This is a genomic window from Mesorhizobium captivum (assembly GCF_033977165.1).
GTDB classification, from domain to species: Bacteria; Pseudomonadota; Alphaproteobacteria; order Rhizobiales; family Rhizobiaceae; genus Mesorhizobium; species Mesorhizobium captivum.
Window position 1 is genome coordinate 57,672 of record NZ_JAVIJB010000006.1, and the last position, 57,671, is coordinate 115,342.

47 protein-coding genes, 1 tRNA gene and 1 pseudogene (2 of these 49 cut by a window edge) are annotated in these 57,671 nt (G+C 64.2%); 26 read left to right on the forward strand and 23 right to left on the reverse strand.

What is annotated here, in order from left to right; translation table 11 throughout:
* The 5 genes from glgC to bglA form a co-directional block, all read left to right on the forward strand.
* Positions 1-1,168, forward strand: the 3' portion of a protein-coding gene (gene glgC / locus RFM40_RS07620) for a glucose-1-phosphate adenylyltransferase (protein WP_320225590.1). It extends 98 nt beyond the left edge of the window; only the last 1,168 of its 1,266 coding nucleotides appear in the window; the start codon falls outside the window, past its left edge; its stop codon occupies positions 1,166-1,168.
* A gap of 67 nt (positions 1,169-1,235) precedes the next feature.
* Complete coding sequence (glgA, locus tag RFM40_RS07625) at positions 1,236-2,681, forward strand: glycogen synthase GlgA (protein WP_320225589.1); 1,446 nt, start codon at positions 1,236-1,238, stop codon at positions 2,679-2,681.
* Positions 2,682-2,684: 3 nt separating this feature from the next.
* Entirely contained in the window at positions 2,685-4,313 is a 1,629-nt protein-coding gene (locus tag RFM40_RS07630; protein ID WP_320225588.1) for an alpha-D-glucose phosphate-specific phosphoglucomutase, read from the forward strand.
* Positions 4,314-4,470: 157 nt separating this feature from the next.
* Positions 4,471-6,471 carry a glycogen debranching protein GlgX gene (glgX, locus tag RFM40_RS07635; protein WP_320225587.1) on the forward strand — a complete coding sequence of 667 codons (2,001 nt, stop codon included), beginning with the start codon at positions 4,471-4,473 and terminating at the stop codon, positions 6,469-6,471.
* Positions 6,471-8,114 carry a beta-galactosidase BglA gene (gene bglA, locus RFM40_RS07640; RefSeq protein WP_320225586.1) on the forward strand — a complete coding sequence of 548 codons (1,644 nt, stop codon included), beginning with the start codon at positions 6,471-6,473 and terminating at the stop codon, positions 8,112-8,114. Before glgX ends, bglA begins: the two co-directional genes overlap by 1 nt.
* Before the next feature lie 7 nt (positions 8,115-8,121).
* Here bglA and RFM40_RS07645 read toward each other — a convergent pair whose 3' ends face one another.
* The gene (locus tag RFM40_RS07645) at positions 8,122-9,891 is read right to left on the reverse strand and encodes a pilus assembly protein TadG-related protein (protein WP_320225585.1); all 1,770 of its coding nucleotides are present in this window, start codon (positions 9,889-9,891) and stop codon (positions 8,122-8,124) included.
* Entirely contained in the window at positions 9,888-10,253 is a 366-nt protein-coding gene (locus tag RFM40_RS07650) for a TadE/TadG family type IV pilus assembly protein (protein ID WP_245460048.1), read from the reverse strand. The genes RFM40_RS07645 and RFM40_RS07650 overlap by 4 nt, the downstream gene beginning before the upstream one ends.
* 567 nt (positions 10,254-10,820) lie before the next feature.
* Here RFM40_RS07650 and RFM40_RS07655 point away from each other — a divergent pair.
* From RFM40_RS07655 to RFM40_RS07670, 4 genes and pseudogenes are all read left to right on the forward strand, one after another.
* Positions 10,821-11,966: pseudogene (locus RFM40_RS07655) on the forward strand (peptide ABC transporter substrate-binding protein); the annotation flags it as partial.
* Positions 11,967-12,393: 427 nt separating this feature from the next.
* Positions 12,394-13,317, forward strand: a complete 924-nt coding sequence (locus tag RFM40_RS07660; RefSeq protein WP_320225583.1) for an ABC transporter permease subunit — start codon at positions 12,394-12,396, stop codon at positions 13,315-13,317.
* Complete coding sequence (locus RFM40_RS07665; protein WP_320225582.1) at positions 13,310-14,434, forward strand: ABC transporter permease; 1,125 nt, start codon at positions 13,310-13,312, stop codon at positions 14,432-14,434. The genes RFM40_RS07660 and RFM40_RS07665 overlap by 8 nt, the downstream gene beginning before the upstream one ends.
* Before the next feature lies 1 nt (position 14,435).
* Positions 14,436-16,055, forward strand: a complete 1,620-nt coding sequence (locus RFM40_RS07670; RefSeq protein WP_320225581.1) for an ABC transporter ATP-binding protein — start codon at positions 14,436-14,438, stop codon at positions 16,053-16,055.
* Positions 16,056-16,082: 27 nt separating this feature from the next.
* Here the strand turns inward: RFM40_RS07670 and RFM40_RS07675 are convergent, their stop codons facing one another.
* From RFM40_RS07675 to RFM40_RS07685, 3 genes are all read right to left on the reverse strand, one after another.
* Positions 16,083-16,418: a hypothetical protein gene (locus RFM40_RS07675; RefSeq protein WP_320225580.1), complete on the reverse strand. Its 336-nt coding sequence runs from the start codon at positions 16,416-16,418 to the stop codon at positions 16,083-16,085.
* 181 nt (positions 16,419-16,599) lie between these two features.
* Positions 16,600-16,676 (reverse strand) — tRNA-Pro (locus RFM40_RS07680).
* A gap of 217 nt (positions 16,677-16,893) precedes the next feature.
* Positions 16,894-17,781, reverse strand: coding sequence for an NmrA/HSCARG family protein (locus tag RFM40_RS07685; RefSeq protein WP_320225579.1), 888 nt, complete (start codon positions 17,779-17,781; stop codon positions 16,894-16,896).
* A gap of 100 nt (positions 17,782-17,881) precedes the next feature.
* Here RFM40_RS07685 and RFM40_RS07690 point away from each other — a divergent pair, with 100 nt between their 5' ends.
* Together RFM40_RS07690 and RFM40_RS07695 are read left to right on the forward strand one after the other, a co-directional pair.
* The gene (locus tag RFM40_RS07690; protein ID WP_320225681.1) at positions 17,882-18,781 is read left to right on the forward strand and encodes a LysR family transcriptional regulator; all 900 of its coding nucleotides are present in this window, start codon (positions 17,882-17,884) and stop codon (positions 18,779-18,781) included.
* A gap of 44 nt (positions 18,782-18,825) precedes the next feature.
* Positions 18,826-21,063, forward strand: a complete 2,238-nt coding sequence (locus RFM40_RS07695; RefSeq protein ID WP_320277355.1) for an AGE family epimerase/isomerase — start codon at positions 18,826-18,828, stop codon at positions 21,061-21,063.
* Positions 21,064-21,079: 16 nt separating this feature from the next.
* Here RFM40_RS07695 and RFM40_RS07700 read toward each other — a convergent pair whose 3' ends face one another.
* The 7 genes from RFM40_RS07700 to betI all read right to left on the reverse strand — a co-directional run bounded on the left by RFM40_RS07700 (position 21,080) and on the right by betI (position 28,003).
* Entirely contained in the window at positions 21,080-21,382 is a 303-nt protein-coding gene (locus RFM40_RS07700; RefSeq protein WP_320225577.1) for a type II toxin-antitoxin system RelE/ParE family toxin, read from the reverse strand.
* On the reverse strand, positions 21,382-21,639 hold the full coding sequence (locus RFM40_RS07705) for a type II toxin-antitoxin system ParD family antitoxin (RefSeq protein WP_320225576.1): 258 nt from the start codon (positions 21,637-21,639) through the stop codon (positions 21,382-21,384). Before RFM40_RS07705 ends, RFM40_RS07700 begins: the two co-directional genes overlap by 1 nt.
* Before the next feature lie 69 nt (positions 21,640-21,708).
* Positions 21,709-23,172, reverse strand: coding sequence for a betaine-aldehyde dehydrogenase (gene betB, locus RFM40_RS07710; RefSeq protein ID WP_320225575.1), 1,464 nt, complete (start codon positions 23,170-23,172; stop codon positions 21,709-21,711).
* A 51-nt stretch (positions 23,173-23,223) separates the two neighbouring features.
* Entirely contained in the window at positions 23,224-24,876 is a 1,653-nt protein-coding gene (gene betA, locus RFM40_RS07715) for a choline dehydrogenase (protein WP_320225574.1), read from the reverse strand.
* A 3-nt stretch (positions 24,877-24,879) separates the two neighbouring features.
* On the reverse strand, positions 24,880-25,890 hold the full coding sequence (locus RFM40_RS07720) for a threonine/serine dehydratase family protein (protein WP_320225573.1): 1,011 nt from the start codon (positions 25,888-25,890) through the stop codon (positions 24,880-24,882).
* On the reverse strand, positions 25,887-27,416 hold the full coding sequence (gene betC / locus RFM40_RS07725) for a choline-sulfatase (protein WP_320225572.1): 1,530 nt from the start codon (positions 27,414-27,416) through the stop codon (positions 25,887-25,889). Before betC ends, RFM40_RS07720 begins: the two co-directional genes overlap by 4 nt.
* A complete protein-coding gene (betI, locus tag RFM40_RS07730; RefSeq protein WP_320225571.1) occupies positions 27,413-28,003 on the reverse strand; it encodes a transcriptional regulator BetI in 591 nt (196 codons plus the stop codon). The genes betC and betI overlap by 4 nt, the downstream gene beginning before the upstream one ends.
* 186 nt (positions 28,004-28,189) lie before the next feature.
* Here betI and RFM40_RS07735 point away from each other — a divergent pair, with 186 nt between their 5' ends.
* On the forward strand, positions 28,190-29,356 hold the full coding sequence (locus tag RFM40_RS07735) for an acetyl-CoA acetyltransferase (RefSeq protein ID WP_320225570.1): 1,167 nt from the start codon (positions 28,190-28,192) through the stop codon (positions 29,354-29,356).
* A gap of 56 nt (positions 29,357-29,412) precedes the next feature.
* A complete protein-coding gene (locus RFM40_RS07740) occupies positions 29,413-30,417 on the forward strand; it encodes an asparaginase (protein ID WP_320225569.1) in 1,005 nt (334 codons plus the stop codon).
* Here the strand turns inward: RFM40_RS07740 and RFM40_RS07745 are convergent.
* Positions 30,414-31,790: a TIGR03808 family TAT-translocated repetitive protein gene (locus tag RFM40_RS07745; protein WP_320225568.1), complete on the reverse strand. Its 1,377-nt coding sequence runs from the start codon at positions 31,788-31,790 to the stop codon at positions 30,414-30,416. The two genes, RFM40_RS07740 and RFM40_RS07745, sit on opposite strands and share 4 nt — an antisense overlap.
* Positions 31,791-31,895: 105 nt before the next feature.
* Between RFM40_RS07745 and greA the strand changes: the two genes are divergently transcribed.
* Positions 31,896-32,378 (forward strand): transcription elongation factor GreA, encoded by a 483-nt coding sequence (gene greA / locus RFM40_RS07750; protein ID WP_320225567.1) that lies wholly within the window; start codon positions 31,896-31,898, stop codon positions 32,376-32,378.
* On the opposite strand, the gene RFM40_RS07755 is transcribed toward greA, so the two are convergent.
* From RFM40_RS07755 to RFM40_RS07770, 4 genes are all read right to left on the reverse strand, one after another.
* Positions 32,375-32,764 carry a type II toxin-antitoxin system death-on-curing family toxin gene (locus RFM40_RS07755; protein WP_320225566.1) on the reverse strand — a complete coding sequence of 130 codons (390 nt, stop codon included), beginning with the start codon at positions 32,762-32,764 and terminating at the stop codon, positions 32,375-32,377. The two genes, greA and RFM40_RS07755, sit on opposite strands and share 4 nt — an antisense overlap.
* Positions 32,761-32,982, reverse strand: coding sequence for an AbrB/MazE/SpoVT family DNA-binding domain-containing protein (locus RFM40_RS07760; RefSeq protein WP_320220084.1), 222 nt, complete (start codon positions 32,980-32,982; stop codon positions 32,761-32,763). The genes RFM40_RS07755 and RFM40_RS07760 overlap by 4 nt, the downstream gene beginning before the upstream one ends.
* A gap of 72 nt (positions 32,983-33,054) precedes the next feature.
* The gene (gene scpA / locus RFM40_RS07765) at positions 33,055-35,178 is read right to left on the reverse strand and encodes a methylmalonyl-CoA mutase (RefSeq protein WP_320225565.1); all 2,124 of its coding nucleotides are present in this window, start codon (positions 35,176-35,178) and stop codon (positions 33,055-33,057) included.
* The gene (locus RFM40_RS07770) at positions 35,175-36,611 is read right to left on the reverse strand and encodes a methylmalonyl-CoA mutase subunit beta (protein ID WP_320225564.1); all 1,437 of its coding nucleotides are present in this window, start codon (positions 36,609-36,611) and stop codon (positions 35,175-35,177) included. Before RFM40_RS07770 ends, scpA begins: the two co-directional genes overlap by 4 nt.
* Positions 36,612-36,984: 373 nt before the next feature.
* Here RFM40_RS07770 and RFM40_RS07775 point away from each other — a divergent pair, with 373 nt between their 5' ends.
* On the forward strand, positions 36,985-38,508 hold the full coding sequence (locus RFM40_RS07775) for a helicase HerA-like C-terminal domain-containing protein (RefSeq protein WP_320225563.1): 1,524 nt from the start codon (positions 36,985-36,987) through the stop codon (positions 38,506-38,508).
* A gap of 163 nt (positions 38,509-38,671) precedes the next feature.
* Here RFM40_RS07775 and RFM40_RS07780 read toward each other — a convergent pair whose 3' ends face one another.
* Positions 38,672-38,911, reverse strand: coding sequence for a hypothetical protein (locus tag RFM40_RS07780; protein WP_320225562.1), 240 nt, complete (start codon positions 38,909-38,911; stop codon positions 38,672-38,674).
* A gap of 513 nt (positions 38,912-39,424) precedes the next feature.
* On the opposite strand from RFM40_RS07780, the gene RFM40_RS07785 reads away from it, so the two are divergent.
* From RFM40_RS07785 to RFM40_RS07810, 6 genes are all read left to right on the forward strand, one after another.
* Positions 39,425-40,012, forward strand: a complete 588-nt coding sequence (locus tag RFM40_RS07785; RefSeq protein ID WP_320225561.1) for a helix-turn-helix transcriptional regulator — start codon at positions 39,425-39,427, stop codon at positions 40,010-40,012.
* Between the two features lie 205 nt (positions 40,013-40,217).
* Entirely contained in the window at positions 40,218-40,667 is a 450-nt protein-coding gene (locus RFM40_RS07790; protein ID WP_320220075.1) for a hypothetical protein, read from the forward strand.
* Positions 40,664-44,809 (forward strand): YadA-like family protein, encoded by a 4,146-nt coding sequence (locus RFM40_RS07795; RefSeq protein WP_320225560.1) that lies wholly within the window; start codon positions 40,664-40,666, stop codon positions 44,807-44,809. The genes RFM40_RS07790 and RFM40_RS07795 overlap by 4 nt, the downstream gene beginning before the upstream one ends.
* Before the next feature lie 8 nt (positions 44,810-44,817).
* On the forward strand, positions 44,818-45,393 hold the full coding sequence (locus tag RFM40_RS07800) for an invasion associated locus B family protein (RefSeq protein ID WP_320225559.1): 576 nt from the start codon (positions 44,818-44,820) through the stop codon (positions 45,391-45,393).
* A gap of 13 nt (positions 45,394-45,406) precedes the next feature.
* On the forward strand, positions 45,407-46,150 hold the full coding sequence (locus RFM40_RS07805; RefSeq protein ID WP_320225558.1) for a hypothetical protein: 744 nt from the start codon (positions 45,407-45,409) through the stop codon (positions 46,148-46,150).
* Between the two features lie 43 nt (positions 46,151-46,193).
* On the forward strand, positions 46,194-46,667 hold the full coding sequence (locus RFM40_RS07810; protein ID WP_430691650.1) for a DUF4189 domain-containing protein: 474 nt from the start codon (positions 46,194-46,196) through the stop codon (positions 46,665-46,667).
* A gap of 45 nt (positions 46,668-46,712) precedes the next feature.
* Here RFM40_RS07810 and RFM40_RS07815 read toward each other — a convergent pair whose 3' ends face one another.
* The gene (locus RFM40_RS07815; protein ID WP_320225557.1) at positions 46,713-47,885 is read right to left on the reverse strand and encodes a hypothetical protein; all 1,173 of its coding nucleotides are present in this window, start codon (positions 47,883-47,885) and stop codon (positions 46,713-46,715) included.
* 435 nt (positions 47,886-48,320) lie between these two features.
* Between RFM40_RS07815 and RFM40_RS07820 the strand changes: the two genes are divergently transcribed.
* The 5 genes from RFM40_RS07820 (at position 48,321) to RFM40_RS07840 (ending at position 53,301) form a co-directional block, all read left to right on the forward strand.
* A complete protein-coding gene (locus tag RFM40_RS07820) occupies positions 48,321-49,367 on the forward strand; it encodes a glycoside hydrolase family 183 protein (RefSeq protein ID WP_320225556.1) in 1,047 nt (348 codons plus the stop codon).
* Positions 49,368-49,809: 442 nt separating this feature from the next.
* The gene (locus RFM40_RS07825; RefSeq protein ID WP_320225555.1) at positions 49,810-50,079 is read left to right on the forward strand and encodes a hypothetical protein; all 270 of its coding nucleotides are present in this window, start codon (positions 49,810-49,812) and stop codon (positions 50,077-50,079) included.
* A 24-nt stretch (positions 50,080-50,103) separates the two neighbouring features.
* Positions 50,104-50,808: a hypothetical protein gene (locus RFM40_RS07830; protein WP_320225554.1), complete on the forward strand. Its 705-nt coding sequence runs from the start codon at positions 50,104-50,106 to the stop codon at positions 50,806-50,808.
* Entirely contained in the window at positions 50,805-51,929 is a 1,125-nt protein-coding gene (locus RFM40_RS07835) for a sulfotransferase family protein (RefSeq protein WP_320225553.1), read from the forward strand. Before RFM40_RS07830 ends, RFM40_RS07835 begins: the two co-directional genes overlap by 4 nt.
* A 10-nt stretch (positions 51,930-51,939) precedes the next feature.
* Positions 51,940-53,301: an arylsulfotransferase family protein gene (locus RFM40_RS07840; protein WP_320277356.1), complete on the forward strand. Its 1,362-nt coding sequence runs from the start codon at positions 51,940-51,942 to the stop codon at positions 53,299-53,301.
* On the opposite strand, the gene RFM40_RS07845 is transcribed toward RFM40_RS07840, so the two are convergent.
* The 4 genes in view from RFM40_RS07845 to RFM40_RS07860 are tightly spaced (each overlapping or abutting the next) and all read right to left on the reverse strand, a layout consistent with a single transcriptional unit that may run on beyond the window.
* Positions 53,282-54,019, reverse strand: a complete 738-nt coding sequence (locus RFM40_RS07845; RefSeq protein ID WP_320225551.1) for an SDR family oxidoreductase — start codon at positions 54,017-54,019, stop codon at positions 53,282-53,284. The two genes, RFM40_RS07840 and RFM40_RS07845, sit on opposite strands and share 20 nt — an antisense overlap.
* A complete protein-coding gene (locus RFM40_RS07850; RefSeq protein WP_320225550.1) occupies positions 54,012-55,343 on the reverse strand; it encodes an FAD-binding oxidoreductase in 1,332 nt (443 codons plus the stop codon). Before RFM40_RS07850 ends, RFM40_RS07845 begins: the two co-directional genes overlap by 8 nt.
* A complete protein-coding gene (locus tag RFM40_RS07855; RefSeq protein WP_320225549.1) occupies positions 55,343-56,812 on the reverse strand; it encodes a UbiA family prenyltransferase in 1,470 nt (489 codons plus the stop codon). Before RFM40_RS07855 ends, RFM40_RS07850 begins: the two co-directional genes overlap by 1 nt.
* A protein-coding gene (locus RFM40_RS07860; protein WP_320225548.1) for a lysylphosphatidylglycerol synthase transmembrane domain-containing protein crosses the window boundary here: on the reverse strand, positions 56,778-57,671 show its 3' portion. The gene runs 144 nt beyond the window's last position; only the last 894 of its 1,038 coding nucleotides appear in the window; the start codon falls outside the window, past its right edge; the stop codon is at positions 56,778-56,780. The genes RFM40_RS07855 and RFM40_RS07860 overlap by 35 nt, the downstream gene beginning before the upstream one ends.

Genomic DNA, 57,671 nt, shown 5'->3' on the forward strand with positions numbered 1-57,671 from the left:
GCGCGCCAAGCCCGCGGTATATTTCGGCGGCAAGACGCGCATCATCGATTTTGCGCTGTCCAACGCGTTGAACTCCGGCATACGCCGTCTCGGCGTCGCCACCCAGTACAAGGCGCACTCGCTGATCCGCCACCTGCAGCGCGGCTGGAATTTCCTGCGGCCCGAACGAAACGAGAGCTTCGACATCCTTCCCGCCTCGCAGCGCGTGTCCGAAACGCAGTGGTATGAGGGCACGGCGGACGCCGTCTACCAGAACATCGACATCATCGAGGCCTACGGCCCCGAATACATGGTCATCCTCGCCGGCGACCACATCTACAAGATGGACTACGAGCTGATGCTGCGCCAGCACGTCGACGCCGGCGCCGACGTCACCGTCGGCTGCCTCGAAGTGCCGCGCATGGAGGCGACTGGCTTCGGCGTCATGCATGTCGACAAGAAGGACACCATCATCGCCTTCGTCGAAAAACCAGCCGATCCGCCCGGCATCCCCGACAAACCGGAGTTCGCCCTGGCATCGATGGGCATCTACGTCTTCAAGACCAAGTTCCTGATGGAGCAGCTGCGCCGCGACGCGGCCGAGCCAGGGTCCAGCCGCGACTTTGGCAAGGACATCATCCCTTACATCGTCGAGCACGGTAAGGCGATCGCCCACCGTTTCGCCAAATCCTGCGTGCGCTCCTCGCATGAGGCCGAGCCCTACTGGCGCGATGTCGGAACGGTCGACGCCTATTGGGAGGCCAATATCGACCTCACCGACATCACCCCGGAGCTCGACCTCTACGACCGCGACTGGCCGATCTGGACCTATGCCGAATTGAAGCCGCCGGCCAAGTTCGTGCATGACGAGGACGGCCGCCGCGGCGAGGCGATCTCCTCGCTGGTGTCCGGCGACTGCATCGTTTCCGGCGCATCGCTGCGCCGCAGCTTGATCTTCACCGGCGCGCGCATCAATTCCTACTCGAAGCTCGAGGAGGTGGTGATGCTGCCCGACGTCCAGGTAGGCCGCAACGCGCGCCTCAAGCGCGTCGTCATCGACCACGGCGTCCATATCCCCGAAGGACTGGTGGTGGGCGAGGATCCGGCGCTCGACGCCAAGCGCTTCCGCGTTTCGGAAAAGGGCATCTGCCTGATCACCCAGGACATGATCAACAAGCTGTCAACCTGATCAGCAAGTTGTCGACCTGATAAGATTGATCAACAAGCTGTCACTTTAAGTTCGGAATGTGGAGCGCATGCAGGTTCTGTCGGTCACGCCCGAAATCTTCCCGCTGATCAAGACCGGCGGGCTTGCCGACGTGACCGGCGCGCTGCCGATCGCGCTCGCCGGCAACGGCGTGGCGATGCGCACGCTTATTCCCGGCTATCCGGTGGTGAAGGAGGCTTTCAAGAAAAAGAAGGCCGTCTACCAGTATCCGCTGCTGCAGGGTGGCAAGGCTTCTGTCCACGCCGTAAAGGTCGGCGAGCTCGATCTCTTCGTGCTCGACGCGCCGCATCTCTTCGACCGCCAGGGCGGGCCTTACGGTACTGCCTCCGGCTCCGACTGGCCGGACAACTGGCGGCGCTTCGCGGCGCTCAGCCAGGTCGGCGGCGACATCGCCGGCGGCGCGATCTCCGGCTACCAGCCCGACATCGTGCATGCCCATGACTGGCAGTCGGCAATGACGCTCGCCTACATGCGCTACGGCAAGGCGGTCGGCGTGCCGTCGCTGATCACCGTGCACAACCTTGCCTTCCAAGGCCAGTTCGGCGCCGGCATCTTTGGCGAGCTCGGCCTGCCGAGCGTGGCGATGCAGCTCGACGGCGTCGAATATTATGGGGGCGTCGGTTTTCTCAAGGCCGGCCTGCAGGCCGCCTGGGCGATCACCACGGTGAGCCCGACCTATGCGCAGGAGATCCGCTCGCCGGAATTCGGCATGGGCCTCGACGGCCTGATCAACATGCGCGCCACCGACCTCCACGGCATCGTCAACGGCATCGACGTCGACATCTGGAACCCGGCGACCGACAAGCATATGGTGGCCAACTATTCTGCCGAGACGCTGGAGGCGCGGGGCCTTAATCGCAAGGCCGTCGAGGATCGCTTCAATTTAGAGAATGACGACAGCCCGATCGTCTGCGTCGTCAGCCGGCTGACCTGGCAGAAGGGCATGGACATTCTGGCCGCGGTCGTCGACGGCATCGTTCAGCGCGGCGCGCGGCTGGCGATCCTCGGCTCCGGCGATGCCGGCCTCGAAGGCTCGCTGCTTGCCGCCGCCGCGCGGCATCGCGGCCGCGTCGGCGTCGTCATCGGCTATGACGAAGCGCTTTCCCACATCATGCAGGGCGGCTGCGACGCCATCGTCATCCCCTCGCGCTTCGAGCCCTGCGGCCTGACCCAGCTCTACGGCCTGCGCTATGGTTGCGTGCCGGTCGTCGCCCGCACCGGCGGCCTCGCCGACACCATCATCGACGCCAACGAGGCGGCCCTTTCGGCGGGCGTCGCCACCGGCTTCCAGTTTGCGCCGAACAATGGCGGCGCGCTGCTGCATGCCATTCGCCGGCTGGTCGAGGCTCATGCCAGGCCCGCGACCTGGGCCTCGATCCAGCGCCAGGGCATGAAGGCCGATGTCTCCTGGGACAAGAGCGCCGAGAAATACGTCGAACTCTATCGCTTGCTGCTTTCGAAAAGGGCTGCCTGAGGCATGATCAAAACCGTCCCCACCAAACCCTATACCGACCAGAAGCCCGGCACGTCCGGCCTGCGCAAGAAAGTGCCCGTCTTCCAGCAGGAGCACTATGCGGAAAATTTCATCCAGTCGATCTTCGATGCGCTGGAAGGTTTTGAAGGCAAGACGCTGGTGATCGGCGGCGACGGCCGCTTCTACAATCGCGAGGTCATCCAGAAGGCCATCGCCATGGCCGCCGCCAACGGCTTCGGCAAGGTGATGGTAGGCCAAGGCGGCATTCTGTCCACGCCCGCCGCCTCCAACATCATCCGCAAATACAAGACTTTCGGCGGCATCATCCTGTCGGCCAGCCACAATCCGGGCGGCCCGCACGAGGATTTCGGCATCAAGTACAATGCCGGCAATGGCGGCCCGGCGCCGGAGAAGATCACCGACGCGATCTTCGAGAAGACCAAGACGATATCGAGCTTCAAGATCGCCGATATCGGTGCGATCGACATCGACACGATCGGCACCGTCAAGGCCGGCGGCATAACGGTGGAGATCATCGATCCGGTCAAGGACTATGCCGAGTTGATGGAAAGCCTGTTCGACTTCGACGCCATCCGCGCCAACTTCAAATATGGCTTCCGCATGCGCTTCGACGCCATGCATGCGGTGACCGGTCCCTATGCCAAGGAGATCCTTGAGCGCCGGCTCGGCGCGCCGAACGGCACCTGCCGCAACTTCAAGCCGCTGCCGGATTTCGGCGGCCATCATCCCGATCCGAATCTGGTGCATGCAAAACATCTCTATGACGAGATGATGGGCCCTGACGCGCCGGACTTCGGCGCCGCCTCCGACGGCGACGGCGACCGCAATTTGATCATCGGCAAGGGCATTTTCGTCACGCCTTCGGATTCTGTGGCGATGCTTGCCGCCAATGCGCATTTGGCGCCTGGTTACAAGGAAGGCCTAAAGGGCATCGCCCGGTCGATGCCGACCAGCGGTGCCGCCGACCGCGTCGCCGAGAAACTCGGCATCGGCATCTACGAGACGCCGACCGGCTGGAAGTTCTTCGGCAACCTGCTCGACGCCGGCATGGCGACGATCTGCGGCGAGGAAAGCGCCGGCACCGGCTCCAACCACGTGCGCGAGAAGGACGGGCTGTGGGCCGTGCTTCTGTGGCTCAACATCCTCGCCGTCCGCGGCGAGAGCTGCATGGACATCGTCACCAAGCACTGGGAAACCTATGGCCGCAACTATTACTCGCGCCACGACTATGAGGAGGTCGAGACCGACCGCGCCAACGCGCTGGTCGACGAGTTGCGCGCCAAACTCGGATCGCTGCCCGGCACCACCCTGCGCGGCATGAAGATCGCCAGCGCCGACGACTTCGCCTACCACGATCCGGTCGACGGTTCGGTGAGCAAGAACCAGGGCATCCGGATACTGTTCGAGGGCGGCTCGCGCGTCGTCTTCCGGCTCTCCGGCACCGGCACTTCCGGAGCCACGTTGCGCGTCTACATCGAGCGCTACGAGCCGGACAAGGCGAGGCACGATCTCGACACACAGGAAGCGCTCGCCGATCTGATCGCCGCCGCCGACGACATCGCCGGCATCAAGAGCCACACCGGCCGCAACAAGCCGAGCGTGATTACTTGAGGGTGGTAGCGGCCTTACCCTCCCCCTTGTGGGGAGGGTCGATCCGCGCAGCGGATCGGGGTGGGGGTGCTCGTAAAGCGCTTTGCTGGCGCCGACCCCCACCCCGCTCACTTCGTTCGCGACCCTCCCCACAAGGGGGAGGGTGGAGGCCGCGTCCTTGACCCAGCTCGGCGCAACCGTCACCCCCGAAGGCATCCGCTTTGCCGTCTGGTCGTCGTCGGCGAGACGCTTGTGGGTCTCGATCTTCGACGGCAACGGCGCACGCGAACTCGACCGGTTGGAACTGAAACCGGAAGGCGAAGACGTGCATGCCCTCTTCGTCTCCGGTCTTGCCGACGGCACGCGCTACGGTTTTCGCGCCGACGGCGACTACGCGCCGGAGCGCGGCCTCTGGTTCGATCCGGACAAGCTCCTCACCGACCCCTACGCGGTCGAGATCGACCGGCCTTACCAATTCCACTGGCGGCTTGCTGCCAAACGCAACGAAGGCGCTGACACTGCCCCGTCGATGCCGAAGGCGATAGCGCGTCCGCTGCCTAAACCCCTGGCAGTCAAACCGCTGCTGTTCCAGCCCGGCGGCCTCATCTACGAGCTCAACGTTGGCTCCTTCACCAAACTGCATCCGGACATCCCGGAGGCACAGCGCGGTACCATCGCGGCACTCGCCCATCCTGCAGTCATCGAGCACCTGAAGCGTCTCGGCGTCTCCGCCGTCGAGCTGATGCCGATCACCGCCTCGATTGACGAGCGGCATCTACCGCCGCTGGGGCTGAGCAACGCCTGGGGCTACAACCCCGTCACCTTCATGGCGCTCGACCCGCGGCTGGCACCTGGCGGTCTCAAGGAACTGCGCGACACCGTCGCGGCGCTGCGCGAAGCGCGCATCGGCACCATCCTCGACCTCGTCTTCAACCACACCGGCGAAAGCGATCGGCTGGGGCCGACGCTGTCGCTGCGCGGCCTCGATGCGCAGGCCTACTACAGGCACCTGCCGGAGGGCAGGCTGGCCAACGACACCGGCACCGGCAATACGGTCGCTTGCGATCATCCGGTCGTGCGGGAAATGGTGCTCGACACGCTCCGCCATTTCGTCCGTCTCGCCAGTGTCGACGGCTTCCGCTTCGACCTGGCGCCGGTGCTCGGCCGCGTCGACGGCGTGTTCGATCCCGATGCGCCGCTGCTCCAGGCCATCGCCGGCGATCCCGTGCTCGCCGACCGCGTGCTGATCGCTGAGCCGTGGGACATCGGTCCGAATGGCTATCAGCTCGGCAATTTCTGGCAGCCATACCTGGAATGGAACGACCGTTACCGCGACGATGTCAGGCGCTTCTGGCGCGGTGACGCGGGTATGGTCGGCGCTTTGGCCACCCGGCTTGCCGGGTCCTCCGATGTGTTCGGCACGGCAGGGCAGCCGGTGAGCCGCAGCGTCAACTTCGTCGCCGCGCATGATGGCATGACGCTGGCCGATCTCGTCACGTACGAGCGCAAGCACAACACGGCAAATGGCGAGCAGAACCGCGACGGCCACAACGACAATCTGTCGTGGAACAACGGCGTCGAGGGCGAGACGGATGACGCGGAAATCGCCAAGGCCCGCTTCGGCGATCAATGCGCGCTGCTAGCGACGCTCTTTGCCTCGCGCGGCACGATCATGCTGACCGCAGGCGACGAATTCGGCCGCACGCAGCAAGGCAACAACAACGCCTATGCGCAGGACAACGCCATCACCTGGCTCGACTGGGCCGGTCGCGATGAGGCGCTCGAGCGATACACTTCGGCTCTCTCCGCGATGCGCCGTGCCTTTCCGGCGCTGTCGGACACGCATTTCCTGACCGGAAAGCCGTCCAACGCCTCAGCCATTCCGGACGTCGAATGGCTGACGGAGACGGGCGCGCCGCTCGGCGAGGCCGACTGGAACGATCCCGGGCGACATCGCCTCGTCATGATGCTCGGCCATAGCGGAGACGGTCGCCTTGCCGTCATGGTCAATGGCGACCGCCGCCAATGCTTATTCACCTTGCCCGCGCGGGAAGGCTTCGAGTGGCGCCCGGCAACCGCGACGCAGGCGGTCGATCTTGCGCGGCCGCTGCCTGGCCGCAGCGTGACATTTATGATCGAGCGGCGTGCGATGCAGACACGCGCCGGAAAGGCTTCGTGATGGCTGACGGCAATTCGGAATGGTGGCGCGGCTGCGTGATCTACCAGATCTATCCGCGCTCCTTCCAGGACACGACCGGCGACGGCAGCGGCGATCTCAAGGGCATCACCGCGCGTCTCGCTCACGTCGCCTCGCTCGGTGTCGATGCGATTTGGCTGTCCCCCTTCTTCAAGTCGCCGATGGCCGATATGGGCTATGACGTGTCGGACTATCGCGACGTCGATCCGATGTTCGGCCGCATAGAGGATTTCGACGCGCTGGTCGCCGAGGCGCACCGGCTCGGCCTGAAGCTCATCATCGATCAGGTGATCTCGCATTCGTCCGACAAGCACGAATGGTTCATCGAGAGCCGTGCCAGCCGCGACAATGCCAAAGCCGAATGGTATGTCTGGGCCGACGCCAAGCCCGACGGCAGCGCGCCCAACAACTGGCAATCGCTGTTCGGTGGTCCCGCCTGGGAATGGGACGCCACGCGACGGCAGTATTACATGCACAATTTCCTCGCCGCGCAGCCGGACCTAAATTTTCATACGCCGCAGGTGCAGGACACGGTCCTCGACACCGTACGCTTCTGGCTGGAGCGCGGCGTCGACGGTTTTCGGCTGGACACCGTCAACTACTATGTTCACGACCGCTGGCTGCGCGACAACCCGCCCTTGGCCTCAAGCGTCGCCGGCACCAATGAGGCGACCACCACCTATGCCTTCCAGGAGCATCTCTTCGACAAGACGCGTCCCGAAAACCTCGACTTCCTCCGTCGGTTCCGCACGTTGCTCAACGAGTACCCGGACCGCGCCGCGGTCGGCGAGGTGGGCGACGAGGACCGTTCGCTACAGACGCTGGCCGCCTACACATCGGGCGGCGACAAGCTGCAGATGTGCTACACCTTCGATCTGCTCGGTCAGCAATTCTCGGCCGCCCATGTGCGCGCCTGCGTCGAGGCGTTCGAGAATGCCGTTGCCGATGGCTGGGTCTGCTGGGCCTTCTCCAACCACGACGTCATGCGCCATGTCAGCCGCTGGACGCGGCCCGGCGAGAATCCGGATACGGTGGCGAAATTCGCGATCGCGCTGCTTTGCTGCCTGCGCGGCTCGATCTGCCTCTACCAGGGCGAGGAGCTTGGGCTGGAGGAGGCCGAGCTTGCCTATGAGGATCTGCGCGATCCTCTGGGCATCCGCTTCTGGCCGGGCGTGAAGGGCAGGGACGGCTGCCGCACGCCGATGGTCTGGGAGGCCGAGGCCGAGAATGGCGGCTTCTCCACCGCCAGGCCGTGGTTGCCGGTGCCGCAGCCGCATCGCGGCCGTGCAGTGGATATACAGAACCGCGAAGATGGTTCGGTGCTTGCCGCCTATCGCTCGATCCTGGCCTTGCGCAAGCGCCACCCGGCGCTGATCGCCGGCTCGATCCGGTTTCTCGAGGCCGAGGGCGACGTGCTGGCCTTCATCCGCCAGCACGAAGACGAGAAATTGTTATGCGTCTTCAACTTCGCCGGTGAGCCGGCGAACTGGACGCTGCCGGCGGAGATCAGGGATGTCGAGATAACGGCTCTTGCCGTTGACGTCGCCGGCGTTCTTGGCGGTGTTCTCGAAGAGATTGCGCTGGCACTGCCGCCTGTGGGTTGCTTCGTCGGGAGAATTGGCTGACGGTCTGCTATTGGACGAGAACCGAGCGTCCGCAAGTCGCGCCGGTGACCCGCACATCGGCCTCGCCGACATGGACGCCAAGTGTGGCAAGCACGTTGTAGACGAGATCGTCGACTGGCGCGGTCACGCCGTTGAGCAGGCTCGTCACTGCCGGCTTTACCGTGCCGAGCAAGGCGGTCACGTCGAGACCGAGGCCGAGCGCGTTGACGGTCAGCGACAGGTTGTTCATCAGCGACGTGGTGAGCGACTGCGTCAGGTTCTTCGTCGCCACGGTTTTGGCCGCCTTGCTGGCTATATCGGTGGCGCTGAAGGTGAGGCTCGTCGGCGCCATGTTGGTGACCGAAAAGGCCGACGACCCTTTGATCTGCAACAGGTTGAGGTTGATCAGGAGCAGCTTGATGCTGACATCGGCGATCTCGGCGTCGCTGAAGGATTGCGGCTTGGTGAAATCCGCGAAGCCGCTGGCGTTGCTGTTGGCAAGATGCGCGGCGACGACGCCGGGTTGCGCGGCGATGGTAACCTTGATGCTGGATGGGCCGGTCGGGCAGCTTATGTCGGTCAGCTTGGCCTCGGCATAGGCCACCTCGACATTGAGCGGCAGGTTGACGGCAAGCAGCTTGATGCCGCCGCTAAGGTTGGGAGTGCCGACCGTGACGCTGGCATTGAGCTTGATGCGGGTCTGCGCGGTGCGAACCACCGTGCCCAATTCTCCTACGGCCAGCCAGGGCGAAGCTTGCGGCGGCTCGCCAATGGCGATTGAAAGCGTCGTCGACGTCAGCCCCGGTATGGTGGCCCCCAGATCGACCGTGACCTGGTTCGTGCCGTTGGCGAGGGCGGCTGCCGCGGTCAGCATGCTCATGGCGCTTGCGCCGACCGAAAGCCCGGCGGGCTTCTGTCCGAGGCCGAGTTTGCCGACCGAGCCGAGGTCGATGAACTGGCTGAGCGGGATTTTGACCGAGTTGGTGGCGCTTGAAGCCATGGTCTGCAGCGCGAGCTTGGCGGTGCGGTCGAGGCCGGGCACGTTGGCCATGGCGGTGGCGATCTGCCCGACCGTTGCCTTCGAGGCCAGCACGTCCGAATAGGTCACGCCGGTCAGATGCAGTTGCGTCGCCAACGCATCGGTGAAGGAGAGCACGTCGACATCGGCCGGGATCAACGAATTGTAGTCCATCACGCTGAGCGAGATATTGCCGCCGAGAAGTCCGCCGAGCAGGGCGTTGAGAATGCCGCCATTGACACTGGCAAGGCGCGACCCGACCGAGAACGCCGCTTCGGGCTGGGCGCTGGCGGTGGCCGTCGTGCCGATTACCGGCGGCGCCATCACCGAGCCGGCGAAATAAAGCGTTCCCTGCTTCTTCAGCGACACCTGTACGGCATTGTAGGGCAGCTTGCCTGCCTCGAAACGGCTGCCGGCCGCAATCGAACTGACCCCGGAATAGCGCCCGGGCACGACCTGCACGACGGCTTTGCTGGCGGTTGGCGCAACAGTCGTGCCTTCTTGCTGCACGGCGACCGATGTGATTCCGTTGTCCTTCAGCGTCGTCAGCACCGCTTGCTCGGCATTGTTGATGTGGCCGGCGGCGGTGATCGCGGCGAGGTCGACGATCGATTGCGCGGCGCGGCGTTCGTTGTAGAGCGAGCCCTCATCGACCGCGAACGCGGTCAACGCCAGCGCCACCGGCGTGCAGAGCGCGGTCATGACCGCGAAATTGGCGCGCCGGTCGGCAATCAGCCGTCGGGTCGCGCCCATCAGTCCCCCAGCGGAATTGCGCATCATATGCCTCCGACCCGGATCGTCGACTGACGCTGGATCGTGGTGCCCGGCAACGGTAGCGTCCGGAACAGGCTCCAGATCGGCAGGTTGCGCGCATCATAGCTGACCGAGACGACGAACTGGCTGCCGTCGACGGCACTGTCCTTGGCGTCGACCGTCAGCTTCTTCGGGTCGACAAAGGCATAGCCCGAGACGTCGTGGGTGATGAAATCGGTGACCAGCGCCTGGCGCTCGGTCTGGTTGAGGCCGGCAATCGCCGTTCGGGCCGCATCGGCTGCGATCTGCTGGACCGAATGGCTGGCGCCGAAATAGATTCCGTATGCAACCATTCCGAGCAGAAGCAGGATGAAGATCGGCGCCAGCATGGCAAATTCGACCGCTGACGTGCCTGCGGCGTCAGCCCGGAAACGAGACCAAGGAGCAAGGAATTTACGGTTCTTCAGCATGGTCCGGAGAATGCCAAGACCTGCCTGCAAAAACAGAAAACGGCTGGAACAACCGAAAGGTGCACCAAGTTGAACGGCGCGCTAAAGCTTTAGATTTCGCTGTTTTAGCAGGGGCCTGCTCACTCAACGTCAAGCAGTGGGCAGTTGAAATAAGATTTCGCTCTGTCTAGTCTCCCGCCACCAAGCTGCCGGAAGGGACCGGCAGCACGCTCAAAAGGAGCCCGTTGGACGGTTCCGGGGCGTCAACACTCAAGGCGTGGTTGAGGGGCCGCGTCCAAAGGGAGAAACTTCATGCTGAAAAATCTGCTGAAGGCGACCGTGTTCGCCACCACCATGGCCTTGGCGACCGGGGCCTTCTACACGCCGGCCTTCGCCGAGACCGTCTACAACCGCGGAGCCGCCGCCGAGGCGGAGACGGTCGATCCGCACAAGACGTCGACGGTCTACGAAGCCGATATTATACGCGACCTGTTCCAGGGCCTCGTCATGCATGACCAGAAGACGAACCTCATTCCGGGCGCCGCCGAAAGCTGGACGGTGTCCGACGATGGCACCGTCTATACCTTCAAGCTGCGCAAGGACGGTGTCTGGTCGGATGGCAGCCCGGTGACGGCGGACGACTTCGTCTATTCGTTCCATCGGCTGGAAGATCCGGCCACCGCTGCCGAATACGCTTCCATGCTCTATCCGGTGAAAGGCGCTGAGGACTTCAACACCAAGAAAGGCAAGGCCGAGGATATGGGCGTGAAGGCGGTCGACGCCAACACGCTGCAAGTCACGCTGAAGGCTCCGACGCCCTACTTCCTGGAGATGCTGACCCACCAGGCGACCTATCCGGTCAACAAGGCTTCCATAGACAAGCTCGGCGCCGACTGGATCAAGCCGGGCAAGCTGGTCTCCAACGGCGCCTATACGTTGGCGGAGTGGGTTCCCAACGACCACATGAAATTGGTCAAGAACCCGAAGTTCTGGGACGCTGCGAGCGTCAAGCTCGACGTGGTCAACTACATCCCGACCGAGGATCGCTCGTCGGCGATGAAGCGCTTCGAGGCCGGCGAACTCGACAGTTATGGTGACCTGCCGACCGAACAGCTCGCCGATCTCAAAACCAAATTCGGCGACCAGGTCCGTGTCGGGCCATATCTCGGCACCTATTATTATGCGATCAAGACCGACAAGGCGCCGTGGGACAATGTCGAGCTACGCAACGCCATCTCGATGGCGATCGATCGCGACTTCCTCGCCGAGAAGGTCTGGCAGAACTCGATGCTGCCCGGCTATTCGATGGTGCCTCCGGGCATCGAGGGCTACACGCCGGCACTGGCCAAATACGCCGACATGCCGCAGATCGACCGCGAGGACGAGGCCAAGAAAATCCTGGAGAAGCTCGGCTACACGCCCGAGCATCCGCTGAAGATGGAGATCCGCTACAACACCTCGGAGAACCATAAGAACACGGCGGTCGCCATCCAGGAACAGCTGAAGCCGCTCGGCATCGAGGTGACGCTGCTCAACACCGACACCAAGACCCACTATGGCTTCCTCGAGCAGAAGGGCAACTACGACGTCGCCCGCGCCGCCTGGATCGCCGACTACAAGGATCCGGAGACCTTCCTCGGCATCTCGCGCAAGGCAAGCGGCAACAACTACTCGAACTACGACAGCCCGGCCTATGAGGCCGCGATGGACAAGGCGGCCGCCGCCGGCGGCAAGCCTGAGGAGCGCATGAAGGACCTCGCCGAGGCCGAGCGCGTCCTCGTCGACGACGTCGGCCAGATCCCGCTTCTCTACTATAGCTACCACGACATCGTTTCCTCGAAGCTGCATGGCTTCGACGACAATGTGATGGACATCCATCCGTCCCGCTTCATCTCCAAGGACTGACAAGAAACCTTGGCCGTGCCGCCGCTCCTCTTTTTGGGGGCGGCGGCCGCGGTCTGTCGTCGTACCGGGCCGAAAGTCGGATTGGATTTTCATTCACCCCGGTGCGAAGATCAGAGATGCCAGCGCGCCACGGTCTCGTCTGGAGAGCTGTCGCCCTGGCTGAAGCGGGGCACCGATGCTGCGTTATGTCTTCCGGCGGCTATTGACCGCCATCCCGACGCTATTCGTCATCGTGACGGTGGCGTTCTTCCTGATCCGGGTCGCGCCAGGCGGCCCGTTCAATCAGGAGCGGGGCTTGAGCCCCGAGATCAGGGCCAATCTCGAAGCCCAGTTCGGCCTCAACGATCCGCTCTGGCTGCAATATGTCCACTATCTCGGCAATCTTTTGCGCGGCAATTTCGGCCCGAGCTACAATCTGCCGGATTTCACCGTTACCGAACTCTTCGCCAAGGGCCTGCCGATTTCGGTGCAGATCGGCACATCGGCATTGGTGCTGGCGCTGATTCTGGGCTCTATCTTGGGCACCATCGCGGCGCTCAATCAGAACAAAATCGCAGACTATTCGGTGATCGCTTTAGCCACCGCCGGCAGCACCATCCCGACCTTCGTCATCGCGCCGGTGATCCAGCTCGTCTTCGGGCTGTCTTGGAAGCTTTTGCCGATCGGCGGCTGGGGCGATGGCGCTTTCATCAACAAGGTCGGGCCGGTGCTGACGCTGGCCCTGCCGCAGATCGCCATTGTCGCGCGCCTGATGCGCGGCTCGATGATCGAAAGCCTGCGCTCGCATCATATCCGCACCGCCCGAGCGCTCGGCCTGTCCGACTGGTCGGTGGTGGTGAAACACGCGCTGCGCGGCGCCGTCCTGCCGATCGTCTCCTTCACCGGCCCGGCGGCGGCGGCGCTGTTGACCGGCTCGATCATCGTCGAGACCATCTTCTCGATCCCCGGTGTCGGCCGCTATTTCGTCGATGCGGCCCTCAACCGCGACTACACGCTGGTCATGGGAACCGTGGTGGTGATCGCGCTCTTCACCATCGTCTTCAACCTGATCGTCGATCTCCTTTACGCGGTCGTCGACCCGAGGGTGCGCTATGACTGACCTCGCCGTCGCCGTCCCGGAGCCGATCGTCGGCCGCTCGCTTTGGGGCAATGCCTGGGCGCGGCTGAAGCGCAACCGCGCCGCCATGTTCAGCCTCTATTATCTGGCATTCATTGCCGTCACCAGCGTATTCGGCCCGATGGTCGTGCCGCATGAATACACGGCCATCTACGGCGACTATGTGCGCACGCCGCCGAGCCTCTCGGCATACCCCAGGCCCGACATGATCCAGACAGCGCTGACCGACGCCATCAAGCGCATGCGCGTCGACATCAAGGAATGGCATCAGGACGGCAGCCGCGTGATCGTGACTGTCACGTCCAAGAAGCCGATCGACGACCGCTACATCCGCTATCTCGATCGTTCCGACGCCTTCGACGACACCAGGATCGAGAGCAAGTCGCCCGACGGGCTCGAAGTGACGATGAGTTCCGCCATCAAGCAGCAATATTTCCTCTTCGGCACCGACAACACCGGACGCGACCTCTTGTCCCGCACGCTGATGGCCGGGCGTATTTCTTTGGCCATCGGCCTGCTTGCCGGCGTCGTCGCCGGCGTCATCGGCGTGATCTATGGCGCGACCGCCGGCTTTGCCGGCGGCAGGGTCGATGAGGTGATGATGCGCATCGTCGACGTGCTCTATTCGCTGCCCTTCATCTTCTTCGTCATCATGCTGGTGGTGTTCTTCGGCCGCAACTTCGTGCTGATGTTCCTGGCGGTCGGCGCTGTGCTGTGGCTCGACATGGCACGCATCGTGCGCGGCCAGGCGCTGTCGATCCGCAGGCAGGAATATGTCCAGGCGGCGGAAGCGATGGGTGTCGGCCATCGCGGCATTCTCGTGCGCCACGTCATCCCCAACCTGCTCGGGCCGGTGGTCATCTACATGACGCTGCTGGTGCCGCAGGTGATCATCCTGGAGAGCTTTCTTTCCTTCCTCGGCCTTGGCGTGCAGGAGCCGATGACCAGCTGGGGCGTGCTGATCTCGGTCGGCGCCAAGAACATCGGCTATGCCAACTGGCTGCTGTTGTTCCCGGCCTTCTTCCTCGTCTCGACGCTGTTCGCGCTGAACTTCGTCGGCGACGGCCTGCGCGACGCGCTCGACCCGAAGGACCGCTGAGATGACCGCTTCCGAAACGATCCTCAGCGTCAGGGACCTGCGCGTCCGCTTCCAGACCCTCGACGGCACGGTCGAGGCGGTGAAGGGCATCAATATCAAGGTCAATGCCGGCGAAACGGTCGCCGTCGTCGGCGAATCCGGGTCCGGCAAGAGCCAGACGATGATGGCCGCGATGAGCCTGCTCTCCTCCAATGGCGAGGCCACCGGCCAGGTCGACTATCGCGGCCGCAATCTCCTGGAGATGACCAAGAGCGAGCTCAACAAGGTCAGAGGCCGCAAGATCAGCATGATCTTCCAGGAGCCGATGACCTCGCTCGATCCGCTCTACACCATCGGCAACCAGCTGATCGAGCCGATCCGCCGTCATCGCGGCCTGAATGCCCACGCGGCGCGCGAAGAGGCGCTGAAGCTCTTGCGCCTGGTGCACATCCCCGATCCCGAACGGCGGATGAAATCCTATCCGCACGAAATGTCGGGTGGCCAGCGCCAGCGCGTCATGATCGCCATGGCACTGGCCAACGATCCCGATATCCTGATCGCCGACGAGCCGACGACGGCGCTCGACGTCACCATCCAGGCGCAGATCCTGATGCTGCTTGCCGAACTGCAGCGCAAGCTCGGCATGGCGATCGTCTTCATCACCCACGATCTCGGCATCGTGCGGCGCTTCGCCGATCGCGTCTATGTCATGCGCCAGGGTGAGGTCGTGGAGGAGGGCAACGCCGAGGCGCTCTTCGCCAACCCGCAGCACGCCTATACCAAGATGCTGCTTGCGGCCGAGCCGACCGGTATCAAGGCGGCGCCGCCCGCCAATGCGCCCGTGCTGCTCGAAGGCCGCAATGTCGAAGTGGTCTTCAGGATCGGCGGCGGCTTCCTTGGCGGCGAGCCGCTGATGCTGCGCGCCGTCGACAAGATCTCGATCCGGCTGAAGCGCAACCAGACCATCGGCATCGTCGGCGAGTCGGGCTCCGGCAAGTCGACGCTTGGCCGCGCGCTGCTGAGGCTCTTGCCCAGCGACGGTGTGATCCGCTTCGGCGACCGAGACATCTCCGAAGCGGACCGCCAGGCGATGCGGCCGCTCAGACGCGAATTGCAGCTCGTCTTCCAGGATCCGTTCGGCTCGCTGTCGCCGCGCATGACCGTCGGCCAGGTCATCACCGAAGGACTTTTGGTGCACGAACCGTCGCTGACCGGCAAGCAGCGCGACCATCGCGCCGTCGAGGCGCTGCGCGAGGTCGGCCTCGACCCCAATGCGCGCAACCGCTACCCGCATGAATTCTCCGGTGGCCAGCGCCAGCGCATCGCTATTGCCCGCGCCATGATCCTGAAGCCGAAGGTGGTGGTGCTCGACGAACCGACTTCGGCACTTGACCGCTCCGTGCAGAAGCAGATCGTCGAGCTGTTGCGCAAGCTGCAGGCCGACCATGGGCTCTCCTACCTCTTCATCAGCCACGATCTCGCGGTGGTGCGCGCCATGGCCGACTACATCATCGTCATGAAGCAGGGAAAGATCGTCGAGGAAGGGCCGACAGAGGAGATCTTCGACAATCCGCGCGAATCTTACACGCAGACGCTGATGAACGCCGCGATCGATACGACACGGTTCAGGATGAGCGCTTGAGGGTGGCCGCTGTTCGCGGCGCGCAACTCATTGCGACGACGGGCAACGGCGTTTTCGCGCCGCGACAATGGCCTGCTGCTGTTGCTGCAGCCGCTCGATCCTGGCCGTATCTCGATTGGCCACCACTGTCTTGACGCGCTCGCCGCCGAGCAGCCAGCTCGGCACACTGGTGTTGGCGACCTTGCCGCGGCTGATGGCGGTCCGTGAAATATCGGTGGCGGTATCGCCAAGCGCGCTGTTGAGCTCGGCGCAGCTCATCTCGTCGTACTTCGCCGGGCTGATCGATGCCACGGTCGACGAGCAGCCGGCCACGAAAAGCAGGATCGCGATTGCCGGCAAAATGGCCGTCGGCGTGAACTTCATTCTCTTACGTCGCCGCTCCGATGGTCTCCGCTCCGTCGAACGAGGGCAGGGCTCCATTAGGTCAAAATAAGAGCGCGCTGTCGAGCACTATGGGCGGCGGCTGCCGTTCAAGATCGCCATTCGGCGCTCAAAGGTTAATGCGGGATGCAGGGAGCACAAGCACCCAAGTGCTTGTTTTTTCTGGTCGGAGTGGCAGGATTTGAACCTGCGACCCCATCGTCCCGAACGATGTGCGCTACCAGACTGCGCTACACTCCGTGACCAGACCGCGGGCTTATAGCCGCCACTTTCCGATCCTGCAAGCGGCAATGGCTGCACTTGTGTCGCATTTCGTCTGCTTTCACCGCGAGTCCCGGATGGATGAGATTTTTCTCCCGGAAAAACAGGGGCCGAAATAGGGGAAGCGGACTGGCGGCGAGGAGATCGCCGGGGACCGCCTCCCGATTTTTCATAGACCCATGATGTTTATCGGAATTCAGGCGGCCGAGGATGTCCGGCCAAGGACGCTCCAGTCGAACGCTTTCGCCCAGTCGGCAAAACTGTGCCAGCGCACCTCCGGAAAATCCTTGTGCATGGCGGCGATATCGGCGTCATAGCCGGTCCGATCGAACCATTCGAACATCAGCGCCGCATCCTCGCTCTGCTGGCGGGCGACAGCGATCGGGATTTCCTGATAGCGGATCGGACGACCGATGGCTTCCGACAGAATTTTCGCCTGCTCTTCGCCGGTCAACTCGTCGCCGGCGAAATCGAAGCGCCTGCTGAACACGCTCTCGCGCCGCTCGACCAAGGCGGCGACGAAGGCGCCGATATCCGTAAGCGCAACCAGTTGCAGGGGCCGTTTGGCCGGCAGCGCGAAGGCATGGGTGCCTTGGGCGAGCGCGCCGACCGACCATGGCGCGACGGCATTCTCCATAAAGGCGACCGGCGCGCTGATCGTAAACGGAACGCCGAGCCCGGAGACATGCTGCTCGACCAGATACTTGCTTTCGAAATGCGGAATGCCAGTCTTCTTGTCGGCGTCGGCAACGGACGAATAGATGAGATGCCCGACGCCGGCCGCCTTTGCCGCGTCGGCGGCAATGATCCCCTGACGGGTTTCCTCCTCGAAGCCGGCTTCATAGCTGTTGCCCATCAGGAACATGGTGTCGACATCCTTTGCGGCCTTCACGACGGAGGCTGCGTCAGCGAGGTCGCCGGCCACGACATCGGCGCCCGCCGACGCCAGTTGCCGCGCGCCATCGCTGTCCGGCTTGCGGGTCAATGCCTTGACGCGATGTCCCTTCGACAACAGGGCACGCGCTACAGCGCCGCCTTGCTGGCCGGTGGCGCCGGTCACCAGGATGCTTCGTTTGCTGGTCATTGTGTCTGCTCCTTGTTGTTTTGCTGGAGCAAACTTAGGGTCTGTCGCATTGATGCATAATTGCCTATAATTGGAAAAGTTTGTCCCAATGCTAGCTACAATGTTCGACCTCAACGATATCGTCGTGTTTGCTCGTGTCGTCGAGGCCGGCAGTTTCACCGCCGCCGCGCGCCTGCTCGCCATGCCCAAGACGACGGTCAGCCGCCGCGTCGCCGCTCTCGAGCGCGAAGTGGGGGTACGCCTTCTGCAACGTACGACCCGCAGCCTCAACATGACCGACGCTGGCCGCCTCTATTACGAGCAGAGCAGCCAGGCGTTGCGGGTGATCGAGCAGGCAAATCTGCGCCTTGCCGAGGCGAGGGCGGAGCCATCGGGCACCATCCGCATTTCGGCACCTGTCGGCTTCGGCTCCTATTTCCTCAACCGTATCGTGGTCGACTTTCTCGACATGTATCCGAAGACCAAGGTCGAGCTCCGCCTGACCGATGACAGGCTCAATCTGGTCGAGGACGGGATCGACCTCGCTTTCCGCACCGGCGTCCTTGAGGATTCGACGCTGATCGCCCGCAAGCTCGGCTCCACGCACAGGCTGCTTTGCGCCAGCCCGGACTATCTCGAGCGCCACGGCATGCCGGCAGAACCCGCGGATCTCGCTCGCCATGCCTGCGTCATCGCCGGCGCCTCGGCCGCCGGCGCCCACTGGGTGCTGGAGGGGCCGCGCGGCCAGGAAACGGTCGCGGTGGCCGGACGCTTCGCTGCCAACGAGATGCAGGCGGTCGTTTCAGCGACACTTGCCGGCTTCGGCATCGCCCAATTGCCCCAGGCGATAGCCGAGGGGCTGATCAATGAAGGAAAGTTGCGGCGCGTTCTTGGGGAGCACACGACGCCGGCCGGTGGCCTTCACGTCGTCTATCCAAGCAGCCGGCACCTTTCACCCTTGGTCAAGACCTTCATCGAGCTGGCATCCGCGCGGATTTCGAATCGGGTAAACACCGCATAGGCATATATGCTGCCCAAACCGACCAACTTCCGAGCGAGACCCAAATGAGCCAGCGCATTGTCAGTTTCGTCATGAGCGGCGGCGTCGGCTCGCGGCTCTGGCCGCTGTCGCGCGAGGACAATCCCAAACAGTTCCACGATTTTTCCGGCGACGGCTCGATGCTGGCCAAGACCTTGCGCCGGCTGGCATCCAGGCCGGAAGGTGAGACGCCGATCTTCCTGATCGCTTCCGAGCGCCATGCCGAACGCGTTCATGCCGATCTTGCCGGCCTCGATCTCGCTGGCGGCGGCCCGCTGTTCGAGCCGACGGGCCGCAACACAGCCGCGGCCGTGGCGCTGGCCAGCCTGCGCACGCTCTCCGAATATGGCGACGAACTGGTGCTCGTGGTGCCCTCCGACCACGAGATCTCCACCGCGCGCCAGTTCTGGCAGAGCATCGAGGCGGGCGCTGCCGCGGCCAGCGCCGGCCGGCTGGTGGTGTTTGGCATCAAGCCGACGCAGCCCGAGACCGGCTATGGCTATATCGAGGTCGCGGCCGAGCGGGACGGTGTGTTCGACGTCTCGCGCTTTGTCGAGAAGCCCGATCCCGCCACGGCGCAGACCTATTTCGACGCCGGCAGTTTCTACTGGAACACCGGCATCTTCCTGTTTCGCGCCGGCGCCATGCGCGATGCCTTCGCCGCCTTCGAGCCGGAGATCTGGCAAGCGGCGGAAGCCGCCTATCACGCGGCGACCAGCGACCTTTCCGGCCTCTATATGCCGCTGGAGCTTTACGCGGCCATCCCCTCGACCTCGATCGACTACGCCATCATGGAGCGCGCCAGGGACATCGTCATGGTGCCTGCCGGCTTCCGCTGGAACGACCTCGGCTCCTGGCAGTCGCTGCTCGATGTCGGCCCGTCCGACAGGCAAGGCAACGTCATCCTCGGCGATGTCGTCGCCATCGATTGCGAGAACTCTTATATCCGCGGTGACGGCCGTCTGCTTTCGGCGATCGGCATGAAGGATGTGGCGATCGTCTCCACCGCCGACGCCACTTTCGTCGCGCCGGTCAGCCACAGCCAGCACGTCAAGAAGATCGTCGAGCAGCTGGAGAAATCCGGCCGCCTGGAAACCAGGTTCACGCCGGCGCCCGACCGGGTGATCGAGAGCGGCGCCTGGCGGCGGCGGGTGCATCATTGGCTGTTCGACGAGACGCTGCCGCTGTGGTCGACATCAGGCGTCGACGAGCGCCATGGCGGCTTTCACGAGGCGCTGGGCTTCGACGCCTCGCCGCTGATGAAGCCCAAGCGCATGCGCACGCAGGCCCGCCAGGTCTATGCCTTCGCGGTCGCCAAGGAGCGTGGCTGGACCGGCCCGGCCGACCGGCTGATCGCGCACGGCATCGACTTCATGGCCGGCAAGGGCCGCACGGAAACGGGCGGCTGGGTGCGCACGCTCAATGTCGATGGCTCCGTCGCCGATCCTGTGGAGGACGCCTACGATCATTCCTGCGTGCTGCTGGCGCTGGCGCATGCCCACATGTCCGGCCATCCCGATGCTTTGCGGCTAGGGGAGGAGACCTTTGCGTTCCTCGACGCTCATCTCGAGGACAGCCGCATGACCGGTTTCCTCGAGACGTCGGACGGCGCCGGCGAGCGCCGCTCCAATCCCCACATGCATCTGCTCGAGGCGTTCCTCGCCTGGCACCAGGCGACCGGGGAGCGCGCCTATCTGCGCCGCGCTTCGCGCATCATTGACCTGTTCCGCAGCCATTTCTTCGATGCCGACAGCTGGACGCTGGGCGAATATTTCGACGACGGCTGGAAGCCCGTGGCGGGTGACAAGGGCACCTGGACCGAGCCGGGCCACCACTTCGAGTGGGCCTCGCTGGTTGTCGATTTCGCCGCTCGCAGCGGCCAGACCGAGCTCACCGCCTTCGCTCGCAAGCTCTATGCCTCGGCGGTCGCCAACGGCCTCAATCGCGCCACCGGCCTTTCCTACGGCGCGGTCTCGCGCCAAGGCCTGCCGCTCGACACGGTCTCGCGCAGCTGGCCGCAGGCGGAAGCGGTGAAGGCGGCGATCGCGCTCGACGGTTCGGGCGGGCCCGACCTCAAGCCCGAGATCGAGGCGCGCGTCGGCCGCCTCTTCCGCTGGCACATCGATCCGGCGCCGCTTGGCCTGTGGATTGACCGCATCGACGAGCGCGGCCGCTCGCTGGCGACCGATGTGCCGGCCAGCATCTTCTACCATCTGGTCTATGCCCTGACGCAGTATTTGGATGGGACGGCGGAGAAGGGGTGAGGTCGACGCCTGCGCGCTAAGCGTCGTCGTCCGCCTCGAAAATCGCATCGATATCGCGAGCGCCGTGTACGACTCGTTCAATTCGCACATCGTCACCTCCGGCCACGTAGAAGATTACATAATGCTGGAACGGGACAGACCGTAGGTCCGGTGACAAGGAATATCGGGGCGCACCGCCACGTGGCGCGTTGGCGATGCGGTCGCACCGCGCTCTGAGTGCCGCCACAAAGCGTCGGGCAGCCGCTGGATTTTCGCTATGGATGTAGTCGCCGATTTCCTCGACATCTCTGGCGGCGGCGGGCGAGAACGTGACAGCCATTACTTGTCGCTTTTATCGCGGTACTTCGCCTCCAGCCGGTCAAGAACCTCCGACGCTGGGATGCCAGGGCCGCTTTCCTTCCCTTTGCGGATATCCTCACGCAAGGCGGCAAGCTTCGCCTGCCGCTGCTCCTCGCGTTCCTCAAGCAGACGCAAGCTGTCACGTACGACTTCGCTGGCGCTCGCGTAGCGGCCACTTTCAACAAGCTCGCGTACCAGTGCCTCGTAACGGGAGCCGATATTGTAGCTGGCAGGCATGGCAATCACCCTTTGGATATTATCCATTCTTATCAATTTATGATAAGATGGCCAAGCCCGGTTGCCAAGTCAGTAAGGCGCCGCCACGTCTCCCGTCTCGACATAGACCGCCTTCAGCTGCGAATAGTGCGCCAGCGCCGCCAGCGAATTCTCGCGCCCGATGCCGGACTGCTTGACGCCGCCGAAGGGCATTTCCACTGGCGTCAGATTGTAGGCGTTGATCCAGCAGGTGCCGGCCTGCAGTTCGGCGATCACCCGGTGGGCGCGCGGCAGGTCGCGTGTGAACACGCCTGCGGCCAGGCCGAATTCTGTATCGTTGGCGCGCTCGATCACCTCGTCCTCGCTGTCGAATTTCAAGACGCTCATCACCGGCCCGAAGATTTCCTCGCGGGCAATGCGCATGGTGTCGGTGACGCCAGTGAACACGGTCGGCTCGATGAAGAAGCCGCCTTCGAAACCCTGCAGCGACGGCACGTTGCCGCCGCAGGCGAGCGTCGCGCCCTCCTGTTTGCCGGCCGCGATGTAGGAAACGACCTTGTCCTGCTGCGCCTTGTTGACCAGCGGGCCCATCTGCGTTTCCGGATCGAGCGGATCGCCGATGCGGATTTTCTTCGTCCGCTCGACCAGCCGCTCGACGAAGCGGTCATGCAGGCCCTTCTGCACGAAGACGCGCGTGCCGTTGGAGCAGATCTGGCCGGTCGAATAGAAATTGCCGAGCATGGCGCCGCCGATGGCGTTCTCGAGGTCGGCGTCGTCGAAGACGATCAGCGGCGACTTGCCGCCGAGTTCCATCGTCGCGTGCTTCATCTTCGAGCCGGCGAGCGACAATACCTTGCGGCCGGTCGGCACCGAGCCGGTCACGGAAACTTTGGCCACGACATCGTGGCCGACAAGGCCGGCGCCGACGTCGCCGTAACCCTGCACGACGTTGAACAGCCCGTCGGGCAGGCCCGCCTCGCTATAGATCTCGGCCAGCGCCAGCGCCGAAAGCGGCGTGTTCTCCGAAGGTTTGAACACCATGGCATTGCCCATGGCTAAAGCCGGCGCCGATTTCCAGCCGGCGATCTGGATCGGATAGTTCCAGGCGCCGATGCCGACGCACACACCGAGCGGCTCGCGCCTTGTGTAGGCAAACGGTCCGCCGAGATCGATCATCTCGCCGTTGAGGGCGGCAATCGCGCCGGCGAAAAATTCAAGGCAATCGGCGGCCGATGGGGCATCCGCCACCAGCGTCTCCTGGATCGCCTTGCCGGTATCGAGCGTCTCGATGCGGGCGAGGTCGGCATTGCGCGCGCGAAGAATATCGGCGGCGCGGCGCAGGATGCGGCCGCGCTCGATCGGCTTCAGCCGCGCCCAGGCGAGCTGCGCCGCGCGTGCGGCCTCGATCGCCAACTCAAGCACGTTCGGCGTCGCCGAATGCAGCGTGGCGATGGTCTCGCCGGTTCCCGGATAGATCACTGGCAAGGGCGCGCCGCCTTCGTCCTCGATGTAGCGGCCGTTGACATAATGCGATGCCGTTGGCTGGGCGCGCATGGCGGTTCTCCAGTTCTCTTCGAGGGCGGAGCGATCCGCCCGGATCATGCGCTATCTGTCGGCCACCTGCCAGCGCGGATTGATCCAGGGTTCCTGGTTGGACGGCGCAAGCGGCGTGCGGCCAAGAATGTGGTCGGACGCCTTCTCGCCGGTCATGATCGACGGGGCATTGAGATTGCCGTTGGTCACCCGCGGGAAAATCGAGGAGTCGGCGACGCGCAGGCCCTCGATGCCGATGACCCGGCATTCTGGATCGACGACGCTGGTCAGGTCGTCGGCGCGGCCCATCCTGCAGGTGCCGCAAGGATGGTAGGCGCTTTCAGCATGGTCGCGGATGAAGGCGTCGAGTTCGTCGTCGGTCTGCACGTGGCTGCCTGGCGAAATCTCTTTGCCGCGGAAACCGTCGAAAGCCTGCTGGCCAAAAATCTCGCGCGTCAGCCGGATGCAGTGGCGGAACTCGCTCCAATCGTCCGGATGCGACATGTAGTTGAAGCGGATCACTGGCTTCGCTCTCGGGTCGGGCGAGCGCAGGCTGACCGAGCCGCGCGACTTGGAGCGCATCGGCCCGACATGCGCCTGGAAGCCATGCGACTTCGCTGCCTTTTTGCCGTCATAGCGCACCGCAGCCGGGATGAAGTGGTACTGGATATCGGGATAGTCGACGCCGGCCTGCGAGCGCACGAAGGCGGCCGCCTCGAAATGGTTGGTCGCGCCGAGGCCGGTCTTGAAGAACAGCCACTGCGCGCCGATCATCGCCTTGGAGAACGGGTTGAGCACCGAATTCAACGTGATCGGCTTGGTCGCTTCCTGCTGGATGTAGAGCTCCAGATGGTCCTGCAGATTGCCGCCGACGCCCGCCCGGTCGGCAATCACCTTTATGCCGTTCTCCTGGAGATGCGCGCCCGGGCCGATGCCGGACAGCATCAGGATCTTCGGCGAATTGATCGACGATGCCGCAACGATCACCTCACGTCGCGCCTTAACGACCTGAATCTGTTTGTTAGCTTCGATTTCGACGCCGATGGCGCGTTGATTCTCGATCACCACACGTCGGGCGAAGCCCTTGACCAGACTCACATTCTTTCGCCTGAGCGCCGGCTTCAGATAGGCGTTGGCCGCCGACCAGCGGCGGCCGCCCAAAATGGTCTGCTCCATCGGGCCGAAGCCTTCCTGCTTCGATCCGTTATAGTCGTCGGTCAGCTCGAAACCGGCCTGGCGGCCGGCCTCCATGAAGGCGCCGTAGAGCGGGTTCTTGCGCGTGCCGCGCTGCACATGCAGCGGGCCGCTCTTGCCCCGCCAGCCGTCCTCGCCGCCGTTGGAATCCTCCATGCGCTTGAAATAGGGAAGCACGTCTGCAAAACCCCAGCCGACAGCGCCCTGTTCAGCCCAATGGTCGAAGTCGCGCGCATGGCCGCGCACATAGACCATGCCGTTGATCGAGGACGAGCCGCCGATCACCTTGCCGCGCGGCGTGGCGAGCACCCGGCCGCCGAGATGCGGCTCGGGCTCGCTGGCAAAACCCCAGTCATAGAGGCTCATGTTGAGCGGGATCGACAGCGCCGACGGCATCTGGATCAGCGGTCCGATATCCGTGCCGCCGAACTCGATGACGATCACCGAATGCCTGCTGTCTTCCGACAGCCGGTAGGCCATGGCCGAGCCGGCCGAGCCGGAGCCGATGATGACGAAATCCGCTTCAAGCATTGTTCATATGCGCCCATCGTTCATATGCGAGATGAAATCGGCGAGCGAGACATTGCCGCCGGTTGCCACTACGAGGACGGTTTTGCCCGCCACATCCACCTTGCCGCTCAGCAGTGCCGCCAGCGACGCCGCGCCGGACGGTTCGAACACCAGCTTCATCCGCTCGAAGGCGATCTTCATTGCCCGCCGCACCGCGGTATCGTCGACGGTCACGCCGCGAACGCCGGCTTCGCTGACCGCCGCGAAGGGCGCATCGCCGGGTTTGCGCGCCATCAACCCGTCGCAGATCGATTTCGGTCCGATCGGCATGGTCTCGATCGCGCCATGCGCCAGCGACGAGCCCATGCCGTTGAAGCCTTCAGGTTCGACGGCAATGATTTCCGTGTTCGGCGACAGATAGTGGAACGCGAGCGCGACGCCGCCGATCAGCCCGCCGCCGCCGACCGAGCAGAACACCAGATCGGCATGGGTCTTCTTCGCCGCCAACTGGTCGAGCGCTTCCAGCCCTGCGCCGGCCTGGCCGGCGACGATCTCGGGGTCGTCGAAGGGATGGAGCAAAGTGAGATGCTCGGTCTCGGCGATCTCGCGCGCCTTGGCGGCGGCTACTTCCTCACGGGCGCGATCGCCATGGTCGGTGAGCACGACGCGCGCGCCATAGCCGGCGGTGGCATCGCGCTTGGCGGCCGGCGCATCGATCGGCATGACGATGGTGACTGGAATGCCGAGCGCGTGGCCTGCGGCCGCGAGCCCCTGCGCGAAATTACCGGAAGAATAGGCGACGACGCCCTTCTTCGCCTCATCGGGCGACAGCCGTTTCAGCCGCCAATAGGCGCCGCGCACCTTGAAGGAGCCAGCCCATTGCAGCGATTCCGGCTTGACGAAAACGCGCGCGGCGCCGGTCTCCCTGGCAAGTGCCGTCGACTCTAGCAGCGGCGTCATCTGCGTCGCCGTCGAGGTCACGGCATAGGCCTGTTTCAGATGGTCGAGGGTGGGAACGAGAACGTCTGCCATCATTCGCCTCGCGGATACCTTTTGCTCTCTTCGAGATTGTCGAGGTTCATGTGATTGCGCATGTAGCGCTCCGAGGCCTTCTGCAGCGGCTGGAAGTCCCACGGGTAGTAGGCGCCGTTCCGCAGCGCCGGGTAGACGACCCAGCGGCGCGCCTGGCTTTCGCGGACCGCGGCGTCGAAGCCGGCCATGTCCCAGCGGGCCCGGACCTTCTCCTTGAACGCGGCAACCAAGGTAGCATTCGCGGGATCGCCGGCGAGGTTGTCGCGCTCGAGCGGGTCGGCTTCGAGGTCGAACAGTTGCGGCGCATCGAGCTCGCAATGGACGAACTTGTATTTGCCGTCGCGGATGGCGACCAGCGGCGCGTAGGAGCCTTCGGCCGCATATTCCATCAGCACCGGCGCGGTGCGCGCCTCGCCGCCCAGCAGCGGCAGCAGCGACTGGCCGTCGGTCCACGGTGCGATTGCCACGATGTCGATGCCGGCGAGGTCGCAGAGCGTCGGCGTCACGTCGAGATTGGAAACCGGCGCCTCGATGAGGCCGGCCGGCACGCCTTCGCCCGCGATCATCAGCGGCACGCGCGCCGAACCCTCGAAGAAGCTCATCTTGAACCACAGGCCGCGCTCGCCCAGCATGTCGCCGTGATCCGAGCAGAACAGGATGGTGGTGTCGTCGAGCATGCGGGTGCGCTTGAGGACGTCCAGAAGCTCTCCGAGCTTGTCGTCGACATAGGAAATGTTGGCGAAATAGCCGCGCCGGGAACGGCGCACCTGCTCGGGCGTGATCTCGAAGGCCTGATAGTCGCTGGCGCGATAGAGCCGCTGCGAGTGGGTGTCCTGCTCGTCATGCGGGATAAAGCCCGTCTCCGGGTCGAGCGCCTGGCAGTTCTCATAGAGATCCCAATACTGCTTACGCGCGACATAGGGGTCGTGCGGGTGGGATAGCGATACCGCAACGCACCAGGGCCGGCGGTTCGCATCGTCCTGCTCACGCGAAAGCTGGTAGAGCTTTTGCGAGGCCAGAAACACGACCTCGTCGTCATACTCCATCTGGTTGGTGGTCTCGGCGACGCCTGCGCCGGTGACCGAACCCAGATTGTGGTACCACCAGTCGATGCGCTCGCCGGGCTTGCGATAGTCCGGCGTCCAGCCGAAATCGGCGGGATAGATGTCGGTGGTCAGCCGCTCCTCGAAGCCATGCAACTGGTCCGGCCCGACGAAATGCATCTTGCCGGACAGGCAGGTGTAGTAGCCGGCGCCGCGCAGATGATGCGCGAAGGTCGGGATCGACGAGGCGAACTCGGCGGCGTTGTCATAGACCCCGGTGCGCGACGGCAGCTGGCCGCTCATGAAGGAGGCGCGGCCGGGCGCGCAGAGCGGCGAGGCGGTGTAGTTGTTGGCAAAGCGCGCCGAGCGAGCCGCAAGCGCCTTGAGGTGCGGCATGTGCAAGAAATCCGCCGGGCCATCAGGGAAAAGTGTGCCATTGAGCTGATCGACCATGACGATCAGGAAATTGGGTCGCCGAGTCGTCAAGGCAGGCTCCGTCCGTTGAGCTTGGTTTCGAGATAGTCTTCGATGAGCGCGATCGCGCTCTGCGCGTTAGGCACGCCGTCCTTCAGCGCGCGCCGGATGTAGAGCCCGTCGATCAGCGCCGCTGTCGCCTCCGCCACCCTGTCGGCCTCGGTTCTTGGCAGAATGCCGGTCAGCCCGCTCATCAGGTTGGAATTGAGCCGTCGCGCATAGACGCGAAGCAGGCGCCGCAAGGCCGAGGATTTCTGAGCCTCGACATAGAAGGCGAGCCACGCGGCTATTGTCTCGGGCTGAAACTGCTCGTCGGAGAAACTGACCGCGACCATGGCCGAAACGCGCTGGCGCGGCGTGGCGGCAAGGCGAAGCGCGCGCCTTGTATCGATGTTGAGTTCGGCAAGGATGTGCCGCATCGTCGCAAACAGCAGCTCGTCCTTGGCGCCGAAATAGTGGTGCGCGAGCGCTGAGGAAACGCCGGCGCGCCCGGCGATCTCCGACATGGTCACGTCCAACGAACCGCGCTCGCCGATCGCCGAGATCGTCGCGTCGATCAGCGCCTTTCGGCGCAGCGGTTCCATTCCGATTTTCGGCATATGGTAGATCCAGTTCCCGGTGAGATTATTTTTTATTGACGGATCAATCAATAAAAAATCGGCAGGGATCAACCGATCGTGTTGCTCTGGCCCATTCACTCGACTGGAAAACGGTTCACTGTTGAACAATATTGAGTCCGTGCCGCGGCAGGAACGTGCTAGGCTGCACGGCAAATGGAGGCTGTTATGACCGCATGCATCGTCGGGTGGGCGCATTCGCGCTTCGGCAAGCTCGAAGACGAGACGCTGGAGGGCCTGATCACCAAGGTCGCCGCCGAGGCGCTCGACCACGCCGGCATCGGTCCGGACGATGTCGACGAGATCGTGCTCGGCCATTTCAACGCCGGCTTCTCGCCGCAGGATTTCACCGCGAGCCTCGTTCTGCAGGCCGACGACCGGCTGCGCTTCAAGCCGGCGACGCGCGTGGAGAACGCCTGCGCCACCGGCTCGGCCGCCGTCAGGCAAGGCATCCGCGCCATAGACGCCAATGCCGCCCGCGTCGTGCTTGTGGTCGGCGCCGAGCAAATGACGACCACGCCAGGTCCCGAGATCGGCAAGAACCTGCTCAAGGCCTCCTATCTCCCCGAGGATGGCGAGACGCCGGCCGGCTTTGCCGGCGTCTTCGGCAAGATCGCGCAGGCCTATTTCCAGCGCTATGGCGACCAGTCCGATGCGCTCGCCATGATCGCGGCCAAGAACCACAAAAACGGCGTCGACAATCCTTATGCCCAGATGCGTAAGGATTTCGGCTACGAGTTTTGCCGTCAGGAGAGCGAGAAGAACCCGTTCGTTGCCGGTCCGCTGAAGCGCACCGATTGCTCGCTGGTCTCGGACGGCGCGGCGGCGCTCGTGCTCACCGATACTGCGACGGCACTTAGGATGCGCCGTGCGGTCACCTTCCGCGCCAATGAGCATGTCCAGGATTTCCTGCCGATGTCGAAGCGCGACATCCTTGCCTTCGAAGGCTGCGAGCGTGCCTGGGAGCAGGCGTTGAAGAAGGCCGGCGTCACCCTCGACGATCTATCCTTCGTCGAGACGCATGACTGCTTCACCATCGCCGAGCTGATCGAATATGAGGCGATGGGCCTGGCCAAGCCCGGCGAGGGCGCGAAGCTTGCGCTTGATGGCGCGACGGCGAAGGACGGCCGCCTGCCGGTCAATCCGTCGGGTGGGCTGAAGGCCAAGGGCCATCCAATCGGCGCCACCGGCGTGTCGATGCATGTGCTGACCGCCATGCAGCTCACCGGCGAAGCAGGCGGCATCCAGGTGCCGGGCGCAAAACTCGGCGGCATCTTCAACATGGGCGGCGCCGCCGTCGCCAACTACGTTTCCATCCTCGACCGGATCAGGTAGAAGCGGCCCGCATTAAAGCGCCGCGCCCCCTTGGGCGCGTGCGTGCGGGAGGCAGCATGTCCAATCCGGTTTTGGTAGAAGTTCTGCGTGGCGCGGTGGTCGAAAGCGCCCATCGCGGCGCCGTCAGCGTCTTCGACGCCGACGGCAAGGCTGTTTGGGAGATCGGCGACACGGAACGCCCTGTGTTCCCGCGCTCGGCCGTGAAGGCGATCCAGGCGCTGCCGCTGGTCGAATCGGGTGCTGCCGATGCCTATGGCTTCGGTGACCGTGAATTGGCTCTGGCCTGCGCCTCGCACTCCGGCGAGCCGGCGCATGTCGAACTGGCGCAAGCAATGCTCGCCAAGGCAGGCCTCGACAAGACGGCGCTCGAATGCGGCGCGCACTGGCCATCCAGTCACGATGCGACGATCGCGCTGGCGCGCGGCGGCGGCACGCCAAACGCACTGCACAACAATTGTTCCGGCAAGCATTCTGGCTTCCTCTGCACCTGCGTTCACTCGGGCATCGAGCATCGCGGCTACGTCACGGCTGGCCATGCGCTGCAGGACATGGTGCGGGACGTCATGCAGTCCGTGACCGGCGCCGCCCATGACGTCGGCCATTGCGCCACCGACGGCTGCTCGATCCCGACTTACGCCGTCCCGCTGAAGAGTTTTGCTCAAGGCTTTGCCCGTATGGCGACGGGCAGGGGCTTTGCGCCCGAACGCGCCAAGGCGGCGACGCGGCTGCTCTCGGCCTGCATGGCCGAGCCATTCCTGGTGTCCGGCAACGGCAAGGCCGACCTCGCGCTGATGCAGGCCGCCCCCGGCCGTATCTTCGTCAAGACCGGCGCCGAGGGTGTCTACTGCGCGGCATTGCCCGAGCTCGGCCTCGGCATCGCGTTGAAATGCGATGACGGCGCCGGCAGAGGAGCCGAGACGATGATCGCGGCGGTGCTGGCAAAACTGCTGCGCGGCGACGAAGCTCTCACCGCGAAGCTCACCGAGCTCGCCCATCCGGCGGTAGAAAGCCGCATCGGCGCGAAGGTCGGTTCGCTGCGGCCGACGGCGGCTCTGAACTAGCTGACTTTGTTTCGCTCGACGCTGAGATGCGCGTAGCCGCTATCGGTTGATCGGGCGAGATCGCCGGTCACCGGGTCGGCCCAGCGCTGGCCGATGATGGCGCCGTTCTGTACGCCGTCGATGACATTGTCAGAGATGACGGCGCTGCCGGAGCCTTCGACGACGCTGACGACGATGCCGGTGCCTGCCTTGCGGATGACGTTTCCCGTCGCCACGACATTGCGCAGATAAGGTCCCCAGCCGAGCTGCATGCCGTAGAGCGGCGCGTTCTCGACGACATTGCCTGAAACCGTGGTGTCGGCCTCGGCGCTGATGCCGACGCCGAAGCCTGGCGGATCGGCGGTATAAGGGCCGACCGTCGAAAGGTTGCGCACGATGTTGTTCGAGCACACGGCCATGCGGCCGCCTTCGTTGAAGTTGACGATCGAAATGCCGTTGGCGGCGCCGTCGACCAGATTGTTGCTGAGAATCGCGCCTTCGAAGGAGAACTCGGAGTAGATTCCCGTCTCGCCGGAGCGCGCGCAGGTGTTGCCGGTGATCTGCAGGTTGCTGGAGCTGTTGGCGCGGATCGCCGAGAAGGCGCAGTCCGAGACGACGTTGCTCGAAATGATGACATTGCCGGCGCGGAAGGCGTTGATGCCGTTGCCGTTCTGGCCGGTGCCGCCGCTCCTCGCGCCGACGCGTTGCACGCGGTTGCCGCTGACGATGGTGCCGTCCTCGGCAGCCTGCCAGCGATGCACCAGAATGCCGCCATTGGCGCAGTCGGACACCGTGTTGCCCGAAATCTCCAGTCCGCCGGCCTCGACCGAATAGATGCCGGCGTCCGCGGCACCGGAAATGTCGGAGCGGCCGACGCGGCCGGCGACATGTTCCAGCGCCAGCCCGTTCTTGCCGCTGCCGGTGACCTGGCAATTGTCGATGGCGAGATGAGCGACGCGGCGCAGATCGAGCAATCCTTGCGTATAGTCTGCCAGCCAGCGGTTGCTGCCGTCGAGCACCAGTCCGCTGAGCTCGATATGATCGGCCTGTTCGGCCATCATAAGATGGCCGTTGCCGCCATAGACGATGCGGGTTGCTCCGGGCACGCCCGACAGGCGCACCCGCGCCGGCAGCTTCAGGTTGGAGACGAGATAGGTGCCGGGCGGCAGGAACACCGGTGCGTCGCGGTCGCTGGCCTCGGTAAGCATCTTGGCGAAGGTCTTGCTCTGGTCGTCCAGCGCGCCGGGCTGCACGCCGATCTCGATGGCGTTGATCGAGCCGCGCATCGTGGCCTTCTCGATGCCGGGCAGCATTTTCGCCGATGCCTTGCCGGCAAAGAGCCCGGCAACGGCGAGGCCTGCGGTCTGGGCAAGCAGCGTTCGTCTGTTCAACATCGGCACAGGTCCTGGCGTTTACCTGGCCCGTCGCAGGATTCATGCCAAGGCTGACTTGTCGGCAAATCGCTTGTGCAGTTGCCGCGCCAGGCCTAAGTTCATTGAATGAGCAGAGCTTTCACGCGCGAAGAAGACAGCGAAAATGCCATCGCCGGCGTCGGCGAACGGCCGATCAGCTCGCACCGCAATCTGGTGACCGAGCGCGGCCTGGCGATGATCGAGGAGAACCTCGCCGAGCTGCGCGACTTGATGGCCAAGGCCGAAAGGCGCGGCGACCGCGAGCGCCTTGCTGTCGTGTCGCGCGACCTGCGCTACTGGACCGCGCGGCGCGAGAGCGCCGAGCTTTCCGTGCCGGAGCCGGGAAGCGATGTGGTGCGCTTCGGCATGGGCGTCACGTTGGAAAACGATGACGGCAAAAAGGTGCATTGGCGGATTGTCGGTGAGGACGAAGCAGACCCGGCAAAGGGCAGCATTTCCCATGTCTCGCCAATGGCGCTCGCGCTGTTCGGCAAGAAGGTCGGCGAGGTCGTCACCGTCAATGGTAAGGAATGGGAGATCGTCAAGCTCTCGGACAAGGCCGAGAACTAGCCTTCGAGCTTGACGGTATGGTCGCGGAAGAATGCCGCGGCGCCTGCCTCGTCGATTTCACCCGCGGCAACGCCCATAACGAATTCGTAGACCGTGCCGTTATCGGCTGTAAGGTCGTAGCCGTTGATGAACAGGAAGGCACCGGCAGCGACCATCGCCGTACGCTTGTTCCCGTCCACAAAGGCATGGTTCCTGGCAATGCCGAAAATGTAGGCCGCTGCTAAATCCTCGATCGACGGATCGCCATAGTTAGCCTTGTTCTCGGCGCGGGCAAGCGCGGATTCGAGGGCGTTTTCATCCCTCAAACCCTGGGCGCCGCCATGTCGGCGCAACTGCTCGGCATGCATCGCTTCCTCGGCGCGACGCGACAGGAACTGCCAGCTCATTCGGCGAGCTTCTGAAGCGCGACCTTGTACTTGTCCATGATCTTGCGAGCGGCTTCCATCTGCCGCTCGAAGCTGTCGTCCACAGGCTCAAGGGCAATGCCCTTGTCCGTTTCGACAATCTGAAGCTGGTCGCCGGCTTTGATGTTCAGCCGATCGAGAATTTCCTTCGGCAGGATCACACCTTCCGAATTGCCGATCTTGCGAATGGTGGTGTTCATGACGGATTATCTTGTTGCAACGCTGATTATAACGTGCAACGCCGGACGTTACAACAAGAATTATAACGACGCTTACCCAGCCGCCAGCAGCCGATCCATCAGCCGATCCGCCGCCTGCGGGATCACCGTGCCCGGCGGGAAGATCTCGGCAGCCCCCGCCTTCAGCACCGCGTCATAGTCCTGCGGCGGGATGACGCCACCGGCGACGATCAGCATGTCGCCATGGCCGAGTTTCTTCAGCGCTTCCTTGAGCTCGGGGATCAGCGTCAGATGCCCGGCCGCGAGCGACGACGCGCCGATGATGTCGACATCGTGCTGCACCGCCAGCTTGGCGATCTCGTCCGGCGTCTGGAACATCGGACCGACGGTGACGTCGAAGCCGATATCGGCAAAGGCGCTGGCGATCACCTTCTGGCCCCGGTCGTGGCCGTCCTGTCCCATCTTGGCGACCAGGATGCGCGGCTTGGCGCCGGACTTCTTCTCGAACGCTTCGATCTTTTCCTTGAGCCGGTCGACCGCCGGATTGTCGCCAAGCGCGTCGCGATAGACGCCGGAGATGGTCTGCACCGTGGCCGCATGGCGGCCGAACACCTTCTCCAGCGCCAGCGAGATCTCGCCGACCGTGGCATTGGCGCGCGCGGCGCGGATCGCGAATTCGAGCAGGTTCTCGCCGCTTTCGGCAGCGCTGGTGAGCGCGGCCAGCGCATCCTCGAGTGCCGCGACGTCGCGTGTGCCCTTCAGCCGCTGGAGCTTCGCCAACTGCCTGGCCTTCACCTCGGCATTGTCGATCTTGAGCACATCGACTTCGATATCGGCTTCCGGGCGGTGCGCGTTGACGCCGACCAGCACCTGCTCGCCGGAATCGATGCGCGCCTGGGTGCGCGCGGCCGCTTCCTCGATGCGCAGCTTCGGAATGCCTTTCTCGATTGCCGCCGCCATGCCGCCGAGGTTTTCGACCTCCTCGATATGGGCGAGCGCGCGGGCCGCCAGATCGTGCGTCAGGCGCTCGACATAGGCCGAGCCGCCCCACGGGTCGATCATGCGGGTGGTGCCGGATTCCTTCTGCAGGATGAGCTGCGTGTTGCGGGCAATGCGGGCCGAATGGTCGGTCGGCAGCGCCATCGCCTCGTCGAAGGAATTGGTGTGCAGCGACTGCGTGTGCCCCTGCGTCGCCGCCATCGCCTCGATCATCGTGCGGGTGATGTTGTTGTAGGGGTCCTGCGCCGTCAGCGACCAGCCGGACGTCTGGCAATGGGTGCGCAGCGACAGCGAGCGCTCGTCCTTCGGCGCAAAATTCTTCTTCATCAGGCTCGACCACAAAAGCCGCGCGGCCCTGAGCTTGGCGACCTCCATGAAGAAGTTCATGCCGATCGCCCAGAAGAAGGAGAGGCGGGGGGCGAAGCGGTCGATGTCGAGCCCGGCGGCGACGCCGGCGCGCGCATATTCGATGCCGTCGGCGATCGTGTAGGCGAGTTCGAGGTCGGCCGTCGCACCCGCTTCCTGCATGTGATAGCCGGAGATCGAGATCGAGTTGAACTTCGGCATGTGCCGCGAAGTGTAGGCAAAAATATCCGACACGATCCGTATCGATGGCTTCGGCGGATAGATGTAGGTGTTGCGGACCATGAACTCCTTCAGGATGTCGTTCTGAATGGTTCCCGCCAGGTCCTTCTCGGCGACGCCCTGCTCCTCCGCCGCCACGATGTATAACGCCATGATCGGCAGCACGGCGCCATTCATCGTCATCGACACCGTCATTTCGTTGAGCGGGATGCCGTCGAACAGCTGGCGCATGTCGAGGATGGAATCGATCGCCACGCCCGCCATGCCGACATCGCCGGCGACGCGCGGATGGTCGCTGTCATAGCCGCGATGGGTGGCGAGGTCGAAGGCGACCGACAGGCCCTTCTGCCCGGCGGCGAGGTTGCGCCGGTAGAAGGCGTTGGATTCCTCGGCCGTCGAGAAGCCGGCATATTGCCGGATCGTCCAGGGCTGCTGGACATACATGGTCGGGTAGGGGCCGCGCACGAAAGGCGGCAGACCGGGATAGGTATCGAGGTTGGCCAGCCCCTTGAGGTCGCCTTGGCCGTAGAGATGCTTGACCGCGATGCCTTCCGGCGTCATCCGCTGGCCCTTGAGCTCGACCGGCGCGCGGCGCGGCGCCGACCAGCCGATCTTGCTGAAATCCGGGATCATGATCCGGCTCCGATCGACTGGTCGATGCGCACCGGAAACAGCGGCTCGCACACGGCGACGCCTTCCGTCAGCGCCGGCCGGCGCTCGGCCGTCAATGTCTCGACCGGGCGTTCGCCAGTGGTGCGGTAAAGGGTCGTGCCGATGATGCCGCGTTCGCCTGCCCTGTAGGCTGCATTGCGCTTCGCGGCGGCGGTCTGCACCCGGTTCTGGATGTAGCCCTGCTGCAGGCTGTTGAGCACCCCGCCTTCGGCCTCGATGCGCTGGAACTCTTCCCAGGCCGCCGCGCAAAGCTCGTCGGTCAGCGCCTCGACCGCGCCGGAGCCGCTGGCCGGATCGGCGACATGATGGAGATGGCTTTCATGCGCCATGATCAGCTGCGCATTGCGGGCGACGCGGCGCGCGAAACCGGCGGGCAACCCATGCGCGAGGGTGTGTGGCAGGATCGAGACCGAATCGGCGCCGCCGGCGGCTGCGGCAAAGGCGGCGATCGCGGTGCGCAGGATGTTGGTTTCCGGGTCGGCAACCGTCATCATGCGATAGGAGGTCTCGGCGTGGACGTTTGCCGTCGAGCCGGGGATCGAGCAAGCTTCCTGGATCCGCGCCCAGAGTTTGCGCAACGCCCGCACCTTGGCGATCGACAGGAACTGGTCCTGGTCGACGCTGAGCGCGAAGCCGATATAGGGCGCGGCATAGACCAGCGGCTGTCGCGCCTTCTCGAACATCCTGAGATAGGAGACGGCGGACGCCATCATCGTGCCGAGCTCCTGCGCCTCGGTGGCGCCGGCATTGTGGAAGACGCGGCCATCGGCTTCGAGCAGCGCGCCCGGCACACCCATTGAGAAGAAATGCGCCAGCGACTGCGGCATCGATTCCTGCAGCGCCTCGATCGAGGTGCGCAGCCGTCCGGTGCCGGCGAAGATCGCCGCCGGGTCGATGCCGAAGGAAAGGTTGAGCTTCGTCGGATCAGAGCGGCGTTTGCTCAAGAAAGCGAGCAGCCAGTCGGCCACGGCGCGGCTCCAGGGATGCGCGTCGATGCGCACCTGCACGCGGTTGAGCGGCACGCCGTCGAGCACCGTTTCCAGCGCCTCCGCCGTTCTGGGCAGGCCGTAGCCGAAGGCGTTAGGCGCGCCCTCGAAAACCAGCGACAGGCCGGTCGCGCCCTGCGCTATATCCTCCAGCGCCTGGGCGCTGGCGCGGCCGATGTCGGGATCGTCGACGCGCTGGCTGACGATCCATGGCGACTTCGGATTGGTACGCACCAGCGGCTCGGCGGTCGTCGAGCGTTCGCTGAGCGGCTCGATGCGGATGCCGTCATCGGTATGCGAAACGAGCTTCTCCTCGAAGGAGCCGCCGGCAAGCGCTTTTTCCGCCAGCGCTAGCCAGCGCTTGGCGTCCGGGTTCGGAAGGTCCCTGGTCAAGGCGCCGGCTCCCATCGCACTCCTCGTCTCTTGCCGCATCGGCCACCAGTCTAAAGCATGTCTCCCGAAAGTGGGAACCGGTTTCGGGAAAAAGACATGCGTAAAATCAAAAACCTAAAGCGCACGAGCGAATCTGAAAGATCGCGACGCGCTTTAAGGTCCTCGGACGGATATCACAATGCGACATCCGCCGCGGTCGCCTCGGCGGCCGCTAACCGATTGCCAAACATGCTCAAAATCCGCAAGCTTCGAAAGCTCGATTTCGATGGTGGCCCAAATTCGACAGGTCCCAAATTCGGTTGTGGGCATTGTCGCCCGGCGATAGCGTTACTATACCTCGGATGAGGCTCGGGCGCTTTTTGACCGAGCAGTTTGCGGAGACCGACATATGGCTGACGACACCAGCATCTTCATCGGCGCCAGCCGCAAGCCCGACGATTCCTACCAGCGCGCCGAGGAACTGCTGCTGCGCTACGGCAATCGCCACGGATTGATCACCGGCGCCACCGGCACCGGCAAGACGGTCAGCCTGCAGGTCCTTGCCGAGGGCTTTTCCAACGCCGGCGTGCCGGTCTTCTGCGCCGATATCAAGGGCGACCTTTCCGGCATCGCCATGATGGGCGAGGCCAAGGATTTCCTGGTCAAGCGCGCCGAGCAGGTGAAGCTCGATCCCTACCAGTTCCAGGAATTCCCGGTCATCTTCTGGGACCTGTTCGGCGAGCAGGGCCATCCGATCCGCGCCACCATCTCGGAAATGGGGCCGCTGCTCATGTCGCGGCTGATGAACCTCACGGAAGCGCAGGAAGGTGTGATGAACATCGCCTTCCGCATCGCCGACGAAGAGGGCCTGCTGCTGCTCGATCTCAAGGATCTGCAGGCGCTGCTCGCCAACATGGCCGATCGCGCCGACCAGCTCAGCGCCCGCTATGGCAATGTCACCAAACCGTCCGTCGGCGCCATCCAGCGCACGCTCCTGGTGCTGGAGAGCCAAGGCGCCGCGAACTTCTTCGGCGAGCCGGCACTGCGCATCGCCGATCTGATGCGCACCACCCGCGACGGCCGCGGCGCGGTCAGCGTTTTGGCCGCCGACAAGCTGATGATGAATCCCAGGCTCTACGCCACTTTCCTGCTCTGGCTGATGTCGGAGCTGTTCGAGGAATTGCCCGAGGTCGGCGATCTTGAGCGTCCGAAGCTGGTCTTCTTCTTCGACGAGGCGCATCTTTTGTTCGAGGACGCGCCGAAGGTGTTGATCGACCGTGTCGAGCAGGTGGTGCGGCTGATCCGCTCCAAGGGCGTCGGCGTCTTTTTCGTCACCCAGAACCCGCTCGACATTCCGGAGAAGGTGCTGGCGCAGCTTGGCAACCGCGTCCAGCACGCGCTGCGCGCCTACACGCCGCGCGAGCAGCAGGCGGTGCGGACCGCAGCCGAGACCTTCCGGCCCAATCCGGATTTCGATTGCGCCACCGCCATCACCCAGCTCGCCACCGGCGAGGCGCTGGTCTCGATGCTTGAGGACAAGGGCGTGCCGGCCATGGTCCAGCGCACCTTGATCCGGCCGCCATCCTCGCGGCTCGGCCCGATCACCCCGGACGAGCGCCGCAAGATCATCGCCGAGAGTCCCGTCGCCGGCCAGTACGATCAGGCGGTCGATCGCGAGTCGGCCTTCGAGATGCTGCAGAAGAAAACCAAGGAAGCGCAGGATGCCGAAGCGCAGGCGCAACAGGCGGGCAGCGGCGGCTCGCGCTGGACAATTCCTGGCTTCGACGATGTTTTGGGAACGTCAGGACGGCGCTCTTCCAACCGCCAGACGGTAGCCGAGGCCGCGATCAAGTCGGTGGTGCGCTCGGTCGGCTCCTCCGTCGGCCGCGCCATCGTGCGCGGCATCCTGGGCAGCCTGGCCAGAGGCCGGTAGGAGTATCGGAGCCAAGCGGGCCTTGCCCTAAAGCATGTCTCCCGAAAGTGGGAACCGGTTTCGGGAAAAAGACATGCGTAAAATCAAAAACCTAAAGCGCACGGAGCGAATCTGAAAGATCGCGACGCGCTTTAGTCGCCGCCGGGCCGCGCCGCCGCCGGGATTACGGCTTGACCCAGGAACCGGCACTTTCATCACCGGTGCCGATGAAGACCTCCGACTTCGGATCGATGACCGGGGCGGGAACGATCTCCATTGTCGCCGGCTGCGTGGCAGGGCGAGCGGGAATCGCGGCGGCCTGCGCCGGCGTGGCGGAGGTCGCCGGGATGAATGACCTGATCGTCGTGACCGAGCCCAACACGGTCAGGATCGTCGCCATCGTCATTAGGTGTCGCTTCGTCATTGAAACCTCCTTTTATGAAGCGATGACGATGACGTTGCGGCGCTGCAGAACGATTTCACCTTCGCGAAATCGCGTTACATCCGTAATGCGATGCAACGGGGCATGGGCAAGTCGTCAGCGTCTGCGCGCTGCGCGAGAAGCGCATCGCGCCGGCGATCGTGCGCGGCGGCCTGGCACGGCCGGTAAGAAGCGCCGTCGCACTGAACCTCAGGGCTGCCTCCAGCTCCCAAGCTCAGCCGACCTCAATGTTCATTCGGCGATGAGCCGCTCGCGCCCCGCGAGCGAGTTCAGCGCCTTGTCGCCCAGTTCCCGTGCGACGAGGTTGACCAGCCCTTCGCGGAAAACGACATAGGCGCGCTCGCCGCGGTGCGTGAATCTGTATGGAACTGCATCGCGTCAGAGGTTGTCCTCGTTACCTCGCGACGATCAAATCTTACCCCATGACAACCAAACCGCATCAGCGGCTTCTAAACTTTTCGCGAGGGAACTTTTTCCCGGCGGAACCGCAATTTCGTGAAATACCGGCCGCCTCAAATCATGGCCTTTGACGTGCTGTTGCCGGGGGGCAAATGCGATAACGCCGACACCATGCGATCACGAACCATTGCGGCCAGGGAACCGAAAGCACCCTCTAAGGTTGAGCCAAGGCCACGAGGGGCTGAGCGTCAGGAGTTCGAATTGCGGCGCGACAACGATCTGCCGGCCTGGGTTTCGGAAATCCCTGCTGAGAGACGGCCCTTGCTCAACGCCAAAGGCGGGCTGTCGATCAGCAGTACTCGGCTGGTGCAGCAATTCTTGAGCAAGAATTTTTCGCGAAAGCTTTCGCTCGCGGAGATGGCGGCCGTGTGCGACCTGTCCCCCTATCATTTCGTCCGGGCCTTCTCCAAGACGTTCGGGGTATCGCCGCATCAGTATGTCCTCAACCTTCGCCTGGACTTTGCCGAGAAGCTGCTTGCCGACAGGCGTATGTCGATCACCGACATTGCCGATTTGAGCGGGTTCTCGAGCCAGAGCCACTTCACCACCACGATGAAGAGGTATCGCAACGTCACGCCCTTGCAGGTGCGGGCGAAGCAGGTTCGATCGCGGACTAGTGAGTAAGGCGATGCTTAATTGCCCAATTTATCGGCAGGTTTATTTATGGGTCGGCTTATAAAAGGTATTCCTAAAGTAATTTTGCGTTAACCTCCAGAAGATCTGCTGTATTTTTTCAGATAAACAGCAATTTGTTGAAATACGCGATTCTGAAAACATGTCCTTCTGCAGCAGGTCCGGCTATTCCGGATTCTGAGCGGGCTGAGGGGACATGAGCGACGATACGGCCATCGGCCGCAGCCTTTCCGAGGAAATCGGCTACTGGCTGGAGTCGGCATCCAGGACGCTCGAGAAACGCTATGGAAATGGGGTGCCGCTCGCCAAGCAGGATGTCCTGCTTGCTCACTATCTCTACGGCCTCACCGCCGTGGTTCACGCGGGCGATGCGCCTGCCGCTCATCTGGCGGCTTTGCGGTCCTATCTCGGCCGGCTCATTCCGGACGAACGGGTCGCGAGGGCGCTCCAGTCTGTGCCAGAAGAGGGGGACTCCTGGCTTGAAAACACGCTCGATCGCGTCGAGGCGATCGGTGAAAAGCAGGGCCATGCGCTTCTCGCGCGCGGCGCCGACGTCATTCCCTTTTCAAGCAGACACGCATCGGCGGCAGGGTCGGCGGAACCTGTCATCGAGCGCGACCCACCAAAGGAGGCACTCCCGCAATGAACTTCAGGCAAGGACGAACCATCCGGCTCGGAGCGGCCCGCTTCGCTGAAAACTGGGTTTCCGGCGCTGCCGGCAGCCGCTCGCTCCGTCGCCGCCTCATGGCGGCGCTGCGCAACGCGCATCGCGTGGTCGGCATGCGCCGAAAAGATCTGGGGCTTGGCGCGCTCGGGGCCGGCAACATCCTTGCGGCGGCGCTTGGTGCGATTGCATTCGCGGGCATCTCCACGCCAGCATTGGCACAGTTTGTCGGCGGCGGCGGCACGGCAAACGGGGTGCGCGGTATCGCGATCGGATCTGGAGCCGTGCAAAACGGAGCCGATTCCATTGCTGAGGGCACCAATGCCAACGCGGGCAACCAGAACGCCGTAGCGATCGGGTTCCAGTCGCTCGCGACCCAGATCAACTCCGTCTATCTTGGTTCGCGTACCGCTGCAGGAACGGGAGCGCTGGCTCAGAGCGCGATCGGCATCGGCACGGACGTGACGGCATCCCAGGTCGACGCCATCGCGATAGGACGTCAATCGCTTTCGTCGGCACAATACTCAGTGGCGCTCGGCCTGAATGCGAAAGCCACAGGTGCCGGCGGCGCGCTGGCGCTGGGCTCCGGCACAATCTCAAGCAATGTCAATACGGTCGCGCTCGGCGTTCAGGCCAGTGCCACCGGAGCCGGCGCCAGCGCGCTAGGCACCTTCGCCCAGGCTACGGGGGGGAACGCCACTGCTGTCGGTGTCAGTTCCAGTGCCACCAACAACTATGCGTTCGCGGGGGGCTGGGCGTCTGTCGCCAGTGGGGACAGTGCCCTTGCCCTCGGCAAGCAAGCCGCTGCATCGGCGATTAACTCGGTCGCCGTCGGCTCCAGCACGGTTGCTTCGGGGAGTTTCGGGGTCGCCGTGGGTAACCAGGCGCAGGCGCTCGCTACCGGTGGTGCTGTTGCGATAGGCTCGGGTGCTATCGTTGCCAGCACCGCGACCTCAGGCGTCGCGCTCGGCAACAACGCAAATTCTAGTGGTGTTTTATCGATTGCTGCGGGCTTTGGTGCCAACGCCAGCGGCGACAATTCCACTGCCATGGGACGCCAGGCCGTCGCCAGTGGCACAAACGCCTCCTCATTCGGGTCTGGAACGAATGCGGCAGGAGACAATTCTCTCGCTGCCGGCGTCAGTGCCAGCTCGGCCGGCGCGCAGTCGGTGGCGCTCGGCAACCAGGCTAATGCGCAGTCAGGGGCAGCAGTCGCGATAGGCGCCGGGGCGACTGCCTCCGGCGGCGTCCCCGGCGCCGGGGCCATCGCCATGGGCATCGGCGCCCAAGCCGTCGCCACGGGCAGCGGTTCACCGACCGCCATCGGCGCGTTCGCCAACGCGAGCGGCGCTTCGGGCACGGCGCTTCCCGGCGGCTTCACATCATTCGAGGCGACCGCGATTGGCAATAGCGCGGTCGCCACGGGGCAAGGTGGCACGGCTCTCGGCGTCGCGAGCCAAGCAACGGGCATCTGGTCCACGGCCCTCGGCCTGAGCAGCACCGCGTCGGGCGATCACGCGACCGCGGTCGGTGTGCTGGCCAGTGCGACGGCCGCCGACGCCATCGCCATGGGCACGAACGCCAAGGCCGATTCCGCCGAGGCGGTCGCCATGGGCACCAATGCGGTGGCGACCGGCGGCAAGGCGGTTTCGATCGGCTCGAACAACACCGCGTATGGTGACGGCGCGGTCGCGATCGGCGATCCGAGCTACGCCAGCGGCACGGGCGCGGTCGTCAGCGGCGCCAACAACATCGCGAACAGCGACGGCACGGCGAGCGCCACCGCCGCGAATCAAGCCGCCGGCGCCGTCGCGATCGGCAACAACAACAAGGCGATCGGGCAGGGCTCCGTGGCGCTGGGCAATGGCTCCACCGCGGGTGCGGCCGGCTTCGTCGGCAACGTCGCGCTGGGCAATGGCGCGACGGCGACGGCAAGCTCCGGCGATGTCGCGCTGGGCTCGGGCTCGGTCACTGACGTGGCCGTCGGCACCGGCGGCACGACGATCGGCGGCACGGCCTACACCTTCGCCGGAACGACGCCGACCTCGACCGTCAGCATTGGCGCGCCAGGTGCTGAGCGGACCCTTACCAACCTCGCGGCAGGCCGGCTCAGCAACGCCTCGACCGACGCCGTCAACGGCTCGCAGCTCTTCGCCACCAATCAGCAGGTGACGCAGAACACCACCGACATCGCCAACATCGGAAACACTGTCACCAACATCAACAGCGGCGCGGGCATCAAGTATTTCCACGCCAATTCGGCGCTGGCGGATTCCCAGGCGATCGGCACCGATTCGGTCGCAATCGGCCCGAACGCGGTGGCCAACAACGCAGGCGACGTGGCGATTGGCCTGAACGCCGTGTCCGGCACCACGACCGCGGTTGGCGGCACGACGATCGGCGGCGTGAGCTACACCTTCGCTGGCGGGACGCCGGCCGGTGCCTTCTCGGTCGGCTCGGTCGGCGCGGAGCGCCAGATCCAGAATGTCGCGGCCGGGCAGTTGAACGGCTCGTCGTCCGACGCGGTGAACGGCTCGCAGCTCTTCGCCACCAACCAGCAGGTGACGCAGAACACGACCGATATCGCCGCCAACACCGCCGACATCACCACTCTCGGCAACACGATCAACAATTTTGCCGGCGACACATCGACAGTCTACACCGACGCCAATGGCGACGGCATTCGCTACGTGCGCACCAATGACACCACGCTGCCGGTCACCGATGCCTTCGCGCAAGGGGTAGGCTCCTCCGCGCTCGGCTACCAGGCAACGGCGTCCGCCGGCGATTCGCTGGCGCTCGGCCGGGGCACGCAGGCCACGATCCTTGGCGGCGTTGCGCTCGGCGCCGGCTCGGTCTCGGATCGCGCGGTAGCACCGGTATCGGGATCGATCCTCTCCGGCACCGGCCTCATTCCTTACAACACCACGGACATGACGCTTCTCGGCGCCGTCTCGGTGGGCACCTCCACCGCCTACCGCCAGATCATCAACGTGGCCGACGGCACGCAGGATCAGGACGCCGTCACGCTTCGCCAGTTGAAGGGCGCGCTGAGCTCCTTCGCGGTGACTGGGACCATGTACTTCCATGCCAATTCGACGGCTTCGGACTCCCTTGCGGTCGGCGCCGAATCGGTCGCGATCGGTCCGCGCACCACCGTCAACGGCGACAACGGCATCGGCATGGGCAACGGCGCCATCGTCCAGCAGACGGCGCCGGGCGGCATCGCGATCGGCCAGAACGCGACCGTCAACCAGGCCGACAGCATCGCCTTCGGCACGAACTCGACCGCCAACGGCGCCCAGTCCATGGCGCTCGGCGCCGGCGCCACGGCCAACGAGCCGGGCAGCGTCGCGCTCGGCGCCGGCTCGACGACGGCTGCGGCCGTCGCCACCACGGGCACGACGATCAACGGCGTCGCCTACACGTTTGCCGGAACGACTCCGACGAGCACTGTGAGCGTCGGCAGCGCCGGCAACGAGCGCACCGTCACCAATGTCGCGGCGGGCCGGATCAGCGACACCTCGACGGACGCCATCAACGGCAGCCAGCTCTATGCGACCAACCAGGCCGTCGAAGCCATGCAGGGGAGTGTCGGCGATCTCAACGAGTTCGCGATCCAGTATGACAAGAATGGGGACGGCTCGAAGTCGAACTCGGTGACGCTTGTCGGCGGCGACGTGAATGCGCCTGTCGTCATCCACAATGTCGGCGCCGGCACCGCCGACACCGATGCTGTCAATGTCAAGCAGCTGACCGACGGGCTGGCACTCAACCTGACGGACTCGAAGACCTATACCAATCAGGTGGCGGCCACGACGCTCCAGCAGGCCAATGCCTATGCCGACTCCAAGCTCTCCCAGCTCAACATGGACATGGGCGAGGTTCGGGGCGAGGCGCGTCAGGCGGCCGCGATCGGCCTGGCGGCCGCTTCGCTGCGCTACGACGACCGTCCGGGCAAGCTCAGCGTCGCGGCCGGCGGCGGCTATTGGCGCGGCGAAGGGGCCGTGGCGTTCGGCGCCGGCTACACCAGCGAGGACGGCAGAGCCCGGGCAAACGTATCCGGCACGACGGCGGGTGGACACTGGGGCGTTGGCGCAGGCGTCAGCTTTACCATCAACTGAGTCCGTTCATGACCAGGTACGCGGTCTCTGCCGTCGCGATGTCCTTGACCTGCCTGCTCCTGTCCGGCCCGCGTGCGGCCGGGCAGGAGGCGGTCCCTTCCGCCTATCGGATAAAGCCTTCGGACGTCGCTGTGCCGGCGGACGTAAAGCTTGGCCAATATCAACGGACCACGCGTCCATTCGAGAACTGGACGCTGATCTGCGATGAGAACCTGCAGGCCAGGAAGAAAGTGTGCAACATCAGCCAGTCCTTCATCGACCAGAGCCAGGCGCTGATCTTCAGCTGGTCGCTGGCGGCCGACGAGAAGGGCAAGCCCTTCATGATATTGCGAACCCCCAGCCAGACTGGCGCGGGCGGCAAGCTTTCGCTGAAATTTGCCGGCCGCAAACAGCCGGTGGACGTTCAACTGCAGGGCTGCGACGCGTCGGTCTGCGTCGGCTATGTGCCCGTGGGTCCCGTGCTGCGCGAGCAGATCGGCAAAGAGACCACCGTCCAGGTTTCCTATTCCCTGCCGTCGGGAGCGACCGTCAGTCTCGATGCTCCGTTCAAGGGGCTCAAGACCGCGCTGTCGGCCATCAACTAGAAAGACTTGAGAGATGACACGCCAATCCATCGAGGACAGAATCCTGACGCGCTCCCAGCCCGTTCCGCTGCCGGAGCCGCCGGCAAGCCCGCCGCCGAGGCGTTCGTCCATCGGTCGGCTGGTACGAAACACCGCGCTGCTCGGCGCGTTCGCCGTGCTGGTCGCGGCGGCGGTCGTCCTCTCGTTCCGCTTCTCACCCGCGCTCGGGACGCTCGTCGCGGGCACGGCCTCGGCACAGGCGCAAGCGCCTGCCGCCCAAGGTAAGCCCGCGGAAGCCAAGCCCGCCGAGACCAAGCCCGCGCCAGCGGATGGCGCGGCGAGCAAGAACCCGTTTCAGGCGCATGTGAGCCAGGCAGGCGTCCGCACCTGCGCCAATCTCTTTGCCACGCTCGGACAGGCTCTGACCGCGGGATCGACCTATGCGGTGCAGACGCAGTGGGACAACACCTCGCCCGATACGCACGCCGTGCAGGCAGTCGCCGGGATGAGCTACGACCTGCCGGACTATAAGACGCAGGCAGCCGGCGTCGTCTTTGCCTCGCCTGTCGGCCAGAACTGCGAGGGCGGCTTCGTGCGGGTGGCGCCTTTCCAGAAGTCTTGCCAGGAAGTCGCCGGAACGCTCCCGAAGGGCAGCGTACTGGCGGACAATCTTTCGAACATGATGCTCTTCAACCTGGCCAACAATGGCGGCCAGGCCCTTTTGGTCCCCACCGGCAACACCTGCATCGTGGTCTCGGTCGCTCGCATGGGCGGCTAGAGCCGCGGTGGATTGTCGAATAGCTACAACCTGGAGCACGAAAATGCTGATCAATCACCGCCTTTCGTTTCCGCTGCTTGCTGCCTTGGTTGGGCTTACGATTGCGGGCCATGCGGCGGACCTGATGGCGCCGCAGCCGACGCCGACAGGCGAGGAAAAGGGCATCTGGGGCGCGATCGCCTATTCGCCGGGCGACGGTCGGCACGGCTTCTTCTGGGGCGCGGACAAGCGACAGGAAGCGGAGGACATCGCGCTCAAGCATTGCGAGAATGCCGACGGCGCCGGCTGCAGGGTGGTCGAGGTGTTCCGAAACCATCGCCATTGGGACGATGATGATGGCACCGGCTTTCCCTATGAGCATTGCGCGGCCCTATCGGTCGGCAAGAGCCGTGGCGCGGCAACCCCGTTCTGGGGTGCCGCGTCGGCCGTGACCCGCCGGGAAGCGGAGGACAAGGCCACGGCGCAATGCGGAGGCGAGGGGAAGGAGTGCAAGATCCGCGAATGGGTCTGCACCTGACAACGGACGCCCATCGGCCCCGGCAGATCCGTCTGAGGGGATCGTTCAAGGCAGCCGCTCTCGCGCCTGCGACTGCCGCGCTTGATCCGCGCTCCAGGCGCTGATCGCCTGGACGGCGCCCAGCCACAGCAAAGGCACGATTTCGATGACCACCCGATGCTCCACCAGACGCCCGAACAGCACGGTGGACAAGAGAAACGGTATGCCGAACCACAGCAGTGTCCGTTTCAGCACCGGGTCGAGATACCGGTGCAGCAGCAGAATGGGCAGGTAAAGACCGGCGCCGAAGCGGGCGAGATAGGTCAACAGATAGAGGGGATTGGTGAACAGCCAAAGATTATCCGTCAGATGGATCTCGTAGTTGGTCCCCGGGATGCTGGCATAGGGATTGGGCAGCCCCGGAACGAACCATTTGATGGCAGCCTGGATCACGACGAAAATGATGACTTGTGCCGCCAGCGCCGTCGCAAGCGTGCGGCGCTCCAGCACACCCCAGCACGCTGCAACGAAGGCCGGCAGCATGAACATGGTGGTCTCGCGGTTCACGGTGGCAAGCGCGAACAGGCCGAGATAGGCCATCAACCTGCCCGTTTCGGGCGCCTGGACGAAGCGTGCGAGACAGAGCACGAGCGCCAGCGTGAAGACTGCCGCCGGCAGGTCGTACACATAGCGGAAGAACGGCACCGTCTGCCATTTGCCCAATTCGAGAACGCCGCCGTCGATGCCCAATACCGAGTGCACTTCCAGGTCGGGCACGATCAGATGCAGCGCAACCGGGACCGTGATCGTCAGGGCCAGAATTCCGCTGACGATATCCGACGTCTCGATGCGGAAGACCCGCAGAGTATTGCGTGCCACGACGACCAGCAGCATCCAGGCGGCGACTTCGGCCGCGGCGAACAAGAGATCCACATCGAACCAGGGAGTGACGCGCATGATCGCGTGGACGATCAGCGGCAGCAGCACTCGGCCCTGAAATGGCGCCGCCGCGATAAAGTCGGCCATTAGGGCCGGACTGGCGATCCACCAGACGGTCGTCGAAGCATAGTGGAAGGTGGTGAGCAGGACCGCGTAGCACAGCAACGCCACGAACCACGCCAGCCGCATAACGCGGGTACTGGTGCCGATCGACGCGTTTGTTGAGACTGCCAGGACCACGGGCACCTCCGGGGTTTGTCGATTGTTTGGCCCGCCACAGGAAATCAGCCCGATTTTCACCAACCCCTATCGCGAGGGTGAGTTCAATCACTCATCCGGACCAAGAGTCGCATTCTGTGAGGGAGGAGCGGCCTGACCTCTGTGTACGTCCGTCTGTGGAAAAAATAACGTACGATAATCAATGTGTTAATTAAAAAATCGCTTGAGATCCAAGTTGGCGATGCTTTCATTCGACGCTGTCGCAATTCCGCCATGTGATCACAATAGGTAACAGTCCGACTTGGGTTGTGATAACAAAAGGGGCGTTGCGTGGGGCGGGTTTTTTGGCTCGTTTTCTTGAATCTGTCGTGTCTGGGCATTTTATTAAATCTTCCTCCAACTGATCCGCGTGGCTCCACGCTCGCGGCGTCTGCCGCGCCGATTCAGCCGCCGGCTACGTCGCCGGACGAGGCCTCGAAAGCTCCTGCTGCAGTCGGTTCGGCCAAAGAGGACGTCATGCCTTTGCGCGTGCTCGGCACCGAAATGATGAATCAGGTCACCGGCAAGAATTCCCGGAACGATACGGCTGCACGCTGGGGCGTCTACGGGACCGACCTCGGTCACATGTTCTGGCACCGGGACCGCCTCTATATGGTCTTCGGCGACACCTTCGGGGCAGGTGGTTTTGGCGGCAAGAATTGGCGCAGCAACGTGATGGCCCGGATTGCCGATACGGATCCGCGTCATGGGTTTCCGTTCGAATCCATGATCACCGGGCCGGACGGCGCGGCGAAAGAGCTGATCCGCTCCCGCAAGATCGACGGCGACGAGAAGACCGTCATCCCGACCCAGGGCATCTCGCTTGGGGGGCGCATCTATCTCCACTACATGTCGGTCAGGCATTGGGGCCTGACGGGCGGCAACTGGACGGTCGGCCATTCGGGCCTCGCCTATTCCGATGACGACGGGCAGACATGGGCGGCGCCGGCGGGGGCTACATGGCGCGAGGCCTGTGGTTTCGAGCAGGTTGCTTTCATCATGGCGAAAGACGGCTTTCTCTACAGCTTCGGCATACCTGAAGGGCGCTTCGGCGGGGTGCGGCTGCGCCGGGTAGGGCGTGAGCATATCCTGACGCCCGATGCCTACGAATACTGGGACGGCACGAAGTGGGAGGCCGATCCGAAAACCGCGGCCGTCGTCGTGCCCGCGCCAGCGGGTGAGCTCTCCGTCGCCTGGAGCGAGCCCCACCACCGTTGGCTGATGATGTATCTCGATGAAACCCGGCGAGCCGTGGTGCTGCGCACCGCCACAACGCTGACAGGCCCTTGGAGCGACGCCCAGGCGGTGGTGACGGCGGATCAATATCCGGGCCTCTATGCGCCCTACATCGTGCCGGGAACGGAGATCGACGGCGATCTGTACTACACGATGTCCCAATGGGGGCCCTATAACGTCTTCCTGATGCATACGAGCCTCGAGCCGGCCGCCCCGGCTGTGGTCTCGGACGACGGTCCGGTCGCGCCGGTGGGCGCCCCGGTGACGCCGGTCAGTTCCGCGAACTGACCGGCCGGCCCGCTCCTTGTGGACTTTGCGCGCGATGCCGACAGTGCGGCGGTAAGGTTCCTGGCCGCGTGACCTTCTTCGCACGGCCGGGAGTGAAGTCTGTCCGGTTCACGAATGTGTTAGGACGGGCCGGACGCGGCGTGTGGATCCCCGGTAACAGAGCGTATCAACTTATTAATATCGATAACTTTTCCGGCCTGAACCATAGGGCGCGCCCAGGCTTGGGTGGTCGGCCGATGACCGGGCGCTAGATGTAAAGCCGGAACCGGACCGCGGCGGGCGGCATTCAGTATCGTCGCTTGTTGTCCACGCCGGATTGTCAAGCTCTTGGGATCGGGGGGCAGCGAGGATCGCTGTGGACGATCCAGGAGACATCGTAAACGGACGAACCGTCCCTGCGCTCTCCCTGGTCAAGCCATCCTCAAATTAAGGAGGCCAAGGTATGAGGAGGTTCATCGCCTCGATCTGCTTCGTGTTGGCACTGACCGTTCCGACAGTCGCTTTCGCCTATGTCGGACCGGGAGCAGGCCTGGGTCTGCTAGGCGCCCTCTGGGCGCTCATCGCCGCGCTGGCGACGGCTCTTTCGTTCATCATCGCCTGGCCGTTTCGCAAGGCGTTGCGGCGCCGGCGTGCGTCGCGCGGGATGGAGCCCACTGAAAAGAGTGCCGACCGGACCGAAAGTGACGGCTCGCGCGACGAAACCAGCCGCTGAGGCAATCTGATGGGTCTCCTGGACATGCCATCGCCAGTCCTCTCGGCGCTGGACGATTGGCTGACGCCCTTCCTGCCGTCATCGGCCAAGCTGGTGCTTTGGGCGGCGCTCGGGGCCTTTCTCGGCATGGAGCTCTATCGGCTCCTTTCGCCGCAAAAGCGTATTGCGGAGATCAAGCTGGCTTATGCGCGGACACAGCAGAGCGTCGCCGACTTCGAAGGCGAGTTCCAGGAAGCCTGGCCCCTTCTTCGCCGGATGCTGGCGCTGGCGCTGCAGCGCGTGGCGCTGGTGTTTCCGGCAACCATCGCTGCTTCGCTGCCTTTGCTGCTCGTCGTCGTCTGGCTCGACAGCCGCTACGGTGACGTCTACCCGCCGCCGGACGCCTCAGTTGGCGTCGACGTGTCTGGCGACTTTAAGGGACGCTGGGTGAACGGCGGCAATGGCGTGCCGCACGCGCGGATCGTTGATCGGACCGGCGCGGCAATCGCCGACGTGCCGGTGACACAGGCGGTTTCCGTCATCCAGAAATGGCGCTGGTGGAACGTGTTGATCGGCAATCCAGCCGGTTATCTGCCGGACGATTTGCCGTTCGACAGGATCGACCTGGGCCTGCCGCGGCAGCAGGTTCTGGCGGTCGGCCCTGCCTGGCTGCGCGGCTGGGAAGGCATCTTCTTCGCGGCGACGATCCTCGTTGCCCTGATGCTCAAGAGCGTGCGCGGCATCGCATGACCGGGACCAGGCGCACGACCAAGCGACGCGGCCGGGCGGCGAGCCTGGAAGTCGATGCCTGGACGGACGCGATCGGCCGGCTCCTGGAGCGCTTTCCGCGTTTCTGGATCAAGGTGGGGAACTGGGAAACGCGGCTGCTTGCCGAGCAGCTCGACCATACCAGCGTCAGCCGGCCGATCTATATTGCCGGCCTTGCCCGATCGGGCAGCACCATCCTGCTCGAATTGCTTGCCAGCCATCCCGACACGGCGAGCCATCGCTATCGCGACTTTCCCTTGGTGCCCGCGCTTATGGCGTGGAACTGGTTCGTCGACCGCGCCGGGCGCACGGAGCAGCTTGCCGTCGAGCGTGCGCATCGCGACCGCATCAAGGTGACGCCGGAGAGCCCGGAGGCCTTGGAGGAGATCGTTTGGATGGCGTTCTTCCCTAGCCTGCACGATCCGTCGACGAATGCGGTCCTTGACGAAGCTGCCCGCCATCCCTGCTTCGAAGCCTTTTATCGGGATCATATCCGCAAGCTGCTCCTGCTGCGCAACGCCGGCCGCTATCTCGCCAAGGGCAACTACAATGTCACGCGCTTGCGCTATCTGAGGAGACTGTTTCCCGACGCCCGCTTCATCGTGCCCATCCGCGACCCGACCTGGCACATCGCATCGCTGATGAAACAGCACAGGCTTTTTTCCGACGCGGAGGGCAAGGACCGGCGGGTTGTCAGCCACATGCGGCGCAGTGGACATTTCGAGTTCGGATTGAACCGTGTACCGGTCAATGTCGATGGCAGGACGGCCGGCGAGATCGTCAGGCTCTGGAAAAGCGGCAGGGACGTCGCGGGATGGGCGGCCTACTGGGCCTCGGTCTACGGCTATGTGGCGGCGGTGCTGGATGATCCGGCCATGGCCGGGAGCATGCTCGTCGTCCGCTACGAGGATCTTTGCAGCGATCCCGCTGCAACGCTCTCGACGATACTCGACCACTGCGAACTTGATGACTGCGGGCTTGCGCGGGCGGCGCAAGCGACCGTCAGCTTCCCGGCTTATTACGAGCCATCGTTCACACAAGCCGAGCGCAACGAGATCCGCCGCCGCACGGCGGCGGTGGCTGGGCGTTTCGGATATGGATAAGCACAGGGCCATGCCGATGGAGAAAATCGGATCCACACTCTTCGTGTTGATGATCGCCTTCCTCGCCTTCGTGGCGGGGGCGATGGCGGTCTTTGGCCGGGTATTTCCGTCGGAATTTCTTCGCGACGCCTATCGGGCGGCAGAATCCCTGGTCCTGCAGCGGCAAATTATCGAAAATCCCGTTCTGGCCAATCTTTACCAGCCGGCCCGCACCCCGGCCCGCGGCGTCACCATCTATGATCCGAAGCGTGCCGCGCCGGGATACACGCTCTACACGTCCGGAGACGACAATGTGGCGCGTCTCATCGCGATGGACGGGCGCGTGGTGCATGAGTGGCGCCGCCCGTTCAGCGACGTCGCCAAGAACGGCGCATTCGGCAGGAAGCCGCAGCCTGACTCGCTCGTCTACATGGACAGGGCGGTCGTCTTTCCGAACGGCGATCTTCTGGTCATCTATATTTCGTCCGCCGACACCCCCTGGGGCTATGGCATGGTCAAGCTCGACAAGGATTCCAATGTGATCTGGAGCTACCTTGCTCCCGTCCATCACGACCTTGCCGTCGCGCCGGACAATCGCATCTACACGCTCTCCAACGAATTCGACTTCAATCCGGTTGGAGCAGCACCGCAGCTCGACCGCCCCCACCTCAAGGATTTCGTGGTCGTTCTCTCGCCGGACGGAAAGGAGATCAGGAAAGTATCGCTGACGGACGCCTTCCTTCGCTCGCCCTATTTCTCGCTTATGGCGATCCTGCCCTATTTCGCTCTCGCCGACCCGCTCCATCCCAACACGGTCGAATATATCGACGCCAACAAGGCGAAGAACTTTCCGTTCGCCGAGCAGGGCGACGTACTGGTTTCCTTCCGTGATATGTCGCTCATCGCGGTGCTTTCCATGAAGACCGGCGAGATCACATGGGCGACGCGCGGCCCGTGGCTCGGACAGCACGACCCGAGGATCCTGCCGAACGGCGATATCCTGCTTTTCGACAATCTCGGCGGCATCAGGCACGGCAACAATTCAAGGGTGATCGAGTACGACCCCCGCACATCGAGCGTAAAATGGAGCTACGCGGGCAGCGCCGAGCATCCGTTCTCCAGCGCGCTGCGCTCCGATGCCCAGCGCCTTGGCAATGGCAACACGCTGATCACCGAGTCCGACGGCGGGCGCATTTTCGAAGTGACGCCTGCAGGAGACATCGTCTGGGAGTTCGTCAATCCGCTGCGTCGCGGCCTCCAGAACGAGCTCATTCCGATCGTGAACGGCGGCGAGCGGATCGATCCCGCGATGTTCGAGCCCGCGTTTCGCAAAACGCTCGAGGAAGAGCAGCTCAGTCATCGCGATAAAGCCGTCACAGCTTCAACGCCTTGAAGACGCGGCGAGGCATCAGGCGGATCGCCAGCATGATCCAGCGCCAGAATGACGGCACGTAGACGACATCCGCGCCCTTGAGAATGGCGTGATGGATGCGCCTGGCGACGGTGTCGGGCTGGGACCAGAGCAGGCCCTTGTCGAACCCGGCCGTCATCGGGGTGTCGACAAAGCCGGGCCTGATCGTGGTCACGCCGACACCCGCCTTGTAGAGCCGCTGCCGCAAGCCCTCCAGGAAAGTGTCGACCGCCGCCTTGGCCGCCCCGTAAACGTAATTGCTCTGGCGTCCGCGATCGGCCGCCACCGAGGTGACGACGGCGATCCGGCCGGATCCCTTGCGTTCCATCAGCTCCGACAGGCGCGTGAGCAATGCCACGGTGCTGACGGCGTTCGTCTGGATCTCCTGCACCGTCAGCCTGGCCGACGCCTGGCAAAGCTGCTGGTCGGGCAAGGTGCCGTGCGCCACCAGCGCCAGGTCGATACCGCCGAGAGCTTGCTCCGCCTGCTCCAGCACTGCGCGGTGCCGGTCGAGCTCGTTGACGTCCAGAACCTCGCATCCCGCGATCTCGGCGCCGCGCACGGCAAGGTCGTCGGCCGCAGCCTTGAGCCTGGCCTTGCGCCTTGCGACGAGGAACAGCCTGTCGCCGTCTTCCGCAAAGAGACGGGCCGTCGCCTCGGCGATGGCCGAGGTCGCTCCGATGATCAGAACCCTATGCATTGGCTGCCCCCTGTCGCGTGTCGCCGGAAGTCACGCGTCGCCAGAAGTCGGAGATGAAAGCGGGATCGCGATAGCGCTCGAAGCGATGCAGCGCCGGATACCCGCGCTCGAAGATCCTTGCCTTCATGCGGGCATCCTTGGCCGGGTAGACGGCGCCGCCCGCCTCGTCGGTGATCTCGTCCAGCGTATCGAGCAGGGCGAGCGTCGAGCGGCCGCGATCCGGAAAATCGAAGGCAAGCGTCGTTCCCGGTCTCGAAAAGGACAGCCAGCCCGGCGGCCTGCGGTTGCCGAAGACCTTCAGCACGGAGAGGAACGATCCTTCCCTGGCCCGCGCCACCCGGGCGATGATCTCGCCGATCGCGGCCTCCGCCTGATCCTGCGGAATGACGCATTGATACTGGTAGAGGCCCTTGCGGCCGAACAGCCGATTCCAGTTCGGCACGGCATCGAGCGGATAGAAGAACGGCTCGTAATGGACGATGGCGCGCTTGCGGCGCGGCCGTTGGTAGACGGCCGTGTTGAACAAGCCGACCGCGGCTCTCGGCAGCAGCGAGACCGGGGGCGTGAACGGCAATCCCGGCTTGCGGCGGGACGGCGCCGCGGCATGATGCCCGGCTGCGTGGTTGCCGCGGAAGAACAGCCCGCGGGCACCGCCCGGCCCGGGTGCGAGGGAGTCGATCCAGGCGACCGTATATTCATAGGCGTTGTGCGAGGCGCTGCTGAGCTCCAGGAACTCCTCGACGCGCGAGAAGCGCAGGCTCTCCACCTCAATCGCCGGCCCATCGATCCGCTTGAGCGCAATCTCGGCCCACAGAATGACGCCGGTGAGCCCCAGCCCGCCGATGGTCGCCCCGAACCAGTCGGCATTCTCGCGCGGTGAGCACAGGAGCCGGCTGCCGTCGGAGCGCAGGAGCTCGAAGCGCCGCACATGATGGCCGAAGCTTCCGGCCCAATGATGGTTCTTGCCGTGAACGTCGTTGGCTATGGCTCCGCCGACCGTCACCTGCTGGGTGCCCGGCGTCACCGGAAGAAACCAGCCTTTTGGGACGAAACGGCCAAGGATGTCGGACAGGAGAACGCCGGTTTCGCAGCGCAGGACGCCCGTGTCGGCGTCGAAGGAGATGAAGCGGTCGAGGCCGCGAAGATCGACGAGCGTGCCGCCGCTGTTCAGGCAGCTGTCGCCGTAGCTGCGCCCGTTGCCATAGGGAAGGAATGGACCGCCGCCTTCCTGAAGTTGTTCGTCGCGCCAGTGCAGCCGGACCGCGCCTTGCGTGCCAGTCGCCGGCGGCCGCCCCCACGACCGGTATCGACTGTTCCGTCCCATCACATCGCCAGCCAGATAACGCCGCCGCCCAGGACGGCGAACGCCAGGCTAACACGGTCGCGCGCGGCGAAGACCAGCGGGTCGCTGCGCATCTCGCCGCGGCAGGTCTTGAGCCAGATCCGCGTCACCCAAAAGATGAGAAGAGGCACGAAAACCCAAAGCAGGCCGGGGCGCGCATAGGAAATGAGGACCTGTGGAGTGCTGAGATAGAGGGCAAGCACGAGGGCCGCGACATAGCCCGCTCCCACCCCCATGCTGTTGAGCATCTGCAGGTCGGCAAGCAGATAGCCCCGGCCCAAGCTCGCCTTTTTGCCGTGCTCCTGCATCAGCATCAGTTCCGCGCAGCGTTTGGCGAATGCCAGGCTGAGGAAGATGAAGATGGAGAAGGTGAGCAGCCACTGGGAAAGCGGGATGCTCGCCGCCGCGCCGCCGGCGAAAATCCGCGTCGTGTAGAGCAGGGCGAGCGTAACGACGTCGACCGCCTCCAGGCGCTTCAGGAAAAACGTATAGGCGAGCGTGACAGCGTAATAGACCGCCAGCACGGCACCGAACTTCCACGGCAGGAATGAGCTCAGCGCCGCGGATCCCGCCAGCAATGCCGGGATAAGCACGAACCCATGCGCGATCGGGAGACGGCCGGAGGCAAAGGGCCGGCGGCGCTTCTCAGGATGGCGGCGATCGTCCTCGATATCGACGATATCGTTGAGCAGATAGACGCTCGAGGCGCAAAGACTGAAGGCGAAGAAGCCGGTCACAAGCGCCACCAGCGCCTCGGTATCGGTAAATCTAAGCGCGGCAATCAAGGGCGTGAAGAGAAGCAGGTTCTTCAGCCATTGATGCAGGCGCAAGGCACGAACATAATCGGCAAGCGTCGGCTTCCTGCGCGGAAACACCTCGTCCACATGCGCATGGGCAAATGCCCAGTTGACCGTGCGCGGCGATGCATTCACCACCGTCGCAAATCGCGCGGCCCGCCAGATCGGAAAGTCCGCCGCCGCATTTCCGGCATAGTCGAACCCATCGGCGCCAAAGCGGTCGCGCAGGGCGGCGAGCTTGTCATGGCTCGTCAGGTTGCGCTTTCCGTCGCTGGCAAAAACCTCCTCGAACAGGCCGAGCTGATGGGCGATCTCATGAGCAAGGGATTCGTGCGCGCCGGTGGCGAGAACGAGCCTCCGGCCGCGGGCCTTCTCCCGTTTCAGATGTTCGACGAGCGGCCGGTTGAAAGGCAGGGCGGAGAGGTCAAGCGCCACCCTTTTTGTGACTTGCGCCTTGAAGGCGGCCTTGCCGCTCATGAGCCACAAGGGCAGCAGCAAGATCGACAGGAACGACCGCTTCACCAGCGCGATGACGGACTCCACCAAAAGGTTGCTGTGGATCAGCGTACCGTCGAGGTCGACGACAAGGGGAACCGACGATTTTGTAGCATGCGGTGGTTCATCGGCCTTTGGGATCGCTTGGAGACGCTGCATAAGGGCTCTTTCTTTCTGACGTGTGCCCCGAACCTGCCGCTATCGGCCCAGGAAAGGCTTCGATAGCTGACCAGGCGCCCAATCCGAGCGCCACCGCGAACCAGAGCGTGGCGAGTCGAACGATGGTGGTCGTTGCAACGGCCTCGGGGGCAGTTGCACCGGCGTAAGCAAGAAAAGAAATCATGACGATTTCGGTGCTGCCCAGCCCGCCGGGCAGGAAGGACAACGCACCGGCAAGCATGGCCACAGCATAGATTCCGATTGCGGCCAGCGGTCCGATATTGAGGCCCAGTTCCCTGGCCACGATGTATGTGCCGAGACCTTCCGCGCCCCAGGCCAGGAGGCCCAGAAGCGTTCCTATGATGGCAAGCCGGACCGTCATCATGGATCGCACGTCACGAAGGAATGTCGTTGCGGCATTGGTCAGGGACGGAATGAGCCGTCCAGGCAAGAACGCGGAAAGGCGCTCGAGACGCGCAATCGTAGCGGGATGCTGGGCGACGATCAGCGCCGTCACCAGCGCTGCGCCGAGAAGGCCGAACGAGCGGGTGACGGCGCCGGAAGAGGCAACGATGAACATCGCGAGGACGCCGATCGCGACCAGGTCGAGCAGGCGCTCGTTGTAAAGGGCGGCCAGGCAACGCCTGGGGCTGATGCCGAACGGCCTGAGATAGAAGGTTCGTAGGGCTTCGCCGACTTTTCCCGGCGTCGTCGTCAGCGCAAATCCCGTAAGGTAGATCAAGAAATGCCGCGAGGGGGGCAGCGCGTTCGAAGACGGGGAAAGCATCAGCGACCAGCGCCAGAATCTGAGCGCATAGTTCACCAGGGACAGTGCGAGAACGACGGCCAGGACGCGCAA

What these genes read in the sequence shown, in the direction of transcription:
- glgA (WP_320225589.1), top strand. Translation starts at nt 1,236, where the DNA reads ATGCAGGTTCTGTCGGTCACGCCCGAAATCTTCCCGCTGATCAAGACC.
- RFM40_RS07630 (WP_320225588.1), top strand. Translation starts at nt 2,685, where the DNA reads ATGATCAAAACCGTCCCCACCAAACCCTATACCGACCAGAAGCCCGGC.
- bglA (WP_320225586.1), top strand. Translation starts at nt 6,471, where the DNA reads ATGGCTGACGGCAATTCGGAATGGTGGCGCGGCTGCGTGATCTACCAG.
- RFM40_RS07645 (WP_320225585.1), bottom strand. Translation starts at nt 9,891, where the DNA reads ATGATGCGCAATTCCGCTGGGGGACTGATGGGCGCGACCCGACGGCTG.
- RFM40_RS07650 (WP_245460048.1), bottom strand. Translation starts at nt 10,253, where the DNA reads ATGCTGGCGCCGATCTTCATCCTGCTTCTGCTCGGAATGGTTGCATAC.
- RFM40_RS07660 (WP_320225583.1), top strand. Translation starts at nt 12,394, where the DNA reads ATGCTGCGTTATGTCTTCCGGCGGCTATTGACCGCCATCCCGACGCTA.
- RFM40_RS07665 (WP_320225582.1), top strand. Translation starts at nt 13,310, where the DNA reads ATGACTGACCTCGCCGTCGCCGTCCCGGAGCCGATCGTCGGCCGCTCG.
- RFM40_RS07670 (WP_320225581.1), top strand. Translation starts at nt 14,436, where the DNA reads ATGACCGCTTCCGAAACGATCCTCAGCGTCAGGGACCTGCGCGTCCGC.
- RFM40_RS07675 (WP_320225580.1), bottom strand. Translation starts at nt 16,418, where the DNA reads ATGAAGTTCACGCCGACGGCCATTTTGCCGGCAATCGCGATCCTGCTT.
- RFM40_RS07685 (WP_320225579.1), bottom strand. Translation starts at nt 17,781, where the DNA reads ATGACCAGCAAACGAAGCATCCTGGTGACCGGCGCCACCGGCCAGCAA.
- RFM40_RS07690 (WP_320225681.1), top strand. Translation starts at nt 17,882, where the DNA reads ATGTTCGACCTCAACGATATCGTCGTGTTTGCTCGTGTCGTCGAGGCC.
- RFM40_RS07695 (WP_320277355.1), top strand. Translation starts at nt 18,826, where the DNA reads ATGAGCCAGCGCATTGTCAGTTTCGTCATGAGCGGCGGCGTCGGCTCG.
- RFM40_RS07700 (WP_320225577.1), bottom strand. Translation starts at nt 21,382, where the DNA reads ATGGCTGTCACGTTCTCGCCCGCCGCCGCCAGAGATGTCGAGGAAATC.
- RFM40_RS07705 (WP_320225576.1), bottom strand. Translation starts at nt 21,639, where the DNA reads ATGCCTGCCAGCTACAATATCGGCTCCCGTTACGAGGCACTGGTACGC.
- betB (WP_320225575.1), bottom strand. Translation starts at nt 23,172, where the DNA reads ATGCGCGCCCAGCCAACGGCATCGCATTATGTCAACGGCCGCTACATC.
- betA (WP_320225574.1), bottom strand. Translation starts at nt 24,876, where the DNA reads ATGCTTGAAGCGGATTTCGTCATCATCGGCTCCGGCTCGGCCGGCTCG.
- RFM40_RS07720 (WP_320225573.1), bottom strand. Translation starts at nt 25,890, where the DNA reads ATGATGGCAGACGTTCTCGTTCCCACCCTCGACCATCTGAAACAGGCC.
- betI (WP_320225571.1), bottom strand. Translation starts at nt 28,003, where the DNA reads ATGCCGAAAATCGGAATGGAACCGCTGCGCCGAAAGGCGCTGATCGAC.
- RFM40_RS07735 (WP_320225570.1), top strand. Translation starts at nt 28,190, where the DNA reads ATGACCGCATGCATCGTCGGGTGGGCGCATTCGCGCTTCGGCAAGCTC.
- RFM40_RS07740 (WP_320225569.1), top strand. Translation starts at nt 29,413, where the DNA reads ATGTCCAATCCGGTTTTGGTAGAAGTTCTGCGTGGCGCGGTGGTCGAA.
- RFM40_RS07745 (WP_320225568.1), bottom strand. Translation starts at nt 31,790, where the DNA reads ATGTTGAACAGACGAACGCTGCTTGCCCAGACCGCAGGCCTCGCCGTT.
- greA (WP_320225567.1), top strand. Translation starts at nt 31,896, where the DNA reads ATGAGCAGAGCTTTCACGCGCGAAGAAGACAGCGAAAATGCCATCGCC.
- RFM40_RS07755 (WP_320225566.1), bottom strand. Translation starts at nt 32,764, where the DNA reads ATGAGCTGGCAGTTCCTGTCGCGTCGCGCCGAGGAAGCGATGCATGCC.
- RFM40_RS07760 (WP_320220084.1), bottom strand. Translation starts at nt 32,982, where the DNA reads ATGAACACCACCATTCGCAAGATCGGCAATTCGGAAGGTGTGATCCTG.
- scpA (WP_320225565.1), bottom strand. Translation starts at nt 35,178, where the DNA reads ATGATCCCGGATTTCAGCAAGATCGGCTGGTCGGCGCCGCGCCGCGCG.
- RFM40_RS07770 (WP_320225564.1), bottom strand. Translation starts at nt 36,611, where the DNA reads ATGGGAGCCGGCGCCTTGACCAGGGACCTTCCGAACCCGGACGCCAAG.
- RFM40_RS07775 (WP_320225563.1), top strand. Translation starts at nt 36,985, where the DNA reads ATGGCTGACGACACCAGCATCTTCATCGGCGCCAGCCGCAAGCCCGAC.
- RFM40_RS07780 (WP_320225562.1), bottom strand. Translation starts at nt 38,911, where the DNA reads ATGACGAAGCGACACCTAATGACGATGGCGACGATCCTGACCGTGTTG.
- RFM40_RS07790 (WP_320220075.1), top strand. Translation starts at nt 40,218, where the DNA reads ATGAGCGACGATACGGCCATCGGCCGCAGCCTTTCCGAGGAAATCGGC.
- RFM40_RS07795 (WP_320225560.1), top strand. Translation starts at nt 40,664, where the DNA reads ATGAACTTCAGGCAAGGACGAACCATCCGGCTCGGAGCGGCCCGCTTC.
- RFM40_RS07800 (WP_320225559.1), top strand. Translation starts at nt 44,818, where the DNA reads ATGACCAGGTACGCGGTCTCTGCCGTCGCGATGTCCTTGACCTGCCTG.
- RFM40_RS07805 (WP_320225558.1), top strand. Translation starts at nt 45,407, where the DNA reads ATGACACGCCAATCCATCGAGGACAGAATCCTGACGCGCTCCCAGCCC.
- RFM40_RS07810 (WP_430691650.1), top strand. Translation starts at nt 46,194, where the DNA reads ATGCTGATCAATCACCGCCTTTCGTTTCCGCTGCTTGCTGCCTTGGTT.
- RFM40_RS07820 (WP_320225556.1), top strand. Translation starts at nt 48,321, where the DNA reads ATGCCTTTGCGCGTGCTCGGCACCGAAATGATGAATCAGGTCACCGGC.
- RFM40_RS07825 (WP_320225555.1), top strand. Translation starts at nt 49,810, where the DNA reads ATGAGGAGGTTCATCGCCTCGATCTGCTTCGTGTTGGCACTGACCGTT.
- RFM40_RS07830 (WP_320225554.1), top strand. Translation starts at nt 50,104, where the DNA reads ATGCCATCGCCAGTCCTCTCGGCGCTGGACGATTGGCTGACGCCCTTC.
- RFM40_RS07835 (WP_320225553.1), top strand. Translation starts at nt 50,805, where the DNA reads ATGACCGGGACCAGGCGCACGACCAAGCGACGCGGCCGGGCGGCGAGC.
- RFM40_RS07840 (WP_320277356.1), top strand. Translation starts at nt 51,940, where the DNA reads ATGCCGATGGAGAAAATCGGATCCACACTCTTCGTGTTGATGATCGCC.
- RFM40_RS07845 (WP_320225551.1), bottom strand. Translation starts at nt 54,019, where the DNA reads ATGCATAGGGTTCTGATCATCGGAGCGACCTCGGCCATCGCCGAGGCG.
- RFM40_RS07850 (WP_320225550.1), bottom strand. Translation starts at nt 55,343, where the DNA reads ATGGGACGGAACAGTCGATACCGGTCGTGGGGGCGGCCGCCGGCGACT.
- RFM40_RS07855 (WP_320225549.1), bottom strand. Translation starts at nt 56,812, where the DNA reads ATGCAGCGTCTCCAAGCGATCCCAAAGGCCGATGAACCACCGCATGCT.